This window comes from Pseudomonas sp. GW821-FHT09D08, assembly GCF_059416305.1.
In genome coordinates this window covers 1-56542 of record NZ_JBWKOX010000018.1, presented here as the reverse complement: position 1 = coordinate 56542, position 56542 = coordinate 1, and the positions used below count along the sequence as shown (strand labels likewise).

General features: G+C 57.6%; 60 protein-coding genes and 4 tRNA genes (1 of these 64 cut by a window edge). 7 read left to right on the top strand and 57 right to left on the bottom strand.

Annotation, left to right across the window (positions count from 1 at the left end; all coding sequences use genetic code 11):
• Nucleotides 1-653, bottom strand: the 5' portion of a protein-coding gene (locus AC07OP_RS24620; protein WP_027605180.1) for a sugar nucleotide-binding protein. The gene continues 232 nt to the left of window position 1, outside the view; 653 of the gene's 885 nt are visible here — the first part of the coding sequence; it begins with the start codon at nt 651-653; its stop codon lies off the left edge, out of view.
• Between the two features lie 166 nt (nt 654-819).
• Between AC07OP_RS24620 and AC07OP_RS24615 the strand changes: the two genes are divergently transcribed.
• Nucleotides 820-5067: a DEAD/DEAH box helicase gene (locus AC07OP_RS24615; RefSeq protein WP_495102503.1), complete on the top strand. Its 4248-nt coding sequence runs from the start codon at nt 820-822 to the stop codon at nt 5065-5067.
• Nucleotides 5068-5078: 11 nt separating this feature from the next.
• Here AC07OP_RS24615 and AC07OP_RS24610 read toward each other — a convergent pair whose 3' ends face one another.
• Nucleotides 5079-7184: a mechanosensitive ion channel family protein gene (locus tag AC07OP_RS24610; RefSeq protein ID WP_495102504.1), complete on the bottom strand. Its 2106-nt coding sequence runs from the start codon at nt 7182-7184 to the stop codon at nt 5079-5081.
• A gap of 243 nt (nt 7185-7427) precedes the next feature.
• Here AC07OP_RS24610 and AC07OP_RS24605 point away from each other — a divergent pair, with 243 nt between their 5' ends.
• The 4 genes from AC07OP_RS24605 to AC07OP_RS24590 are packed head-to-tail and all read left to right on the top strand — an operon-like array spanning nt 7428 to nt 11332.
• Entirely contained in the window at nt 7428-8354 is a 927-nt protein-coding gene (locus AC07OP_RS24605) for a DUF72 domain-containing protein (RefSeq protein WP_495102505.1), read from the top strand.
• Nucleotides 8351-9127, top strand: coding sequence for an endonuclease/exonuclease/phosphatase family protein (locus AC07OP_RS24600; RefSeq protein WP_027605176.1), 777 nt, complete (start codon nt 8351-8353; stop codon nt 9125-9127). The genes AC07OP_RS24605 and AC07OP_RS24600 overlap by 4 nt, the downstream gene beginning before the upstream one ends.
• Nucleotides 9124-10386: a cardiolipin synthase ClsB gene (gene clsB / locus AC07OP_RS24595; protein ID WP_495102506.1), complete on the top strand. Its 1263-nt coding sequence runs from the start codon at nt 9124-9126 to the stop codon at nt 10384-10386. The genes AC07OP_RS24600 and clsB overlap by 4 nt, the downstream gene beginning before the upstream one ends.
• Entirely contained in the window at nt 10376-11332 is a 957-nt protein-coding gene (locus AC07OP_RS24590; RefSeq protein WP_495102507.1) for a lysylphosphatidylglycerol synthase domain-containing protein, read from the top strand. The genes clsB and AC07OP_RS24590 overlap by 11 nt, the downstream gene beginning before the upstream one ends.
• A gap of 5 nt (nt 11333-11337) precedes the next feature.
• Here AC07OP_RS24590 and AC07OP_RS24585 read toward each other — a convergent pair whose 3' ends face one another.
• The 3 genes from AC07OP_RS24585 to AC07OP_RS24575 form a co-directional block, all read right to left on the bottom strand.
• On the bottom strand, nt 11338-12093 hold the full coding sequence (locus AC07OP_RS24585) for an alpha/beta hydrolase family protein (RefSeq protein WP_092490068.1): 756 nt from the start codon (nt 12091-12093) through the stop codon (nt 11338-11340).
• Nucleotides 12083-13192, bottom strand: coding sequence for a DUF3182 family protein (locus AC07OP_RS24580; RefSeq protein ID WP_495102508.1), 1110 nt, complete (start codon nt 13190-13192; stop codon nt 12083-12085). The genes AC07OP_RS24585 and AC07OP_RS24580 overlap by 11 nt, the downstream gene beginning before the upstream one ends.
• Nucleotides 13193-13363: 171 nt before the next feature.
• Complete coding sequence (locus AC07OP_RS24575) at nt 13364-14323, bottom strand: GlxA family transcriptional regulator (protein WP_495102509.1); 960 nt, start codon at nt 14321-14323, stop codon at nt 13364-13366.
• Nucleotides 14324-14419: 96 nt separating this feature from the next.
• Here AC07OP_RS24575 and AC07OP_RS24570 point away from each other — a divergent pair, with 96 nt between their 5' ends.
• Complete coding sequence (locus AC07OP_RS24570; RefSeq protein WP_027605170.1) at nt 14420-14983, top strand: cysteine hydrolase family protein; 564 nt, start codon at nt 14420-14422, stop codon at nt 14981-14983.
• 21 nt (nt 14984-15004) lie between these two features.
• On the opposite strand, the gene tam is transcribed toward AC07OP_RS24570, so the two are convergent.
• The 3 genes from tam to AC07OP_RS24555 form a co-directional block, all read right to left on the bottom strand.
• Nucleotides 15005-15766: a trans-aconitate 2-methyltransferase gene (tam, locus tag AC07OP_RS24565; protein ID WP_408012714.1), complete on the bottom strand. Its 762-nt coding sequence runs from the start codon at nt 15764-15766 to the stop codon at nt 15005-15007.
• Nucleotides 15767-15970: 204 nt separating this feature from the next.
• A complete protein-coding gene (locus AC07OP_RS24560) occupies nt 15971-16486 on the bottom strand; it encodes a single-stranded DNA-binding protein (protein ID WP_003232445.1) in 516 nt (171 codons plus the stop codon).
• Between the two features lie 9 nt (nt 16487-16495).
• Nucleotides 16496-17890, bottom strand: coding sequence for an MFS transporter (locus AC07OP_RS24555; protein ID WP_015886131.1), 1395 nt, complete (start codon nt 17888-17890; stop codon nt 16496-16498).
• Between the two features lie 178 nt (nt 17891-18068).
• Here AC07OP_RS24555 and uvrA point away from each other — a divergent pair, with 178 nt between their 5' ends.
• A complete protein-coding gene (uvrA, locus tag AC07OP_RS24550) occupies nt 18069-20903 on the top strand; it encodes an excinuclease ABC subunit UvrA (protein ID WP_495102510.1) in 2835 nt (944 codons plus the stop codon).
• A gap of 63 nt (nt 20904-20966) precedes the next feature.
• Here the strand turns inward: uvrA and bfr are convergent, their stop codons facing one another.
• From bfr to birA, 49 genes are all read right to left on the bottom strand, one after another.
• The gene (bfr, locus tag AC07OP_RS24545; protein WP_017525959.1) at nt 20967-21431 is read right to left on the bottom strand and encodes a bacterioferritin; all 465 of its coding nucleotides are present in this window, start codon (nt 21429-21431) and stop codon (nt 20967-20969) included.
• A gap of 155 nt (nt 21432-21586) precedes the next feature.
• Nucleotides 21587-23035, bottom strand: coding sequence for a catalase (locus AC07OP_RS24540; RefSeq protein ID WP_495102511.1), 1449 nt, complete (start codon nt 23033-23035; stop codon nt 21587-21589).
• Nucleotides 23036-23272: 237 nt separating this feature from the next.
• Nucleotides 23273-23659: a 50S ribosomal protein L17 gene (gene rplQ, locus AC07OP_RS24535; protein ID WP_003176402.1), complete on the bottom strand. Its 387-nt coding sequence runs from the start codon at nt 23657-23659 to the stop codon at nt 23273-23275.
• Between the two features lie 41 nt (nt 23660-23700).
• Nucleotides 23701-24702 carry a DNA-directed RNA polymerase subunit alpha gene (locus tag AC07OP_RS24530; protein ID WP_003176403.1) on the bottom strand — a complete coding sequence of 334 codons (1002 nt, stop codon included), beginning with the start codon at nt 24700-24702 and terminating at the stop codon, nt 23701-23703.
• 22 nt (nt 24703-24724) lie between these two features.
• Nucleotides 24725-25345 (bottom strand): 30S ribosomal protein S4, encoded by a 621-nt coding sequence (rpsD, locus tag AC07OP_RS24525; protein WP_003176404.1) that lies wholly within the window; start codon nt 25343-25345, stop codon nt 24725-24727.
• A gap of 18 nt (nt 25346-25363) precedes the next feature.
• Nucleotides 25364-25753, bottom strand: coding sequence for a 30S ribosomal protein S11 (rpsK, locus tag AC07OP_RS24520; RefSeq protein WP_002555466.1), 390 nt, complete (start codon nt 25751-25753; stop codon nt 25364-25366).
• A gap of 30 nt (nt 25754-25783) precedes the next feature.
• Complete coding sequence (gene rpsM / locus AC07OP_RS24515; RefSeq protein ID WP_024077676.1) at nt 25784-26140, bottom strand: 30S ribosomal protein S13; 357 nt, start codon at nt 26138-26140, stop codon at nt 25784-25786.
• A 129-nt stretch (nt 26141-26269) separates the two neighbouring features.
• Nucleotides 26270-26386, bottom strand: a complete 117-nt coding sequence (rpmJ, locus tag AC07OP_RS24510; RefSeq protein WP_002555468.1) for a 50S ribosomal protein L36 — start codon at nt 26384-26386, stop codon at nt 26270-26272.
• A 27-nt stretch (nt 26387-26413) separates the two neighbouring features.
• Nucleotides 26414-27742, bottom strand: a complete 1329-nt coding sequence (gene secY / locus AC07OP_RS24505) for a preprotein translocase subunit SecY (RefSeq protein ID WP_003176406.1) — start codon at nt 27740-27742, stop codon at nt 26414-26416.
• A complete protein-coding gene (gene rplO / locus AC07OP_RS24500) occupies nt 27743-28180 on the bottom strand; it encodes a 50S ribosomal protein L15 (protein WP_003176407.1) in 438 nt (145 codons plus the stop codon). It abuts the gene before it with no gap.
• A 3-nt stretch (nt 28181-28183) separates the two neighbouring features.
• A complete protein-coding gene (gene rpmD / locus AC07OP_RS24495) occupies nt 28184-28360 on the bottom strand; it encodes a 50S ribosomal protein L30 (RefSeq protein WP_003176408.1) in 177 nt (58 codons plus the stop codon).
• Nucleotides 28361-28362: 2 nt separating this feature from the next.
• Entirely contained in the window at nt 28363-28863 is a 501-nt protein-coding gene (rpsE, locus tag AC07OP_RS24490; RefSeq protein ID WP_003186035.1) for a 30S ribosomal protein S5, read from the bottom strand.
• A gap of 3 nt (nt 28864-28866) precedes the next feature.
• Complete coding sequence (gene rplR, locus AC07OP_RS24485; protein WP_003186037.1) at nt 28867-29217, bottom strand: 50S ribosomal protein L18; 351 nt, start codon at nt 29215-29217, stop codon at nt 28867-28869.
• Nucleotides 29218-29227: 10 nt separating this feature from the next.
• Nucleotides 29228-29761: a 50S ribosomal protein L6 gene (rplF, locus tag AC07OP_RS24480; protein ID WP_003176412.1), complete on the bottom strand. Its 534-nt coding sequence runs from the start codon at nt 29759-29761 to the stop codon at nt 29228-29230.
• 12 nt (nt 29762-29773) lie between these two features.
• On the bottom strand, nt 29774-30166 hold the full coding sequence (gene rpsH / locus AC07OP_RS24475; protein ID WP_003176413.1) for a 30S ribosomal protein S8: 393 nt from the start codon (nt 30164-30166) through the stop codon (nt 29774-29776).
• A 206-nt stretch (nt 30167-30372) separates the two neighbouring features.
• On the bottom strand, nt 30373-30678 hold the full coding sequence (gene rpsN / locus AC07OP_RS24470; protein ID WP_003176414.1) for a 30S ribosomal protein S14: 306 nt from the start codon (nt 30676-30678) through the stop codon (nt 30373-30375).
• A 13-nt stretch (nt 30679-30691) separates the two neighbouring features.
• Nucleotides 30692-31231 (bottom strand): 50S ribosomal protein L5, encoded by a 540-nt coding sequence (gene rplE, locus AC07OP_RS24465; RefSeq protein ID WP_003194642.1) that lies wholly within the window; start codon nt 31229-31231, stop codon nt 30692-30694.
• 22 nt (nt 31232-31253) lie between these two features.
• Nucleotides 31254-31568, bottom strand: coding sequence for a 50S ribosomal protein L24 (gene rplX, locus AC07OP_RS24460; protein WP_003176416.1), 315 nt, complete (start codon nt 31566-31568; stop codon nt 31254-31256).
• Nucleotides 31569-31579: 11 nt separating this feature from the next.
• On the bottom strand, nt 31580-31948 hold the full coding sequence (gene rplN / locus AC07OP_RS24455) for a 50S ribosomal protein L14 (RefSeq protein WP_002555479.1): 369 nt from the start codon (nt 31946-31948) through the stop codon (nt 31580-31582).
• 23 nt (nt 31949-31971) lie between these two features.
• Entirely contained in the window at nt 31972-32238 is a 267-nt protein-coding gene (gene rpsQ, locus AC07OP_RS24450) for a 30S ribosomal protein S17 (protein WP_003176419.1), read from the bottom strand.
• 2 nt (nt 32239-32240) lie between these two features.
• Nucleotides 32241-32432 (bottom strand): 50S ribosomal protein L29, encoded by a 192-nt coding sequence (rpmC, locus tag AC07OP_RS24445; protein WP_002555481.1) that lies wholly within the window; start codon nt 32430-32432, stop codon nt 32241-32243.
• Nucleotides 32432-32845, bottom strand: coding sequence for a 50S ribosomal protein L16 (gene rplP, locus AC07OP_RS24440; protein ID WP_003232424.1), 414 nt, complete (start codon nt 32843-32845; stop codon nt 32432-32434). Before rplP ends, rpmC begins: the two co-directional genes overlap by 1 nt.
• A 12-nt stretch (nt 32846-32857) precedes the next feature.
• A complete protein-coding gene (gene rpsC / locus AC07OP_RS24435) occupies nt 32858-33544 on the bottom strand; it encodes a 30S ribosomal protein S3 (protein WP_003176422.1) in 687 nt (228 codons plus the stop codon).
• A 13-nt stretch (nt 33545-33557) separates the two neighbouring features.
• On the bottom strand, nt 33558-33890 hold the full coding sequence (gene rplV / locus AC07OP_RS24430; protein ID WP_003103908.1) for a 50S ribosomal protein L22: 333 nt from the start codon (nt 33888-33890) through the stop codon (nt 33558-33560).
• Nucleotides 33891-33901: 11 nt separating this feature from the next.
• Nucleotides 33902-34177, bottom strand: a complete 276-nt coding sequence (gene rpsS / locus AC07OP_RS24425) for a 30S ribosomal protein S19 (RefSeq protein ID WP_003232420.1) — start codon at nt 34175-34177, stop codon at nt 33902-33904.
• Between the two features lie 16 nt (nt 34178-34193).
• Nucleotides 34194-35018 (bottom strand): 50S ribosomal protein L2, encoded by an 825-nt coding sequence (gene rplB / locus AC07OP_RS24420; RefSeq protein ID WP_003210080.1) that lies wholly within the window; start codon nt 35016-35018, stop codon nt 34194-34196.
• Nucleotides 35019-35032: 14 nt separating this feature from the next.
• Nucleotides 35033-35332 (bottom strand): 50S ribosomal protein L23, encoded by a 300-nt coding sequence (rplW, locus tag AC07OP_RS24415; protein WP_002555488.1) that lies wholly within the window; start codon nt 35330-35332, stop codon nt 35033-35035.
• Complete coding sequence (gene rplD / locus AC07OP_RS24410) at nt 35329-35931, bottom strand: 50S ribosomal protein L4 (protein WP_003176424.1); 603 nt, start codon at nt 35929-35931, stop codon at nt 35329-35331. The genes rplW and rplD overlap by 4 nt, the downstream gene beginning before the upstream one ends.
• Nucleotides 35932-35943: 12 nt before the next feature.
• Nucleotides 35944-36579, bottom strand: coding sequence for a 50S ribosomal protein L3 (gene rplC / locus AC07OP_RS24405; RefSeq protein ID WP_007253310.1), 636 nt, complete (start codon nt 36577-36579; stop codon nt 35944-35946).
• An 81-nt stretch (nt 36580-36660) separates the two neighbouring features.
• Nucleotides 36661-36972, bottom strand: a complete 312-nt coding sequence (gene rpsJ / locus AC07OP_RS24400; protein WP_003186070.1) for a 30S ribosomal protein S10 — start codon at nt 36970-36972, stop codon at nt 36661-36663.
• Between the two features lie 157 nt (nt 36973-37129).
• Nucleotides 37130-38323 carry an elongation factor Tu gene (gene tuf / locus AC07OP_RS24395; RefSeq protein ID WP_027605166.1) on the bottom strand — a complete coding sequence of 398 codons (1194 nt, stop codon included), beginning with the start codon at nt 38321-38323 and terminating at the stop codon, nt 37130-37132.
• Nucleotides 38324-38353: 30 nt separating this feature from the next.
• Nucleotides 38354-40459, bottom strand: coding sequence for an elongation factor G (gene fusA / locus AC07OP_RS24390; RefSeq protein ID WP_003210087.1), 2106 nt, complete (start codon nt 40457-40459; stop codon nt 38354-38356).
• A 30-nt stretch (nt 40460-40489) separates the two neighbouring features.
• Nucleotides 40490-40960 (bottom strand): 30S ribosomal protein S7, encoded by a 471-nt coding sequence (rpsG, locus tag AC07OP_RS24385; RefSeq protein ID WP_002555493.1) that lies wholly within the window; start codon nt 40958-40960, stop codon nt 40490-40492.
• A gap of 118 nt (nt 40961-41078) precedes the next feature.
• The gene (gene rpsL / locus AC07OP_RS24380; protein WP_002555494.1) at nt 41079-41450 is read right to left on the bottom strand and encodes a 30S ribosomal protein S12; all 372 of its coding nucleotides are present in this window, start codon (nt 41448-41450) and stop codon (nt 41079-41081) included.
• 216 nt (nt 41451-41666) lie between these two features.
• A complete protein-coding gene (rpoC, locus tag AC07OP_RS24375) occupies nt 41667-45866 on the bottom strand; it encodes a DNA-directed RNA polymerase subunit beta' (protein WP_027605165.1) in 4200 nt (1399 codons plus the stop codon).
• Between the two features lie 64 nt (nt 45867-45930).
• The gene (gene rpoB, locus AC07OP_RS24370) at nt 45931-50004 is read right to left on the bottom strand and encodes a DNA-directed RNA polymerase subunit beta (RefSeq protein ID WP_027605164.1); all 4074 of its coding nucleotides are present in this window, start codon (nt 50002-50004) and stop codon (nt 45931-45933) included.
• 219 nt (nt 50005-50223) lie between these two features.
• A complete protein-coding gene (gene rplL, locus AC07OP_RS24365) occupies nt 50224-50589 on the bottom strand; it encodes a 50S ribosomal protein L7/L12 (protein ID WP_027605163.1) in 366 nt (121 codons plus the stop codon).
• A gap of 78 nt (nt 50590-50667) precedes the next feature.
• Nucleotides 50668-51168: a 50S ribosomal protein L10 gene (rplJ, locus tag AC07OP_RS24360; protein ID WP_003176433.1), complete on the bottom strand. Its 501-nt coding sequence runs from the start codon at nt 51166-51168 to the stop codon at nt 50668-50670.
• 199 nt (nt 51169-51367) lie between these two features.
• Nucleotides 51368-52063, bottom strand: coding sequence for a 50S ribosomal protein L1 (rplA, locus tag AC07OP_RS24355; protein WP_003176434.1), 696 nt, complete (start codon nt 52061-52063; stop codon nt 51368-51370).
• A complete protein-coding gene (gene rplK / locus AC07OP_RS24350) occupies nt 52063-52494 on the bottom strand; it encodes a 50S ribosomal protein L11 (protein ID WP_003176435.1) in 432 nt (143 codons plus the stop codon). Before rplK ends, rplA begins: the two co-directional genes overlap by 1 nt.
• Before the next feature lie 117 nt (nt 52495-52611).
• A complete protein-coding gene (nusG, locus tag AC07OP_RS24345) occupies nt 52612-53145 on the bottom strand; it encodes a transcription termination/antitermination protein NusG (protein WP_003176436.1) in 534 nt (177 codons plus the stop codon).
• Nucleotides 53146-53154: 9 nt separating this feature from the next.
• Nucleotides 53155-53523, bottom strand: coding sequence for a preprotein translocase subunit SecE (secE, locus tag AC07OP_RS24340; RefSeq protein ID WP_115487473.1), 369 nt, complete (start codon nt 53521-53523; stop codon nt 53155-53157).
• Nucleotides 53524-53568: 45 nt separating this feature from the next.
• Nucleotides 53569-53644 (bottom strand) — tRNA-Trp (locus AC07OP_RS24335).
• A 159-nt stretch (nt 53645-53803) separates the two neighbouring features.
• Nucleotides 53804-53879, bottom strand: a tRNA-Thr gene (locus AC07OP_RS24330).
• Nucleotides 53880-53905: 26 nt separating this feature from the next.
• Nucleotides 53906-53979 (bottom strand) — tRNA-Gly (locus AC07OP_RS24325).
• Nucleotides 53980-54002: 23 nt separating this feature from the next.
• Nucleotides 54003-54087: transfer RNA gene (locus tag AC07OP_RS24320), tRNA-Tyr, on the bottom strand.
• Between the two features lie 142 nt (nt 54088-54229).
• Nucleotides 54230-54676: a hypothetical protein gene (locus AC07OP_RS24315; RefSeq protein WP_115487472.1), complete on the bottom strand. Its 447-nt coding sequence runs from the start codon at nt 54674-54676 to the stop codon at nt 54230-54232.
• A 7-nt stretch (nt 54677-54683) separates the two neighbouring features.
• Nucleotides 54684-55433 carry a pantothenate kinase gene (locus tag AC07OP_RS24310; RefSeq protein ID WP_065942265.1) on the bottom strand — a complete coding sequence of 250 codons (750 nt, stop codon included), beginning with the start codon at nt 55431-55433 and terminating at the stop codon, nt 54684-54686.
• The gene (gene birA, locus AC07OP_RS24305) at nt 55423-56382 is read right to left on the bottom strand and encodes a bifunctional biotin--[acetyl-CoA-carboxylase] ligase/biotin operon repressor BirA (RefSeq protein ID WP_115487471.1); all 960 of its coding nucleotides are present in this window, start codon (nt 56380-56382) and stop codon (nt 55423-55425) included. Before birA ends, AC07OP_RS24310 begins: the two co-directional genes overlap by 11 nt.
• Between the last annotated feature and the right edge of the window lie 160 nt (nt 56383-56542).

Genomic DNA, 56542 nt, shown 5'->3' with positions numbered 1-56542 from the left:
GCCTCATGCCCGGCGTAGTGGTAAGTGCCCCACAGCGGCGCCGCGCAATCGAGTTGCTTGAGCACCGAGATGATCACCCGCGCGGCATCGTCCACCGGCGTCGGGTTGCCGCGGCGGTCGTCGGCCATCAACAATTCATCTGGTTTTTCCGCACGCGCCAGAAAGCGCCCGAGGGTGCCGTCGACGCTGTCATCCAGCAGCCAGCCAAAACGCAACAGCACATGTTGCGGGCACGTCGCGCGCACGCTCTGCTCGATCCGCCACAACGCCTGGCCCCGCAGGCCCAGGGGCACCGGCTCGTCCTTTTCGCTGTAGGCGGTGGCACGGGAGCCATCGAACACGCGGTAGCTGGACGGTTGCAGCAGGGTAATGTTGTGGTGCTGGCACAGTTCGGCCAGGCGTTCGATGGCGAACTCCTGGGCGGCCAGGCGGGTTTCGCTGACGGCTTCGGCCTGGAACCAGTCGAAATAGTAGGCGAGGTTGATCAACGCATCGGGACGGGTGTCGTCGAGCAATTGGGTGAGGCTCGCGGCATCCCAGCCGTCTTGGGGCGGTTTGGGTGCGAGGAAACCAATGTCTTCCTCTGCACCGAGGCGAATCAGCGCCTGCCCGAGGGCATTCCCGCCGCCCAGTAACATAAGGCGCATTCGCATAGATTGAGCAGGCCCGGTCTGTTTGGAACGATGGTTATTGTCGGCAGGCGGGTGAGGCATGCCGTAGGGTTATTCCAGAATCCTTGCATTTTGCGGGTTTGTAGCGCAACCGTCACGGATAAAGTGCGGGGTTGCAACTTGTTGGAGTGGACCGCATAACTTAGGCATGAACCTTCCTGAATCAACCGACTCGGTGTTGAACGGCTTCCACCCCGCCGTCAGCACCTGGTTCCGCCACACCTTTCCCTCGGTGACCAGCGCCCAGGCCCAGGCGTGGCCGCTGATCCGCCAGCGCCGTTCGACGCTGATCGCGGCGCCCACCGGCTCCGGCAAGACGCTGACGGCGTTCCTCGCGGTGCTGGATGACTTGGTTCACCAAGGCCTGGCCAACGGCGGGCAACTTTCGGACGAGACACTGGTGGTGTATGTGTCGCCGCTCAAGGCGCTGTCCAACGATATCCAGATCAACCTGCAAACCCCGCTGGCCGGGATCACCGAGCATTTGCAGCGCCTGGGCCTGCCACCGCTGGTGATTCGCACCGCCGTGCGTACCGGCGACACCCCGCAAAAAGACCGCGCCCTGATGCGCAAGCGCCCACCGCATATCCTGGTGACCACGCCAGAATCGCTTTACGTGCTGCTGGGCTCGGACTCCGGCCGGCAGATGCTGGCCAGCACGCGCACGGTGATCGTCGATGAAATCCACGCCATCGCCGCCGGCAAGCGCGGCAGCCACCTAGCCTTGAGCCTGGAGCGCCTGCAAGGCTTGTGTGCCGAGCCGCTGACCCGCATCGGTTTGTCGGCCACGCAAAAACCCATCGAAGCGGTATCGCGCTTTCTGGTGGGCACCGAGCGGACGTGCGACATCGTCGACATCGGCCATGCCCGCGCCCGTGACCTGGATATCGAAGTGCCCCCGGTGCCGCTGTCGGCGGTAATGGCCAACGATGTCTGGGAGCTGGTCTACGACCGCCTCGCTGCACTGGCCCGTGAGCACCGCACCACGCTGATCTTCGTCAACACCCGGCGCCTGGCCGAACGCCTGGCCCGGCACTTGAGCGAGCGCCTGGGCAAGACCGCCGTCGCCGCCCACCACGGCAGCCTCGCCAAGGAGATGCGCCTGGACGCCGAGCAACGGCTCAAGGCGGGCGAGCTGCAAGTGTTGATCGCCACCGCCTCCCTGGAGCTGGGGATTGATATCGGCGATGTCGACCTGGTGTGCCAGATCGCTTCGCCGGGCTCCATCAACGGTTTTCTGCAACGGGTGGGCCGCTCCGGGCATCAGGTCGGTGGCACGCCCAAGGGGCGCCTGTTCGCCACGACCCGCGACGACCTGATCGAATGCGCCGCCCTGCTCGATTGTGTACGCCGGGGCGAGTTGGACACCTTGCAGATCCCGGTGGCGCCCCTGGACGTGCTGGCCCAGCAGATCATCGCCGAGGTCAGTGCCCAGGAGTGGCCGGAGCAGGCCCTGCTCGACCTGATCCACCGCGCCGCACCCTACGCCACCCTGGATGCACGCCACTACCAGGCGCTGCTGCAGATGCTCGCCGAGGGCTACAACGGCCGCCAGGGTATCCGCAGCGCGTACCTGCACCGCGATGCCCTGACCCGCACCCTGCGCGGCCGGCGTGGCGCCAAGCTGACCGCCGTGACCAGCGGCGGCACCATCCCCGACAACGCCGACTACAGCGTGTTGCTCGAACCCCAGAGCCTGAACATCGGCAGCGTCAACGAAGACTTCGCGGTGGAAAGCATCGCCGGGGATATCTTCCAGCTCGGCAATACCTCCTACCGCATCCTGCGGGTCGAGGCCGGCAAAGTGCGGGTCGAAGACGCCCACGGCCAGCCGCCGACCATTCCGTTCTGGCTCGGCGAAGCGCCGGGGCGCAGCAATGAGTTATCCGCCGCTGTCGCACGTTTGCAGGGGCAACTCGACACCCTGCTCAGCGCCAGCCCCGGCGACCTGCAACCGGCGCAAGACTGGCTCACCGGCACCCTTGGCCTGAACCGCGCCAGCGCCGAACAGATCCTCGACTACCTGGCCCGCGCGCGCCTGGCCCTCGGCGCGTTGCCGTCCCAGGACACGTTGATCATGGAACGGTTTTTCGACGAATCCGGCGGCACCCAGTTGATCATCCACACGCCGTTCGGCAGCCGCGTCAATCGGGCCTGGGGCCTGGCCTTGCGCAAGCGCTTTTGCCGCACCTTCAATTTCGAATTGCAGGCGGCAGCCAGCGAAAATGCGATCGTACTGTCGCTGTCCACCAGCCACAGTTTCGAGCTGGATGAGGTGTGGCGTTACCTCAACAGCAACAGTGCCGAACACCTGCTGATCCAGGCGGTGCTGGATGCGCCGCTGTTCGGCGTGCGCTGGCGCTGGAACGCCGGCGTGGCCCTGGCGCTGCCGCGCTTTACCGGCGGGCGCAAAGTGGCGCCGCAGCTGCAGCGCATGAAGAGCGAAGACCTGATCGCCAGTGTGTTCCCCGACCAGATCGCCTGCCTGGAAAACCTCGCCGGCGAACGCGAAGTACCCGAGCACCCGCTGGTGGAACAAACCCTCGACGACTGCCTGCACGAAGCCATGGACAGCGACGCCTGGCTTGCCTTGCTGCGGCGCATGGAGCGCGGCGACGTGCGCTTGATCAGCCGCGACCTGCCGGCGCCCTCGCCCATGGCCGCCGAGATCCTCAGCGCGCGCCCCTACACCTTTCTCGACGATGCACCGTTGGAAGAACGCCGCACCCAGGCCGTGCTCAACCGCCGTTGGAGCGACCCACAGAGCACCGACGACCTCGGCGCATTGGATGCGGACGCCATCGCCGGCGTGCGCGAAGAGGCCTGGCCTGCGCCCCATGGCGTGGATGAAATGCATGAGGCACTGATGAGCCTGGCGTGCATCACCAGCCACGAAGTCACGGCGCAATGGGCCGAGTGGCTGAACGCCTTGGCCAAGGCTGGCCGCGCTTTTCAGTTGTCCAATGGCCTGTGGGTCGCGCTGGAACGCCTGGGGTGTTTGCAGGCGATCTACCCCAACAACTTGCCGTTGCTCCCCGGCTTCGATGAGGCCTGGGCCTTTGACGACGCGCTGGTAGAAGTGCTGCGGGCGCGCCTGGGTGGCTTCGGCCCGCAGAGCATTATCGAGATCGCCGCGCCGCTGGTATTGCCGCTGGCCGACGTCACCCAGGCGCTGGCCCGCCTGGAGCAGGAAGGCTACGTGCTGCGCGGTCGCTTCAGCCCCGGCGCACTCGAGGAACAATGGTGCGAACGGCATCTGCTCGCCCGCATTCATCGCTACACGGTCAAGCGCCTGCGCCGGGAAATCGAGCCGGTGGCGCTGCAGGATTTCATGCGCTTCCTGTTCGATTGGCAGCACCTATCCGACAGCACGCGGGGCCAGGGCAGCGCGATGCTGCCGCAGATTGTCGGCCAGTTCGAAGGCTACGCCGCCGCCACGTCGGCCTGGGACAGTGACCTGCTCAGTGCACGGCTCAAGGATTACTCATCGACCTGGCTCGACGAGCTGTGCCGCAGCGGCAAGCTGGTGTGGACGCGCTTGAGCAACAAGTCCGGCGCCATCGCCCTGCGCAGCACGCCGGTGGTGCTGTTGCCGCGCAGCCAGGTGGCATTGTGGAGCGGGCTCACCGAACCCACCGACAGCACGACGCTTTCGCCCAAGGCGCAGAAAGTCCACCTGGCCTTGCGCGAACACGGCGCGCTGTTTTTCGATGAGCTGGTGCACGAAGCCCATCTGCTGCGCAGCGAACTGGAAACCGCCTTGCAGGAACTGGTCGGCGCCGGCCTGGTGAATGCCGACAGCTTTGCCGGGTTGCGCGCACTGACCACACCGGCCAGCAAGCGCCAGGCGCGCAGCAGTCGGCGCGGGCGTGGGGCGTTTATCGGCGGCATGGACGATGCCGGGCGCTGGGCGCTGATTCGCCGCCCCTCGACCGCCGCCGGCCCGCACTCGGCCGAAACCCTGGAACATGTGGCGATGACCTTGCTGCGCCGTTATGGCGTGGTGTTCTGGCGCTTGCTGGAGCGCGAGGCGGATTGGTTGCCGAGTTGGCGCGAACTGCTACGCACATTCCATCGGCTGGAGGCCCGGGGTGAGATTCGCGGCGGGCGGTTTGTCAGCGGGCTAGCGGGTGAGCAGTTTGCCTTGCCCGAAGCGATCCCGTTGCTGCGCGAAGTGCGGCGCAGGCCCCATGACGGGAGTTTGATTGCGGTGTGCGGGGCTGACCCGCTGAACCTGGTGGGCACACTGTTGCCGGGCAGCAAGGTGCCGGCGGTGAGTGGGAATCGAATTGTGTATCGGGATGGGTTGCCGGCGGCGGTGATGGTCGCCGGCAAGCAGCAGGTGTTGCTGGAGGTGGATCAGCAGGCGGTGCAGGAGAAGTTGATCAGGCATTGAATTTGAGGGCCTCATTGAGGCCTGGGCTGCTCCGTCAACACCACCGACGCCGGCACCTCTTCATCCGGCTCATCCACCTGGGATGTACGCTTGGGCAACAGCACCTGCTGTGGATAAGTCTGCGCGAAGTGCACCTCATCGCAGTTATCCACAAGCTTTTTCAAACGCTGGTTGAACGCACGGCTCACCGCGTATTGCCCACCCGACACGGTACGGAACTGCGCCGTGAGCACCACGCCATTGAGGTCCATCTTGTCGACGCCAAACACCTCCAGCGGCCCTTGCAGGTTGTACTTGAGGAACACATCGTCGCGGATCGACTGCCCGGCCTCGCGGATCAGCTCCACGGCCTTGTCCACATCGGTGTCGTAGGTGAACTGCACCGAGAAGAACGCATAGGCAAATTGCCGCGACTGGTTGGTGACCGCCTTGATCTGCCCGAACGGTACCGAGTGCACAAAGCCCTTGCCGTCGCGCAGGCGCAGGGTGCGGATGGTCAGGCCTTCGACGGTGCCGGCATGGCCGGAGTCGAGCACCACCCAGTCGCCGATGGACAAGGTGTCTTCGATGATGATGAACAGGCCGGTGATCACGTCCTGCACCAATTGCTGGGAGCCGAAACCAATCGCCAGGCCGACCACACCGGCCCCCGCCAGCAACGGCGCGACGTTGATGCCCAGGTTGGCCATGGTGGTGATTGCGCAGATCACCACCAGGATGATTTTGATCGCATTGCGCAGCAGCGGCAGGATGGTCTTCACCCTTGTGCTGGGCTGGCGGTTGGAGCGTTTGTTCACCGGCGGTTTCAACGCTTCCTGGATCGCCGTGTCGAGTACGACCCAGAACAACCAGGTCATCAACAGGATCAGGCCGATGCTGCTGAGGGAGTCGCTGATCGCACGGCCTACCGAGTTGCGCTGGGCAAATTCGAACAGCGATACGCCCCAGATGCGCCCGAGGATTTCGATAAAGGCGATGGCCATGACGATACGCAGGATCGCGTGCAACAGGCTGAGAAAACGCTCCTTGTAGGCACTGCTGCGTTGGATCGCCACTTGGCTGCGGGACTTGAACAGGTGTTGCAGCACCGTGCTCAGGAAGACCGTGCCGATCAACAGAATCGTGGTGAACAGCGCGCAGCGCAGGGCTTTCTGGTTGTCGTCGCCGGCGCCGATCAGGTTGATCGCCGAGACCAGCACCATCAACAGGATCGGCCAGTACCAAAGGCCGGAAAATACCCGCAGCGATTGCTGCAACGCCGGGTGTTTCAGGCGCTGGGCCAGCGGTCGATTACGGATCAGGTGGGCCACCGGGCGGCGCAGGCGCACCACCAGCACGCCAAAGATCACCGCCGCGAACAGGCCGGTAAACACCGCGATACTGCTGGTGATATTGCCGCCGAGCTGGCGGGCGATCTGCGGACTGGTCAGGGCGTCGCTGAGGGCGGCGAGGAAGCCGATCAGGAACAGCGGCTTGGGGCAGTAGTCGCGAATGATCTGCACCGCCGGCCGCTTATGGCCGACGTTGAACATCACAATCACGCACAGCAGCATCGACGTGGAGAAGATGCCGCTGCTGGTCGCATAGGCAAAGCACAGCGCCAGGGCGCGACCTATGGATGTGGGCAGGAAGTGACTGACATAGAGCGTCAGCGGCAGGCAGATCAACGCCGGGATCGTGTAGGGCACAACATAACCCAGTACACCTTGCAGGCGCCCGCGGCGCTCGACGAACGGGCGCCGGTTCAAGCGCCGCACGATAAAGCGCCCCAGCAACGTCAACAGCGCGAAGGCGCCAATCCACACACTGGACAGCAGCAGGAAGTCGCCGGCCACGCTCCACGGCGAACGCTCCGACGTCTGGTCAACCAACCGGCCGACTTCATCCGCCGCCCGATCCGCGCGCAGGCGCCAGGCATCAACGAGGTTCTGATTGAGGTCGAGCTTGTTCTGCACATCATCGATGCTGGAACTGATGGCACCGAGCAATCCACCCTCCACCAGCAACTCCGGTTTGGCCGGCGCCTCGGGCTCCGGCGCGGTGGCCGCAGCGTACAGTGCGCCGCTGCCGCAGAACAGCAGCGCGCCGAGCAGTAATGCAGTCTTTAGATTCAGCAAAACACCGGGCTCCTTCAGAAGGGTCTGTAAGGAACTGACGGATTTGAGCACTGATCGTTCCCCTGTTTCAGCATCTTTGCCGCTTGGGCAACTATCAAATGCGGCCTGCATGCCGGGGTGAGGCGTGGTGGCCTTCGGCACAGTTTTGAACCTGCACCGTCTGTAGGACGGTGGAAACTTTCGCGCAAATTGCACGGTCATCCCAAAACGGAGGTCAATCGACCCACATCGACGGGAGTAACCATGGCGGCGATTCATATCGGCATTTCCGGCTGGCGCTACACGCCTTGGCGGGGGGATTTCTACCCCGAGGGGCTGACCCAGAAACGCGAGCTGCAGTTTGCGTCACGCGCCGTCAACAGCATCGAGATCAACGGTTCGTTCTACGCGCTGCAAACTCCCAAGCGTTACGCCGAGTGGTATGCCCAGACGCCTGAAGACTTCATGTTCAGTGTCAAGGCACCGCGCTACATCACGCATATCCTGCGCCTGCAGGATGTGCACAAGCCGATGGCGAACTTCTTCGCCTCCGGAGTGCTGGAGCTGAAAGACAAACTCGGCCCGATCCTGTGGCAGTTTCCGCCCAGCTTTAAATTCGATCCGCGGCTGTTCGAAGCCTTCCTCGCCGAATTGCCCACCGACACCCGGCAGGCCGCCACCCTCGCCCACCAGCATGAGCCGCGCCTGAACGGCAAGGCCAGCCTGCAGGCCCACGGCAAGCGCGCCCTGCGCCACGCGGTGGAGATTCGTCATAACAGTTTTGCGGTGCCGGAGTTTGTGCAGATGCTGGAAAAGCACGACGTGGCGCTGGTGGTGGCAGACACCGCCGGCAAGTGGCCGTATCTCGAAGATGTTACCGCCAACTTCATGTACTTGCGTTTGCACGGCGACAAGCAGCTGTACGCCAGCGGTTATACCGATGAAGCCCTCAAGCGCTGGGGCGATCGCATCGAACGTTGGGCCCACGGCAAGCAACCGGCCGATGCGCACCTGGCCGCCCCGCAGCACAAACCGCGCGCCCGCAAACAGCGGGATGTGTTTTGCTTTTTCGACAATGACATCAAAGTGCGTGCGCCCTTCGATGCACGCCACTTGCTGCAGCGTTTCGGGCTGGACAGGCAGCTTTCCACCGAGCCCGGCAAGTTGCCTGAACCGGGGGTGTTGCCATGACGCATCCGGAATGGGTCCCCATTACGCCCACCGTCGCCATCACCCACTTCACGGTGCTGACGGTCAATATCCACAAGGGCTTCACCGCCTTGAACCGACGTTTCATCCTGCCGGAACTGCGCGAAGCAGTACGCAGTGTGGGCGCTGATATGGTGTTCCTGCAGGAAATCCACGGCACCCACGAGCGCCATCCCCAGCGCTACAGCGACTGGCCGAACATGCCGCAGTACGAGTTCCTCGCCGACAGCATCTGGCCGCAGTTCGCCTACGGGCGCAACGCGGTCTACCCCCATGGCGACCATGGCAATGCGTTGCTGTCGAAATTCCAGATCGTGCGCTACGACAACCTCGATATTTCCCAAAGCGGCCATGAAAACCGTGGTCTGTTGCATTGCGTGCTGCGCTTGCCTGGCACCGGACAGGAAGTGCATGCGATCTGCATCCACCTGGGCTTGCGCGAGGTGCATCGCCAGCAGCAATTGCGCTTGCTGGAGCAGCGTATCAGCGAGATCCCGGCGGATGCGCCGTTGGTGGTAGCCGGCGATTTCAATGACTGGCGCCAACGCGCCGACCTCAGCCAGAGCGGCCTGCAGGAAGTCTTCATGCAGGCCCACGGCAAACTCGCACGCACCTTTCCGGCGCGCCTGCCGCTGCTGGCGCTGGACCGCATCTATGTGCGCAATCTAAAGATTCATAACCCCAAGGTGCTGACCACCCGCCCCTGGTCCCATCTGTCAGACCACGTGCCCCTGTCGGTGGAGATTGAACTATGAACATTGCCGTTGAGCACATTGCTACCGACCAGCCGCCGGATGAAGCCAAGGCCCGCGACGTCGATTACGGCTGGCAGCCGGACAACCGGCTCGAGTTGCTGGAGAACGGCGAGGCCTACTTTCCCAAAGTGTTCGACGCCTTGCGCGGGGCGCAGCGGGAAATCCTGCTGGAGACCTTTATCCTCTTCGAAGACAAGGTCGGCCATGAGCTGCAACGCATCTTGATCGACGCGGCGCAGCGTGGGGTCAAGGTGGTGGTCAGCCTGGATGGCTTTGGCTGCGGTGAACTGAGCCGCGCTTTTCTCGGCGAATTGGCCCAGGCCGGGGTGACCGTGCAGATGTTTGACCCGGCGTCCAAGACCCTGGGTATTCGCACCAACTGGTTTCGCCGCCTGCACCGCAAGATCGTGGTGGTGGATGCCGCCGTGGCGTTTATCGGCGGGATCAATTTTTCTGCCGATCACCTGGGGGATTTCGGCCCCGAGGCCAAGCAGGATTACGCGGTGCAGGTGATAGGCCCGGCGGTGGCCGACCTGCATCATTTCGCCCTCGCCCAAAGCGGCCGCCAGGTGCGCACGCGGCGCGGTTGGCGACGGCGCCAGCAACGGCCATCGCCTTGGCCGACCGATACAGGCGACGGCCTGGTGCGCCTGATTTACCGCGACAACCTGCAGCACCGCGACGACATTGAAGAGGCCTACATCCATGCCTTGAGCAAAGCCCAGGAACGCGCGGTGATTGCCAATGCCTACTTCTTCCCCGGTTACCGCCTGCTGCGCGAGATCCGCAATGCGGCGCGCCGTGGCGTGAAGGTGCAATTGATCATGCAGGGCCAGCCCGATGTGCTGCTGGCCAAGCTGGCCGCGCGCATGCTCTACGACTACTTGCTCAAGGATGGCGTGGTGATTCATGAATATTGCCAGCGCCCGCTGCACGGCAAGGTTGCGCTGGTGGATGACGAGTGGAGCACCGTGGGTTCGAGCAACCTCGACCCGTTGAGCCTGTCGCTGAACCTGGAGGCCAACGTGCTGATTCGTGACCGGGCGTTCAATCAGCAACTGTACGAACGCCTGGACGCACTCGCCAAGGAGCATTGCCAGACCATGCCGGAAAACCGCAAGCCGCGCCTGTGGCTATGGCGACTGACCGTCGGTTTCCTGGTGTTCCATGTGATGCGCCACTTCCCCGCGCTGACCGGCTGGTTGCCGGCGCACAAGCCACGGTTGAAACCCTTCGAGGCTCGAACCCATGACATCTGAAGCCAACGGTTCCCGCTTCAAGCGCTGGAAGAAACCGCTGACCGTGGCGTTCTTCGTGCTGCTGATCGTGCTGTTCACCCTGCTCGCAAGGCGTATCGACTGGAGCGAAGTGTTCCAGACTCTGGGCGATTTCAAGCTGCGCACCCTGCTGATCGCGGGCACGCTGACGTTATGCAGCTTTATCGTCTACGCCTGCTTCGACTTGATCGGCCGCACCTACATTCGCCAACCGCTGCGCTGGAAGCAGATCCTGCCGGTCGGGATCATCAGCTATGCGTTCAATCTGAACCTGAGTGCCTGGGTCGGCGGAATCGCCATGCGCTATCGGCTGTATTCGCGGCTGGGGGTGAGCACCGGCAATATCGCCAAGATTCTCGGGCTGAGCCTGGCCACCAATTGGTTCGGCTATATGGCATTGGCCGGGGTGGTGTTCAGCAGCGGCCTGGTGACCATGCCGCCGGGCTGGAAGCTCAGCAGCGGCGCCCTGCAGGGCGTGGGTGTGCTGTTGGTGCTGGCGAGCCTGGGCTATCTGGCGGCGTGCCAATTCTCGACAAAGCGTGCATGGTCGATTCGCGGCATCGAGATCAACCTGCCGTCGCTGCGCATGGCCTGCTTGCAGTTGGCATTGGGCGCGTTGAACTGGTCGCTGATGGCGGCGGTGATTTTCACCTTGTTGCCCGCCAAGCTGGACTACCCGCTGGTGCTGGGCGTGCTGCTGATCAGCGCGATCGCCGGTGTCATCACCCATATCCCCGCCGGGCTCGGGGTACTGGAAGCGGTGTTTATCGCACTGCTGCAACATGAAGCGTCGCGCGGCAGTTTGCTGGCCGGGCTGATCGCCTATCGCGCCATCTACTTTATCCTGCCGCTGCTGATCGCCCTGGTGATGTACCTCGGTGTCGAGGCCAAAGCCAAGGCATTACGGGTGAAGAAAACACCGGCATGATCGCGTTACTGGGACTGGATGATGCTCAACCGCTCGCCCACCACCATCTCGGTGATCCAGTCCACCAGGATCGAGGTGTAGGCCTGTTGTGACACTGGATCGCTCAGGGAGTGGTCGGCACCATCGATGATGCGGTGCGTCAGGGAGTGCGTGTGCTGGCACGCCGCGCGGTAGCTCATGATGGTGGCGTGGGGCACATGGTCGTCGGTTTCCGATTCGACAATCAGCACATCACCGGTAAATTGCGCGCAGGCATGCAGCGCGCGGTTGGTTTCGGCGTGCACCAGGGTGCTGCGGTAATCCATCAGGTCGGCCTTATCGAGGTCACGCTTGGGCTTGAGCCATTCCTGGTCGCGGTACAGCGCCGGCACGCGCAGCGCCAGCCAGCGCACCGGGCGCAATGAGGTGAGAATCGCCGCCAGGTAGCCGCCATAGCTGGTGCCCACCACCGCCACCGCCGAGGTGTCGATGGCCGGGTGCGAGAGCAGTCGGTCGTAGGCCGCCAGCAGATCGCGCAGGTTGTCTTCCCGGGTGACGCGGGACAACGGGATACCTGTGCCCGCGTGGCCACGCAGATCGAACGTCAGGCACACGCATCCCAGGCCGGCGATACCTTTGGCGCGCTCCAGGTCACGCTCCTGACTACCGCCCCAGCCGTGCACGAATAACACCCCCGGCACCTTCGATTTGGGGCTGAGGAACGTGCCGCTCATCTGTTCGTCGTCGATGTCGATCGCAATGCTTTCGCTTCTAGCCGTCATAAGATTTAACCGTCACGTACTTGAGAAGAAAGTCGCTGTTTTCCGCCGGGCCTCGGTACACCTCGATAGCATCCGCGGGCAGCGCCTGGTCCACGTATGTTTCTACCGAAGACACCTGAATGGCCTTGAGGCCCGGGTGGTTGATAAAGCTCTGCAGCGCCGCGACTTCCGCGCTGCTGGCGCCACCCATGCGCCAGGATTGTTCAAGCACACCACTGCGCCGCTGGCCGTCGCTGTCGAGGCCCTGGGCGATATCGTAGTTGCGCCGGGACGCGTAGAAACCCGGGTAAGCCTCATCGGCGGCCGCGTCGAAGACCTGGGCTTGCTCGATGGCTTGGCGCACGTCGCCGGGCAGCTTGAGCTTGAGCAAATCGTCATAACCGCCAGGCACCACCAACAGGTTGGAGCCACCGTAGACTTCCTCGCCCTGTCCGTCCTGGGTCAGGTATTGCTCGCCGCAGTAGCTGATGACGTGATCGCCGATAAAACTCTGGCCCACACTATGGGTGACCACATCGTGCAGGTCTTGTTCCAGCACGACGCCTTCGCTGAACATCCGGGCCGCTTCGGGGCGCGCCAGCACGGCCTCGAACTCATCCAGGCTGTGGATAACCTCTTGGCCGCGCCCGGCGCAGGCATGCACCGGCTTCAGGCGGATCGGCCCGCTGTAGAGCAGGCGTTTGGCGGCTTCCTGTGCATCGTTGAGCGCAAATACGCTCAGGCCGTCCAGCACAACGTCGCGCACGCGCTCGCAGAACAAGGGCGACCAGCCTTCGGGAGCTGCGGCGTCCGGGCCCAGCAGGCCGTGACTGATGGCTTTGGTGCCGATGAAATCATGCTCCACATAACCGCCCCACAGGTCTTCGGGACCCTTGATATCAAGGGCCAGCACCTGTGCAGGGCCAATCAGTGTTTGCGTGGGAAGCAGGTAGCGTTCACGGCCGGCGTGTTTGCGTGGATCGTAATCACCGCCGTACTTGAGCCCAAGGATTTGCGCCAGCCACCGCGCAAGGGCTCGGTTGGTTTCGACTTCATGCAGGGGAGCGCCCTCTCGCGTGGAGTGAGCAACTACCCATTTCTTGCGTTGAGTCGGGGTCATGCATCCCCCTTGGCCATCCCGCCATGTGTGTGGGTGGAAGGTTGCAGGGATCAGGCCAACGCAGGTTCAAAAGTGATGGCTTTGAAATCAATCGCTTGCGCAAAAAGCGATAGCAGTTGGCCTGTATTATTCTGCACGACACCACCCTGACCGTGGGGCGTTCTGCACGATTCACACGCCAAAACGGCTGCGGTAATCACTGGGTGCCAAACCGGTGATCTTCTTGAAGGTGGCGCGAAACGCACCAGGGTCCTGATACCCCACGGTCCAGGCGATGTGGTCGATGGTGGCGGTGGTGAACTCCAGCATTTGCCGCGCTTTGCCGACGCGCAAATGCTGGCAGTATTCGGTGGGTTTCAATCCCGTGGCACTGCGAAAACGCCGTAGGAACGTGCGCTCTTCCAACCCCGCCTCTTGCGCCATGGCGGCCACGGACACATCCACCGCGCCACTGGCTTGCAACCAATGCTGGACCTTGAGGATGGCCGCATCGCCATGGCTGAGGATCGGCGCAAAGTTGCTGCCGCACTGGCTGGCACTGTCGCTGTGCTCGATCACCAGGAAACGCGCGGTAGCGGCGGCGACGCTGGGGCCCATCAGGCGGTCGACCAGGCGCAGGCCCAGCTCGGACCAGGCCATCAGCCCGGCGGTGGTGATCAGGTCGCCGTCATCGACGATCGGTTTATCCGCCTCAAGGCGTACGGCCGGATAACGGGTCGCGAAGGATTTGGCTGAGGACCAATGCGTGGTGGCGCTGCGCCCGTCCAACAGACCGCTGCGCGCCAGCAGGATCGAACCGATGCACACGCCACCGAGCACGGTGCCCGCAGCGTGTTGCTGACGAATCCACTCGAGCAGTGCAGGCGGCGCCTGGTCTTCGGTGAACTCGCCGATTGAAGGCGGCACCAGCACCGCCATCATCGGTTGCTCAGGCCCTGGGTGGCTGTCGAATACCCGCGTGGGTATACCATCGCCATCCACCTGCCAGTGGCTCACCCGCAGCAACGGCAACTGTGCGGATTGATGCTCGGCGGCGATCCGGTTGGCGACACCGAACAGATCGGTCAGCCCATGCACCGCTGCCAACTGCGCACCGTGGTAGATCAACACGCCCAGCTCAACAACCGCCATTGTCAGTTTTCCCCCTGTTATTGTCGGTGCAGCCAATCCCCCGCCCCGGCGCCAGCTAACATACTGGCCCCATCAACCCATCACGAGGCAATACCCATGGCCAAGCAAGCGCTCATCCTAATCGATATCCAGAACGACTACTTCCCTCAAGGCAAGTGGCCGCTCGATGGCGTGGAAGCCGCCGCGGACAAGGCTGCGCAGGTGCTCCAGGCGTTTCGCCAGAACGGGGAGGCAGTGATTCATGTGCGCCATGAGTTCACGTCCGAGGATGCACCGTTTTTCACGCCGAACTCTGAGGGCGCCTATTTGCACCCCAAGGTGCTGAACGAGGGCAGCGAGCCGGTGGTGCTTAAACATTTCGTGAATGCGTTCCGCGAAACCCCTCTACGCGCCCTGCTGGAACAGCGCAGCATCACCGAACTGGTGGTGGTCGGCAGCATGAGCCATATGTGCATCGATGCGGTGGTGCGGGCCGCAGCGGACCTGGGCTACAAGGTCACGGTGATTCATGACGCGTGCGCCACCCGCGACCTGGAATTCAACGGGCAGGTGATTCCGGCGGCGCAGGTGCATGGAGCGTATATGGCGTCGCTGGCGTTTGGCTACGCAGGTGTGGTGTCGGCGGATGAGTATTTGAAGGCGCAAGCAGCAGCGGCGTAAGCGCTGCTTGCTTCTGTGCCGTCAGCGGGTCGCGATGATAAACAGACGCGGGAAAGGCAGTAATACGGTGCCATCGCCTAGCGCTGGATAAGCCTGTGTAATCCGCGCCTGGTATTCCTGTAGGAAAGCGGCTTTTTCGCTATCGCTCAGTGGCGCGAGAAAGGGTCGCAAGCCCGAGCCCTTGAACCACTCCACCACAGCGGCATGATCCGACAGCGGGTGCTGGTACGTGGTGTGCCACACATCCACGGTACTGCAGTGTTGGCTCAGCAACTCGTAGTAGTAGCTCACCGAGTGGCGCTCATTGTGTTGGAACGCGCCGATCTTTGCCGCCCATGGGCCATCTGCCGCCACTTCGCGCGCCAGCCGGTGTGCGGGTTCATTGAGGTTGTCCGGGGTTTGTACGGCGAGCGTGCCGCCAGGCGTCAACTGGTCGACCAGATGCGGATAGAGCGTGGCGTGGTTTGGCAGCCATTGCAGCGAGGCGTTGGCGAGGATCACGTCGAATGTCTGCGACGGACTCCAGGCACCGATGTCCGCCAGCTCAAAGTTCAGCGCGGGCAGGCGTTTGCGGGCGTCGACCAGCATATCCTCGGAACTGTCCAGGCCCGTCACCTGCGCCTGCGGGAAACGTTCGGCCAATACTTGGGTGGAGTTGCCGGGGCCGCAACCCAGGTCCACCGCTGTGTGCACCGCGGTATTCGGAATGGCCGCGACCAGGTCACGGACCGGACGAGTGCGTTGTTGTTCAAACATCGTGTATTGCTTGGCAGACCAGGTCATCGCGGCTCTCCTTGTTCTATGGAAGTGGGTTACAGCCTAAATCGAGTGGCCCCTGAGGACAAATGTCGGGGCCGGCGATCGTCCATCCCATGATTTAATCCGTTACGGGTGCAGCTTCATGCATCACGAAATTACAAAAAAGCCCCGAGAGCAGGGCTCACGGGGCTTTTTGGGAAAGCTATACGGATTGCGCCGAGCGATATCCTAGAACGGAATATCGTCATCAAAGCTGTCGAAATCCGGAGCCGGTTGCGGAGCGGCCTGTTGCGGCGCTGGACGCGACTCACGCTGTGGCTGCTGGCTTGGCTGCGGACGCGACTGCTGTGGACGCGGTGCCGAGTTGGACATACCGCCCTGGCCTTGTTGGTCACCCTGTGGACGACCGCCCAGCAGTTGCATGGTGCCTTGCATGTCGACCACGATTTCAGTGGTGTAACGCTTGATGCCGTCTTTTTCCCACTCGCGGGTTTGCAGCTTGCCTTCGATGTAGACCTGCGAACCTTTGCGCAGGTATTCACCGGCGATCTCTGCCACCTTGCCGAACATCGACACACGGTGCCATTCGGTTTTCTCGACCTTCTGGCCGGTCTGCTTGTCGGTCCACTGTTCGCTGGTCGCCAGACTCAGGTTGGTCACGGCGTTACCGTTAGGCAAGTAGCGAACTTCGGGATCCTGGCCGCATGTACCGACCAATATGACTTTGTTAACCCCACGGGCCATAACGTTCTCCTATGCTGGGCGCGCTGTCGGCACTGGGTTGACCAGTTGCTCGAGCGTCGCGCGATCCAATAATTCGGTGTCCAATTTGATGTAAATGGCCGCCTCTTCCGCGACCACGACAGCATCCGTTACCCCTACGACGGCCTTCAGGCGCTCTACCAGGCCGCTTTCACGGATCGCCTCAGGCGATAGCGGCAAACGCAGGCTTGTGACGTAGGGAGGTTCGCGCATGGTAACAGCAAAGGCCAACCAAAGTGCAGCCAGCCCGGCGCATCCAAGGAACACAACCGACAAACCGCCATGCTGGAACATCCAGCCGCCCATGATGCCGCCCAACGCCGAACCCAGGAACTGGCTGGTGGAATACACCCCCATCGCCGTGCCCTTGCCACCGGCCGGTGAAACTTTACTGATCAGCGAAGGCAACGAAGCCTCCAGCAGGTTGAACGCGGTGAAGAACACCACCGTACCGATGACCAGCGCCCGTAGGCTGTCGCCGAACTGCCAGAAGAATAGTTCAGTGAGCATCAATGTCGCGACGGCGCCGAGCAAAACTCGTTTCATTTTGCGTTTCTTCTCGCCATAGATAATGAACGGGATCATGGCGAAGAACGAAATCAGCAGTGCCGTGAGGTAGACCCACCAGTGCTGTTCCTTGGGCAGCCCGGCTTTTTCCACCAGCGCCAGGGGCAAGGCGACGAAGCTGCACATCAGCATTGCGTGTAATACGAAGATACCTAAATCCAGGCGCAACAGGTCCGGGTGCTTGAGCGTCGGCAACAGGGCCTTGCGTGCGACGCCCGACTCACGGTGCTGCAACGTGCCGGTGGAGCGCGGCACCATGAAGGCCACGATCACGATCCCGAACAACGCCATGCCGCCGGTGGCAAGGAACAAGCCATGCAAGCCAAAGGCACGCGTCAGCAACGGGCCCACGACCATGGCCACGGCGAACGACAGACCGATGGTCATGCCGATCATGGCCATGGCCTTGGTGCGGTGTTGCTCACGGGTCAGGTCGGACAGCAGCGCCATGACGGCAGCGGAAATCGCCCCGGCACCTTGCAGGATGCGTCCGGCGATCACGCCCCAGATCGAATCGGATTGTGCCGCGAGCACGCTGCCGAGGGCGAAGACAATCAACCCGAGGTAAATCACCGGACGCCGGCCAATGCGGTCGGAAATGATTCCGAACGGGATCTGAAAAATCGCCTGGGTCAGGCCATAGGCGCCAATCGCCAGGCCGATCAGTGCGGGGGTCGCGCCTGCCAGATCCATTCCATAGGTAGCCAGTACCGGCAACACCATGAACATGCCAAGCATACGGAACGCGAACACCAGGGCCAGACCGCTTGCTGCTCGGGTCTCGCCGCTACTCATGCGTTCGCTGTGGGGATCGTGCATGGAAAAACCTCGTGTGAACCGGCGGCGATTCTACCAGTCCCATCGATTGAGAGGGTATATGCGGCGCTTTGCCGCGCAGCTTTCATGTAAGGCTGCACCCGGCACTTTGACAGTGTATATTCATCCAGTCTTTATCCGTATACTCCTGCATTATTTACGCCCGCCGTGCGAGGCCATCTTGGACAAGATCCTGATTCGTGGGGCTAGAACCCACAACCTGAAGAACATCGACCTGACCCTGCCCCGGGACAAGCTGATCGTCATCACCGGCTTGTCCGGCTCCGGCAAATCGTCCCTGGCGTTCGACACGCTGTATGCCGAAGGTCAGCGTCGCTATGTGGAATCGCTGTCGGCCTATGCCCGTCAGTTCCTGTCGATGATGGAAAAGCCGGACGTCGACACCATCGAAGGCCTGTCGCCGGCGATTTCCATCGAGCAGAAGTCGACCTCCCACAACCCGCGTTCCACCGTGGGCACCATCACCGAAATCTACGACTACCTGCGCCTGCTGTACGCGCGGGTGGGTATCCCCCGTTGCCCGGACCACGACATTCCGCTGGAAGCCCAGACCGTCAGCCAGATGGTCGACCTGGTACTGGCCCAACCGGAAGGTGCCAAGCTGATGCTGCTGGCGCCGGTGATTCGCGAGCGCAAGGGCGAACACCTCTCTGTATTCGAAGAGCTGCGTGCTCAAGGTTTCGTACGTGCGCGTATCAACGGCAAGCTGTATGAGCTGGACGAAGCGCCGAAACTCGACAAGCAGAAGAAGCACTCGATTGACGTAGTAGTCGATCGCTTCAAGGTGCGGGCCGACCTGCAGCAGCGTCTGGCCGAATCGTTCGAGACCGCGTTGAAGCTGGCGGATGGCATTGCCCTGGTGGCACCGATGGATGATGAGCCGGGTGAAGAGATCATCTTCTCCGCGCGCTTTGCCTGCCCGATCTGTGGCCACGCCATCAGCGAGCTGGAGCCCAAGCTGTTCTCCTTCAACAACCCGGCCGGGGCCTGCCCGACCTGCGATGGCCTGGGCGTGAAGCAATTCTTCGACATCAAGCGCCTGGTCAACGGCGACCTGACATTGGCGGAGGGCGCGATACGCGGCTGGGACAGGCGTAACGTCTACTACTTCCAGATGCTCGGGTCGTTGGCGGCCCATTACAAGTTCAGCCTTGAAGTACCTTTCAACCAACTGCCAGCAGACCAGCAGAAAGTCATCCTTAATGGCAGCGGCTCGCAGAACGTCGACTTCAAGTACTTGAACGACCGTGGCGACATCGTCAAGCGCTCCCACCCGTTCGAAGGCATCGTGCCGAACCTGGAGCGGCGCTACCGCGAGACTGAATCGGCGAGTGTGCGCGAGGAGCTGGCAAAATTCCTCAGCACCCAACCTTGCCCGGATTGCCGGGGCACTCGCCTGCGCCGTGAGGCGCGGCATGTATGGGTGGGTGAGAAGACGTTGCCGGCGGTGACCAACCTGCCGATCGGCGATGCCTGTGAATACTTTGGTGTACTGAAGCTCACCGGACGCCGTGGGGAAATTGCCGACAAGATCCTCAAGGAGATCCGCGAGCGCTTGCAGTTCCTGGTTAACGTTGGCCTGGACTATCTGTCGCTGGATCGCAGCGCGGATACGTTGTCCGGTGGTGAAGCGCAGCGAATTCGCCTGGCCAGCCAGATTGGTGCCGGCCTGGTGGGGGTGTTGTACATCCTCGATGAGCCTTCGATTGGCCTGCACCAGCGGGATAACGATCGCCTGCTGGGCACGCTGAAGCACCTGCGGGATATCGGCAATACGGTGATCGTGGTCGAGCACGATGAAGACGCGATTCGCCTGGCGGACTATGTGGTGGATATTGGCCCAGGCGCCGGCGTGCATGGAGGACATATTGTCGCCGAGGGCACGCCTGCGGAGGTAATGGCACATCCCGACTCGTTGACCGGCAAGTACCTGTCCGGCCGCGTGAAGATCGCAGTGCCAGCCAAGCGTACACCGCGCAACAAGAAGATGGCATTGCACCTCAAGGGCGCGCGTGGCAACAACTTGCGCAATGTTGACCTGGAAATACCACTGGGCCTGCTGACCTGCGTGACCGGTGTTTCCGGCTCAGGCAAGTCGACGCTGATCAACAACACGCTGTTCCCCTTGAGTGCCACCGCCTTGAACGGCGCCACCACCCTGGAAGCCGCCGCGCACGACAGCATCAAGGGCCTGGAACACCTGGACAAGGTGGTCGATATCGACCAAAGCCCGATTGGCCGCACACCGCGCTCCAACCCGGCGACCTACACCGGGCTGTTCACGCCTATTCGTGAGCTGTTTGCTGGCGTGCCGGAATCCCGTTCACGGGGCTACGGGCCAGGCCGGTTCTCGTTCAACGTCAAGGGCGGTCGCTGTGAAGCGTGCCAGGGCGATGGCCTGATCAAGGTGGAGATGCATTTCCTCCCGGACATCTACGTGCCGTGCGATGTGTGCAAGAGCAAGCGTTACAACCGCGAAACCCTGGAAATCAAGTACAAGGGCAAGAGCATCCACGAAACCCTGGAGATGACCATCGAAGAAGCGCGGGTGTTCTTTGATGCGGTTCCGGCGCTTGCGCGCAAGCTGCAGACGCTGATGGATGTGGGCCTGTCATATATCAAGCTGGGGCAGTCGGCGACCACGCTGTCCGGTGGTGAGGCGCAGCGGGTGAAGCTGTCTCGCGAGTTGTCCAAACGCGATACGGGCAAGACCTTGTATATCCTGGACGAACCGACAACCGGCCTGCACTTTGCTGATATTCAGCAATTGCTGGATGTGTTGCACCGCTTGCGTGATCACGGCAACACCGTGGTGGTGATCGAGCACAACCTGGATGTGATCAAGACGGCCGACTGGCTGGTGGATCTAGGGCCGGAAGGCGGATCCAAGGGCGGCCAGATCATTGCGGTGGGTACGCCGGAGCAGGTCTCCGAGATGCCACAATCGCATACGGGTTACTACTTGAAACCATTGCTGGCGCGCGACCGGGCCTGATTTATCAGGCTCAATAAAAAGCCCCTGTCACTGCTGAGGTGACAGGGGCTTTTTTGTAGGAAATCAGAACTGCGATTGCAGGTAGTTTTCCAGGCCAATCAGCTTGATCAAGCCCAACTGCTTTTCCAGCCAGTAGGTGTGATCTTCTTCGGTATCGTTCAACTGCACGCGCAGGATTTCCCGCGTGACGAAGTCGCTGTGCTGTTCGCAGAGCTCGATGCCCTTGCAGAGAGCGGCACGCACCTTGTATTCAAGACGAAGATCGGCTGCAAGCATGTCAGGTACGCTGGTACCCACATCCAGATCGTCGGGACGCATACGTGGCGTACCTTCGAGCATCAGGATACGGCGCATCAGTGCATCGGCGTGCTGTGCCTCTTCTTCCATTTCGTGGTTGATACGCTCGTAGAGTTCGGTAAAACCCCAGTCTTCGTACATGCGCGAGTGGATGAAATATTGATCACGAGCTGCCAGTTCGCCCGTCAGCAACGTGTTGAGGTAATCGATTACGTCGGGGTGACCTTGCATCGCCCTACATCTCCCTGCTTGAAAGTCTGTAGTTTGAACCATGCTGACTCGGAGGTCACGGGACTAACGGCAGAAAAGTGAAGATTTCCGCAGAAAAGTAGCTGAAATAACGCAAAAACCGCCCAAATGAGGGCGGTTCTGCTTATCGTTTAGAGTCAGTTAAGCGATACACCCAGTGCCTTTGCGATTGCTTCTCCATAAGCAGGATCCGCCTTGTAGAAGTGCTGCAATTGACGCTGGACCACATCATCGGAAACTCCGCCCATTGCCCCTGCGATATTGCTGGTGAGCAACGCTTTCTGCTCATCGCTCATCAGGCGAAACAACGCACCGGCGTGGCTGTAATAGTCGGTATCTTCACGGTGATCGTAACGATCAGCCGCACCGCTCAAGGGCAATGCAGGCTCGGCGTACTGTGACGCTTGCTTCGGAGCTTCGGCGTAGCTGTTCGGTTCGTAGTTCGGTGTCGCCCCACCATTGCTGCCAAACGCCATCGAACCATCACGCTGGTAGCTGTTGACCGGGCTGCGCGGAGCATTCACCGGCAATTGCTGGTGGTTGGTACCCACACGGTAGCGGTGAGCATCTGCGTAAGCGAAAACACGACCTTGAAGCATACGGTCTGGCGACAGGCCAACACCTGGAACCATGTTGCTTGGGCCAAATGCAGCCTGCTCTACTTCAGCGAAGTAGTTCTGCGGGTTGCGGTTAAGTTCCAACTCACCCACCTCAATCAACGGGAATTCTTTCTGCGACCAGGTTTTGGTCACATCAAACGGATTCTCGTAATGGGCGTTCGCCTGGCCCTCGGTCATGACCTGGATGCAAACCCGCCATTTCGGGAAGTCACCGCGCTCGATCGCACCAAACAAATCACGCTGGGCGTAATCAGGATCAGTACCGGCCAGGCGGGCCGCCTCAGCCGGCGCCAGGTTCTTGATGCCTTGCTTGGTTTTGTAGTGCCACTTCACCCAGTGCCGCTCACCGCGGGCGTTAATCAAGCTGTAGGTGTGGCTGCCAAAGCCATGCATATGACGGTAGCCATCGGGAATACCACGATCCGAAAACAGAATGGTGACCTGGTGCAGCGCTTCTGGAGAGTGCGACCAGAAGTCCCACATCATTTGCGCGCTTTTCAGGTTGCTTTGCGGTAACCGCTTCTGAGTGTGGATGAAATCGGGGAATTTCAGCGGATCGCGTATGAAGAACACCGGTGTGTTGTTACCCACGATGTCCCAATTACCTTCTTCGGTGTAGAACTTCAAGGCAAAACCACGGGGATCGCGCTCGGTGTCTGCGGAACCACGTTCACCGCCCACAGTAGAGAAACGCAGGAACGTTGGAGTTTGCTTACCAACGGACTCGAACAATTTGGCGCTGGTGTACTGGGTGATGTCCCGGGTGACCGTAAAAGTACCGTAGGCACCCGACCCTTTGGCGTGTACGCGACGCTCAGGGATGTTTTCACGGTTGAAATGGGCAAGTTTCTCGATCAGGTGAAAATCGTCAAGAAGCAGCGGGCCGCGCGGGCCGGCTGAACGGGAATTCTGGTTATCCGCAACGGGAGCGCCGCTGGCGGTGGTAAGGATTTTATTCTGGCTCATGCTCAATTTTCCTCAGGTCGGACTTGGAACTGCCGGCTAATCGGCTTGGAGGGAGTATTGACCATCAACATGACACCTACAAATTCATTAAATCGTAAGCTTCAATAGAGAATAACTAACAATACCCCCGCGCACATAGTGCTGAGCGCTGTCTGAGGAAGCTTGTACACATCGCGCTTTTGTTACGCGCACAAAAAACCGGGCACTAGGCCCGGTTCTTCGTTACAGCTTGTCGTCTTACTCGGCGCTTACAGCTTCGCCGGCAGTAGCACGATCAACCAACTCGACGTACGCCATAGGCGCGTTGTCGCCAGCGCGGAAACCGCACTTGAGGATGCGCAGGTAGCCACCCTCACGGGTAGCGTAACGCTTGCCCAGGTCGTTGAAGAGCTTACCAACGATAGCTTTCGAACGAGTACGGTCGAAAGCCAGACGGCGGTTAGCCAGGCTGTCTGTCTTGGCCAAAGTGATCAGCGGCTCAGCAACGCGACGCAGTTCTTTAGCTTTCGGCAGTGTAGTTTTGATCAGCTCGTGCTCGAACAGCGACACCGCCATGTTTTGAAACATGGCCTTGCGGTGCGAGCTGGTACGGCTCAGGTGACGACCACTTTTACGATGACGCATGGTTCATTCCTTACCAAACTCACGTTCGGTGATTACGACGATCAGGCAGTCGCCTTGTCGTCCTTCTTAAGACTTGCAGGCGGCCAGTTGTCGAGGCGCATGCCGAGGGACAGACCGCGGGAGGCCAGAACGTCCTTGATTTCAGTCAAGGATTTCTTGCCCAGGTTCGGAGTCTTCAACAGTTCTACTTCGGTACGCTGAATCAGGTCGCCGATGTAGTAAATGTTTTCCGCCTTAAGGCAGTTAGCCGAACGTACAGTCAGTTCCAGATCGTCAACCGGGCGAAGCAGGATCGGATCGATCTCGTCTTCCTGCTCGATTACCACTGGTTCGCTGTCACCTTTGAGGTCGACGAACGCAGCCAACTGCTGTTGCAGAATGGTTGCAGCGCGGCGGATAGCCTCTTCAGGATCCAGAGTACCGTTGGTTTCCAGATCAATAACCAGCTTGTCCAGGTTAGTACGCTGCTCGACACGGGCGTTTTCCACCACGTATGCGATACGGCGAACCGGGCTGAACGAAGAGTCAAGCTGCAAGCGACCAATGCTGCGGCTTTCGTCTTCATCGCTCTGACGCGAGTCGGCCGGTTCATAACCACGACCACGAGCTACGGTGAGCTTCATGTTCAGGGCGCCGTTAGACGCCAGGTTAGCGATTACGTGATCGGGGTTAACGATCTCGACATCATGATCCAGCTGAATATCGGCAGCGGTAACCACCCCCGAACCCTTCTTCGACAAGGTCAGCGTAACTTCGTCACGGCCGTGCAGCTTGATAGCCAGACCTTTAAGGTTCAACAGGATTTCAATTACGTCTTCCTGTACACCTTCGATGGCGCTGTACTCGTGGAGCACACCGTCAATCTCGGCCTCGACTACTGCACAGCCGGGCATTGAGGACAACAGGATGCGGCGCAGCGCGTTGCCCAGGGTGTGGCCAAAACCACGCTCGAGAGGCTCGAGAGTGATCTTGGCGCGGGTTGGACTGACAACCTGCACATCAATGTGGCGGGGTGTCAGGAACTCATTTACCGAAATCTGCATGGATGCACCTATTTTCTAGCCCTTACTTGGAGTAGAGCTCGACAATCAGGCTTTCGTTGATGTCGGCGGACAGATCACTGCGAGCAGGAACGTTCTTGAAAACGCCCGACTTCTTCTCAGTGTCTACTTCTACCCATTCTACGCGGCCACGTTGGGCACACAGATCGAGAGCTTGGACAATGCGAAGTTGGTTTTTTGCTTTCTCGCGAACTGCGACCACGTCACCAGCACGAACCTGGTAGGACGGAACGTTTACGGTCTGACCGTTAACGCTGATCGACTTGTGCGATACCAGCTGACGGGATTCGGCACGAGTCGAACCAAAGCCCATACGGTATACAACGTTGTCCAGACGGCATTCGAGCAGTTGCAGCAGGTTTTCACCGGTTGCACCTTTCTTGCCAGCAGCTTCTTTGTAGTAGCCGCTGAACTGACGCTCGAGAACGCCGTAGATACGACGGACCTTCTGCTTTTCACGCAGTTGGGTGCCGTAATCGGACTGGCGACCGCGGCGTTGGCCGTGGATACCAGGTGCTGCTTCAATGTTGCACTTCGATTCGATCGCGCGCACGCCGCTCTTCAGGAAGAGATCGGTGCCTTCGCGACGAGCGAGTTTGCATTTTGGACCAATGTAACGAGCCATTCTTTACAATCTCCTGGATTACACGCGGCGCTTCTTCGGCGGACGGCACCCGTTGTGCGGGATTGGCGTCACGTCGGTGATGCTGGCGATCTTATAGCCACAGCCGTTCAAAGCACGGACAGCAGACTCACGACCTGGACCTGGACCTTTGACGTTAACGTCGAGGTTTTTCAGGCCATATTCCAGCGCAGCTTGACCAGCACGTTCAGCAGCTACTTGAGCAGCAAACGGCGTGGACTTGCGGGAACCGCGGAAACCCGAACCACCGGAGGTAGCCCAAGAAAGCGCGTTACCTTGACGGTCGGTGATGGTCACGATGGTGTTGTTAAAAGATGCATGGATGTGGGCGATGCCATCAACCACTGTCTTTTTAACTTTTTTACGAGGACGAGCAGCAGGTTTTGCCATGATAATTTTCCTGTCGATTCGCTGGGGCGATTACTTGCGGATCGGCTTACGCGGACCTTTACGGGTACGCGCGTTAGTCTTGGTACGCTGACCGCGCACTGGAAGACCACGACGATGACGCAGACCGCGATAGCAACCGAGGTCCATCAAACGCTTGATTTTCATGTTGATTTCGCGACGCAGGTCACCTTCAGTGGTGAACTTCGCCACTTCGCCACGCAGCAATTCAATCTGCTCGTCGCTCAGATCCTTGATCTTAGCGGCTGGGTTTACCCCAGCAACTGCGCAAATTTTCTGCGCAGTAGTGCGACCAACACCATAGATGTAGGTCAGCGAGATAACAGTGTGCTTGTTATCTGGAATGTTAACGCCTGCAATACGGGCCATTCAGTGGGACTCCAATTGACAGCTACCTACGCCCCGGAAGCCAAGAAATAGGGCGCGAGATAATATCGCTGTAATAACAAATAATCAACCCGGCAGCGCACTAGCTGCCGGGCTTCAAGCGGATCACACTCAGCCTTGGCGCTGTTTGTGACGCGGTTCCGCGCTGCAAATTACTCGAACAACACCTTCGCGGCGAATAATCTTGCAGTTACGGCACAGCTTTTTCACCGATGCACGAACTTTCATCACCAACTCCTCGAACCTTATGGGTACTCAGCGCAACATGCCGCTGCCGTAACCCTTCAGGTTGGCTTTCTTCATCAGGGATTCGTACTGGTGCGAAACGAGGTGCGATTGTACTTGGGACATGAAGTCCATCACAACCACGACCACGATCAGCAACGAGGTCCCGCCAAGGTAGAACGGAACGTTTGCTGCAACCACCAGGAACTGGGGCAACAAGCACACGGCCGTCATATATAGAGCACCGAACAGGGTCAAACGAGTCAGAACGCCATCAATGTAGCGTGCCGACTGCTCACCTGGACGAATACCCGGAATAAAGGCACCGGACTTCTTCAGGTTTTCCGCTACGTCTTTCGGATTGAACATCAACGCCGTATAGAAGAAGCAGAAGAAAATAATCCCTGCACTAAACAGCAGAATATTCAACGGCTGACCAGGAGCGATCGACTGAGAGAGGTCCTGCAGCCAGCCCATATTTTCAGACTGACCAAACCAGGTACCCAACGAAGCCGGAAACAGCAAAATGCTGCTCGCGAAAATTGCCGGAATAACACCGGCCATATTCACTTTCAGCGGCAAGTGGCTGGTCTGCGCAGCAAAAACCTTACGGCCCTGCTGACGCTTGGCGTAGTGAACAGCAATACGACGCTGGCCACGCTCAATGAACACCACAAAACCGATAATCGCTACTGCCAGCAAACCGATGGCAACCAGGGCGAAGATATTGATATCACCCTGACGTGCAGACTCGAAAGACTGCCCGATTGCTCTCGGAAGACCGGCGACGATACCTGCGAAAATCAACATCGAGATACCGTTACCAACACCACGCTCAGTAATCTGCTCACCCAGCCACATCATGAACATCGCACCAGCCACAAACGTGGATACCGCGACGAAATGGAAGCCAAAGTCACCAGTGAACGCAACACCCTGCCCCGCCAGGCCAACGGACATGCCGATAGCCTGGACCAGGGCGAGGATGACAGTGCCGTAGCGGGTGTACTGGCTAATCTTGCGACGGCCAGCTTCACCTTCCTTCTTCAACTGCTCCAGCTGCGGGCTGACGGCGGTCATCAGTTGCATGATGATCGATGCCGAGATGTACGGCATGATCCCCAGTGCAAAAATGCTCATCCGTTCCAGCGCACCGCCAGAAAACATGTTGAACAAGCTAAGAATGGTCCCCTCATTCTGTCGAAACAGGTCTGCGAGTCGGTCCGGGTTGATACCTGGAACCGGGATGTGTGCGCCTATTCGGTAGACGATAATCGCCAGGAACAGAAAACGCAGACGAGCCCAAAGTTCAGACATACCGCCTTTGCCGAGCGCTGAGAGAGCACCTTGCTTAGCCATTTATTCCTCGAACTTGCCGCCAGCTGCTTCGATAGCCGAACGCGCACCTTTGGTGGCGCCGATTCCCTTGCCGATAGTGACAGCGCGAGTCACTTCACCGGACAGCATGATTTTCACACGCTGTACGTTGACGTTGATCACGTTGGCATCTTTCAGGGTCTGCACAGTAACGATGTCGCCTTCCACTTTAGCCAGCTCGGACAGACGCACTTCTGCGCGGTCCATGGCCTTCAGGGAAACGAAGCCGAACTTAGGCAGGCGACGATGCAGCGGCTGTTGACCGCCTTCAAAGCCTGGAGCAATGGTGCCACCGGAGCGGGAGGTTTGACCTTTGTGGCCACGGCCACCAGTCTTACCCAAACCGCTACCGATACCACGGCCCGGACGATGCTTTTCGCGACGGGAACCCGGCGCTGGACTCAGATCATTGAGTTTCATCGATTAACCCTCGACACGCAGCATGTAGTAAGCCTTGTTGATCATCCCGCGATTCTCGGGAGTATCCTGGACTTCTACAGTGTGACCGATGCGACGCAGACCCAAACCCTTAACGCACAATTTGTGGTTAGGGATGCGGCCGGTCATGCTTTTGATCAGCGTTACTTTAACGGTAGCCATGATCAGAAGATCTCCTTGACGCTTTTGCCACGCTTGGCGGCAATGGATTCAGGAGATTGCATAGCTTTCAAACCCTTGAAAGTGGCGTGAACCACGTTTACCGGGTTAGTCGAGCCATAGCACTTGGCCAGAACGTTCTGAACGCCAGCAACCTCGAGGACAGCACGCATAGCGCCGCCAGCGATGATACCGGTACCTTCAGAAGCAGGCTGCATGTACACCTTCGAAGCGCCGTGAGCGGACTTCATTGCGTACTGCAGCGTGGTGCCGTTCAGATCAACTTGGATCATGTTGCGACGAGCAGCTTCCATTGCCTTCTGGATCGCAGCAGGCACTTCACGTGACTTGCCACGGCCGAAGCCAACGCGCCCTTTACCATCACCCACCACGGTCAACGCGGTGAAAGTGAAGATACGGCCGCCTTTAACGGTTTTGGCTACGCGGTTAACTTGAACCAGCTTCTCAATGTAGCCTTCGTCGCGCTTTTGGTCGTTATTTGACATAACTTAGAACTCCAGCCCAGCTTCACGAGCAGCATCAGCCAGCGCTTTAACGCGGCCGTGGTACTTGAAGCCAGAGCGGTCGAAAGCCACTTGCGAGACGCCAGCGGCCTTAGCACGCGTAGCGACCAGCTGGCCAACCTTTGTGGCCGCGTCGATGTTGCCAGTGGCACCATCACGCAGTTCTTTATCCAAAGTCGAGGCGCTGGCCAGGACTTTGTTGCCGTCGGCCGAGATGACCTGGGCGTAGATGTGCTGCGACGAGCGGAACACGCAGAGACGCACGACTTCGAGTTCGTGCATTTTCAGGCGTGCTTTGCGAGCGCGACGCAGTCGAGTAACTTTTTTGTCGGTCATTTGCTATGCCCTACTTCTTCTTGGCTTCTTTACGACGGACGACTTCGTCCGCGTAGCGCACACCTTTGCCTTTGTACGGCTCTGGTGGACGGAAGTCGCGGATCTCAGCAGCCACTTGACCTACCAGTTGCTTATCGATGCCCTTGATCAGGATATCGGTCTGGCTAGGAGTCTCAGCGGTGATGCCTTCCGGCAGTTCGTAATCCACTGGGTGCGAGAAGCCAAGGGCCAGGTTCAAAACCGTGCCTTTTGCTTGCGCTTTGTAACCAACACCGACCAGCTGGAGCTTACGCTCGAAGCCTTGGCTTACGCCTTGGACCATGTTGTTTACCAACGCACGCGTGGTACCAGCCATTGCGCGAGTTTGTTGATCGCCATTGCGAGCAGCGAAACGCAGCTCACCAGCTTCTTCAACGATCTCAACGGACGAATGGATATTCAGTTCAAGAGTGCCCTTGGCACCCTTCACCGAAAGCTGTTGGCCTGCGAATTTGACTTCGACACCGGCTGGCAGCTTAACGGGGTTCTTAGCGACGCGAGACATGCTTATCCCCCCTTAGAACACAGTGCAAAGAACTTCGCCGCCGACACCGGCAGCGCGCGCAGCACGATCCGTCATCACACCTTTGTTGGTGGAGACGATAGACACGCCCAGACCGCCACGAACTTTCGGCAGATCTTCAGCGGACTTGTACTGACGCAGGCCTGGACGGCTAACGCGCTTCACTTCCTCGATGACCGAACGGCCTTCGAAGTACTTCAGCTCGATGGACAGCAGTGGTTTGATTTCGCTGCTGATCTGATAACCCGCAATGTAGCCTTCGTCTTTCAGGACTTTGGCAACAGCAACCTTCAACTTGGAAGATGGCATGCTTACGACGGACTTTTCAGCCATCTGGGCATTACGGATACGAGTTAGCATGTCCGCTAACGGGTCCTGCATACTCATGGGCTAGACGCTCCTAATACAAAAAAATTAGCCTTGCGGCTACATATGTCGCTGAGAACTTCCGGGTAAAAAACACGGGCTCAGGCGAGCCGCGTATTTTAGACACACTCCGGAAATGAAACAAGCCCCAAAAGGGGCTTGTTCCAGATTCAAGGTCACCGGCGGTCAGTATCTTTCGATTCGGACCACCTGGACGCTGAAAGTACTTACCAGCTGGCTTTAACCAGACCTGGTACGTCACCACGCATTGCCGCTTCACGCAGTTTGTTACGGCCTAGGCCGAACTTGCGGTAAACGCCGTGTGGACGACCGGTCAGGCGGCAGCGGTTACGCATGCGCGAAGCGCTTGCGTCACGTGGCTGCTTCTGCAGGGCAACTGTAGCTTCCCAACGCGCTTCTGGACTTGCGTTCAGATCAACGATGATTGCTTTCAGTGCTGCACGCTTCTTGGCGTACTTGGCAACCGTGAGCTGACGCTTCAGTTCGCGGTTTTTCATGCTCATCTTGGCCATGGTCCTACTCCAATCAGTTGCGGAACGGGAATTTGAAAGCACGCAACAGGGCGCGACCTTCATCATCGTTCTTGGCAGTGGTGGTCAGGGTGATGTCCAGACCGCGGAGAGCATCGATCTTGTCGTAGTCGATTTCCGGGAAGATGATCTGCTCTTTCACGCCCATGCTGTAGTTACCACGACCATCGAAGGACTTGGCATTCAGGCCGCGGAAGTCGCGAACCCGAGGCAGGGAGATCGACAGCAGACGATCCAGGAATTCGTACATACGCTCACGGCGCAGAGTCACTTTGACGCCGATCGGCCAACCTTCACGGACTTTAAAGCCAGCGATGGATTTGCGAGCGTAGGTCACAACGACTTTCTGGCCGGTGATCTTTTCCAGGTCGGCAACAGCGTGCTCGATGACTTTTTTGTCACCGATCGCTTCGCCCAGACCCATGTTCAGGGTGATTTTGGTAACGCGCGGAACTTCCATCACGTTCCCAAGCTTAAGTTCTTCCTTAAGCTTAGGGGCGATTTCCTTCCGGTAAATCTCTTGTAGTCGTGCCATGGTCTAATCTACCTAGCAGTGTTCAAGCATCAACCGCTTTTTGGGTCGACTTGAAGACACGAATTTTCTTACCGTCTTCTACTTTGAAACCAACGCGGTCAGCCTTGTTGGTTTCGCCGTTGAAGATGGCGACGTTAGAAGCGTCCAGCGGAGCTTCTTTCTCGACGATACCGCCCTGCACGCCCGACATCGGGTTAGGCTTGGTATGACGCTTGACCAGGTTCAGACCACCGATAACCAGACGGTTATTAGCGAGAACCTTAAGCACCTTACCGCGCTTACCTTTGTCTTTGCCGGCGATCACGATGATCTCGTCGTCACGACGAATCTTTTGCATGTCGGATCTCCTTACAGCACTTCTGGGGCGAGCGAGACGATCTTCATGAACTTCTCAGTACGAAGTTCACGGGTCACTGGCCCAAAGATACGGGTGCCGATCGGCTCTTGCTTGTTGTTCAGAAGAACAGCAGCGTTGCCATCAAAGCGGATAATGGAGCCATCTGCACGACGTACGCCGTGACGAGTGCGGACTACAACAGCAGTCATCACTTGGCCTTTTTTCACTTTACCGCGAGGAATTGCTTCCTTGACGGTAACCTTGATGATGTCACCGATACCAGCGTAACGACGATGGGAGCCACCCAGCACCTTGATGCACATAACACGGCGAGCGCCGCTGTTATCGGCCACATCGAGCATGGATTGAGTCTGAATCATATAATTTCTCCGACCCCTAGTCCTTAGACTTCCACAGCGCGTTCGAGAACATCAACCAATGCCCAAGACTTGGTCTTGGCCAGCGGACGAGTTTCACGAATAGTGACTTTGTCGCCGATGTGGCACTGGTTGGTTTCGTCGTGCGCGTGCAGCTTAGTCGAACGCTTAACATATTTACCGTAGATCGGGTGCTTAACGCGACGCTCGATCAAAACGGTGATGGTTTTGTCCATCTTGTCGCTGACAACACGGCCAGTCAGCGTACGGACAGTCTTTTCGGCTTCAGCCATGATCACTTACCTGCCTGCTGGTTGAGCACAGTCTTCACGCGAGCGATGTCACGCTTAACTTGCGAGAGCAGATGAGACTGCCCCAACTGGCCAGTTGCTTTCTGCATGCGCAGATTGAACTGGTCGCGCAGCAGGCCGAGCAGTTGCTCGTTCAGCTGCTGTGCGGATTTTTCACGAAGTTCATTCGCTTTCATCACATCACCGTCCGTTTAACAAAGGCGGTGGCGAGCGGCAGCTTTGCAGCAGCCAGGGCAAAAGCCTCACGCGCCAGCTCTTCAGTTACACCCTCGATTTCATACAGGACTTTGCCTGGCTGAATCTGGGCTACCCAGTATTCCACGTTACCCTTACCTTTACCCATCCGAACCTCGAGAGGCTTTTTGGAGATCGGCTTGTCCGGGAATACACGGATCCAGATCTTGCCGCCACGTTTAACGTGACGGGTCAGTGCACGACGCGCTGACTCGATCTGACGAGCGGTGAGACGACCACGAGCTACAGACTTCAGCGCGAACTCGCCGAAGCTGACTTTGCTACCGCGCTGAGCCAGACCACGGTTGTGGCCTGTCATCTGCTTGCGGAACTTCGTACGCTTTGGTTGCAACATTTGGCGTACCCCTTACTTAGCAGCTTTTTTACGAGGCGCTGGTGCTTGTGGTTTCAGTTCTTCTTGGCGACCACCAATTACTTCGCCTTTGAAGATCCAAACCTTTACACCGATCACACCGTAAGTGGTGTGAGCTTCGTAGTTGGCATAGTCGATGTCGGCACGCAGGGTGTGCAGTGGCACACGACCTTCGCGATACCATTCAGTACGTGCGATTTCAGCACCGCCGAGACGACCGCTCACTTGGATTTTGATGCCTTTGGCACCAATGCGCATGGCGTTCTGTACGGCGCGCTTCATAGCGCGACGAAACATTACGCGACGCTCCAGCTGCTGAGCTACGCTCTGCGCAACCAGCATACCGTCGAGCTCCGGCTTGCGGATCTCTTCGATATTGATGTGCACAGGCACACCCATTTGCTTGGTCAGGTCCTGACGCAGTTTCTCAACATCTTCACCTTTCTTCCCGATAACGATACCTGGACGAGCGGTGTGGATGGTGATACGTGCAGTTTGCGCCGGACGATGGATATCGATACGGCTTACGGACGCGCTTTTTAGTTTGTCTTGGAGATACTCACGCACCTTCAGATCAGCGAACAAATAGTCCGCATAAGTCCGACCGTCTGCGTACCAGACGGAGGTGTGCTCCTTGACGATTCCCAGGCGAATGCCAATGGGATGTACTTTCTGACCCATCTCTTCGACTCCGTTACTTGTCAGCAACCTTGACAGTGATATGGCAAGACCGCTTGACGATGCGATCAGCACGGCCTTTGGCACGCGGCATGATGCGCTTCAGCGAACGCCCTTCGTTGACGAAAACGGTGCTGACCTTCAGGTCATCAACGTCTGCGCCTTCGTTATGCTCGGCGTTGGCTACGGCCGACTCCAGCACTTTCTTCATGATCTCGGCGGCTTTCTTACTGCTGAAAGCCAACAGGTTGAGCGCTTCGCCCACCTTCTTCCCGCGGATCTGGTCGGCGACCAAGCGGGCTTTCTGGGCGGAGATTCGAGCGCCCGACAACTTAGCGGCTACTTCCATTTCCTTACCCCTTAACGCTTGGCTTTCTTGTCTGCCACGTGCCCACGATAAGTGCGGGTACCGGCAAACTCGCCTAGTTTGTGGCCGACCATGTCTTCGTTAACGAGAACTGGGACGTGCAGACGACCGTTGTGTACAGCGATGGTCAGACCGACCATTTGTGGCAGGATCATCGAACGACGCGACCAGGTCTTAACTGGTTTGCGATCGTTCTTTTCCGCCGCCACTTCGATCTTCTTCAGTAGGTGAAGATCAATAAAAGGACCTTTTTTCAGAGAACGTGGCACTGTCGTATCCCTCTATTTACTTGCGACGACGGACGATCATTTTGTCGGTACGCTTATTACCACGAGTCTTCGCGCCCTTAGTCGGGAAGCCCCATGGCGATACCGGATGACGACCACCAGAGGTACGACCTTCACCACCACCGTGTGGGTGGTCAACCGGGTTCATGGCAACACCACGAACGGTTGGGCGAACGCCACGCCAGCGTTTGGCACCAGCTTTACCCAGCGAACGCAGGCTGTGCTCGGAGTTCGAGACTTCACCCAGGGTCGCGCGGCATTCAGCCAGCACTTTACGCATCTCACCAGAACGCAGACGCAGGGTCACGTAGACACCTTCACGAGCGATCAGCTGAGCCGAAGCACCAGCGGAACGAGCGATTTGCGCGCCTTTACCTGGCTTCAATTCGATGCCGTGTACGGTGCTACCAACTGGAATGTTACGCAGCTGCAGAGCGTTGCCCGGCTTGATCGGCGCCAAGGCACCTGCGATCAGCTGGTCGCCAGCACTCACGCCTTTAGGCGCGATGATGTAGCGACGCTCGCCATCTGCGTACAGCAGCAGAGCGATGTGAGCAGTACGGTTTGGATCGTATTCGATGCGCTCGACAGTGGCAGCGATGCCATCTTTGTCGTTGCGACGGAAGTCGACCAGACGATAATGCTGCTTATGGCCACCACCAATGTGACGAGTGGTAATACGACCATTGTTGTTACGACCACCAGTCTTCGATTTCTTCTCGAGCAGCGGTGCGTGAGGAGCGCCTTTATGCAGCTCCTGGTTGACCACCTTGACCACAAAACGGCGGCCAGGGGAAGTCGGTTTGCATTTAACGATTGCCATGATGCACCCCTTCCTTACTCAGCACTGCTGCTGAAATCGAGATCTTGGCCTGGCTGAAGGGAGATAACTGCCTTCTTCCAGTCATTACGCTTGCCCAGACCGCGAGCAGTGCGCTTGCTCTTACCCAGAACATTCAGGGTAGTAACACGCTCAACTTTCACGCTGAACAGGCTTTCGACGGCCTTCTTGATTTCCAGCTTGGTTGCGTCAGTTGCAACCTTGAAAACGAACTGGCCTTTCTTGTCAGCCAGAACCGTAGCCTTTTCGGAAACGTGCGGGCCAAGCAGAACTTTAAATACGCGTTCCTGGTTCATCCCAGCAGCTCCTCGAATTTCTTCACGGCCGACACGGTGATCAACACCTTGTCGTATGCGATCAGACTAACTGGATCGGAACCTTGCACGTCACGTACATCAACGTGGGGCAGGTTACGAGCAGCCAGGTACAGGTTCTGATCAACAGCTTCAGACACGATCAAAACGTCGGTCAGGCTCATGTTGTTCAGTTTGCCCAGCAGATCTTTGGTTTTTGGACTTTCAACAGCGAAGTCCTGAACCACGACCAGGCGATCAGTACGCACGAGTTCAGCAAGGATGGAGCGCAGTGCTGCGCGATACATCTTCTTGTTGAGCTTCTGAGAGTGATCCTGCGGACGAGCTGCGAAAGTGGTACCGCCGCCGCGCCAGATTGGGCTACGGATAGTACCGGCACGAGCACGGCCAGTACCTTTCTGACGCCAAGGGCGCTTACCGCCACCACGAACGTCGGAACGGGTCTTTTGCTGCTTGCTACCTTGACGGCCGCCGGCCATGTAGGCCACGACTGCTTGGTGAACCAGCGTCTCGTTGAATTCGCCGCCAAATGTCAGTTCGGAAACTTCGATCGCTTGAGCGTCATTTACATTTAATTGCATGTCAGCTTCCCCTTAACCGCGAGCCTTGGCCGCTGGACGTACAACCAGGTTGCCGCCAGTAGCGCCAGGAACAGCACCCTTGACCAACAACAGATTGCGTTCAGCGTCGACGCGCACTACTTCGAGGGACTGCACGGTCACGCGCTCAGCGCCCATATGACCGGACATTTTTTTGCCCTTGAATACACGACCAGGAGTCTGGCACTGGCCAATAGAGCCCGGGACGCGGTGGGAAACGGAGTTACCGTGAGTGTTGTCTTGACCACGGAAATTCCAACGCTTGATCGTACCCTGGAAGCCTTTACCTTTGGACTGACCGGTTACATCAACCAGTTGACCAGCAGCGAAGATTTCAGCGTTGATCAGATCGCCAGCCTGGTAGTCGCCTTCTTCAAGACGGAACTCCATGACAGTACGACCAGCTGCAACGTTTGCTTTAGCGAAGTGACCTGCTTGAGCAGCAGTCACACGCGAAGCGCGACGCTCGCCGACAGTGACTTGCACTGCACGATAGCCATCGGTTTCTTCAGTTTTGAACTGGGTGACGCGATTCGGCTCGATCTCAATGACCGTAACCGGAATGGAGACACCTTCTTCGGTGAAAATACGGGTCATACCGCATTTACGACCGACTACACCAATAGTCATGTTGTAAACCTCATGAGTGTACGGGGCTTTCACCCGCTATGGCCGCCCATTTCAGAGCGTTACACGACTAAGACCCAAGTCTTAGCCGAGGCTGATCTGTACTTCCACACCGGCCGCCAGATCGAGCTTCATAAGAGCATCAACGGTTTTATCCGTTGGCTGGACGATGTCCAGTACGCGCTTATGAGTACGGATCTCGTACTGGTCACGCGCGTCTTTGTTGACGTGCGGGGAGACCAGAACGGTGAACCGCTCTTTACGGGTAGGCAGTGGAATTGGACCACGCACTTGAGCACCAGTACGTTTCGCGGTTTCCACGATTTCCTGGGTGGATTGGTCGATCAGGCGATGGTCAAAAGCCTTCAACCTGATACGGATTTGCTGATTTTGCATTGGATTTCAGACTCCGGCTGCTATTCCCAGCGAGCGCAATACGCCCGTTAAAAGGAGGCGCAATTCTATAGACGCCCTAGATAGGTGTCAACCCAATAAAAAAGCCCCCGCTGAGCGGGGGCTTTTCAAAGCATCGAAACTATCTCAGAAGAGACGCTTACTCGATGATTTTAGCTACAACACCAGCACCAACGGTACGGCCGCCTTCACGGATAGCGAAGCGCAGACCGTCTTCCATTGCGATGGTCTTGATCAGGGTAACTTCCATTTGGATGTTATCGCCTGGCATTACCATTTCAACGCCTTCTGGCAGCTGGCAGTTACCAGTCACGTCAGTAGTACGGAAGTAGAACTGTGGACGGTAGCCTTTGAAGAACGGAGTGTGACGACCGCCTTCTTCCTTGCTCAGAACGTAAACTTCTGCGGTGAACTTGGTGTGCGGCTTAACCGAACCTGGCTTAACCAGAACCTGGCCACGCTCAACGTCGTCACGCTTGGTACCACGCAGCAGAACGCCGCAGTTCTCGCCAGCACGACCTTCGTCGAGCAGCTTGCGGAACATTTCAACACCAGTGCAGACAGTGTTGGTAGTGTCACGCAGACCAACGATTTCCAGAGCATCTTGAACGCGAACGATACCGCGCTCGATACGACCAGTCACAACAGTACCACGACCGGAGATGGAGAATACGTCTTCGATTGGCATCAGGAACGGCTTGTCAGTCAGACGAACTGGTTCTGGGATGTAGCTATCCAGGGTTTCAACCAGTTTACGAACGGCAGTGGTGCCCATTTCGTTATCGTCTTTGCCTTCCAGCGCCATACGAGCAGAACCGATGATGATCGGAGTGTCGTCGCCTGGGAAGTCGTAAGTGCTCAGCAGATCGCGCACTTCCATCTCAACCAGTTCCAGCAGCTCAGCGTCGTCTACCAGGTCAGCCTTGTTCAGGAAAACCACGATGTACGGAACGCCTACCTGACGGGACAGCAGGATGTGCTCACGGGTTTGTGGCATCGGACCATCAGCGGCCGAGCAAACCAGGATCGCGCCGTCCATCTGGGCAGCACCAGTGATCATGTTCTTCACATAGTCAGCGTGACCTGGGCAGTCAACGTGAGCGTAGTGACGGATCTTCGAGTTGTACTCGACGTGCGCGGTGTTGATGGTGATACCACGAGCTTTTTCTTCTGGAGCGCTGTCGATTTTATCGAAATCAACGACTGCAGAACCGAAAACCTCGGAGCAGACGCGAGTCAGAGCTGCGGTCAGAGTGGTTTTACCGTGGTCAACGTGACCGATAGTGCCAACGTTGACGTGCGGTAGGGAACGATCAAATTTTTCTTTAGCCACGACAATTAACTCCTTGCCTAAAGGACTGAATCAGCCTTGTTTTTTGGATACAGTTTCAGCGATGTGCGCCGGAGCTGTGTTGTATTTTTTGAATTCCATAGAGTAGCTTGCGCGACCCTGGGACATGGAGCGAACGTCGGTCGCATAACCGAACATCTCACCCAACGGAACCTCGGCGCGAATCACTTTGCCGGAAACCGTGTCTTCCATACCCAAGATCATGCCGCGACGACGGTTAAGGTCGCCCATGACATCACCCATATAGTCTTCAGGTGTAACAACTTCTACCGCCATGATTGGCTCAAGCAACTCACCACCGCCCTTCTGGGCCAGTTGCTTGGTTGCCATGGAAGCAGCCACCTTAAACGCCATCTCGTTGGAGTCGACGTCGTGGTAAGAACCGTCAAAAACGGTTGCTTTCAGGCCGATCAGCGGATAGCCGGCAACAACACCGTTCTTCATCTGCTCTTCGATACCCTTCTGGATAGCAGGGATGTATTCCTTAGGAACAACACCACCCACTACTTCGTTCACGAATTGCAGACCTTCCTGACCTTCGTCAGCAGGAGCAAAACGGATCCAGCAGTGACCGAACTGACCACGACCGCCGGACTGACGAACGAACTTGCCTTCGATTTCACAGTTTTTCGTGATGCGCTCACGATAGGAAACCTGAGGCTTACCGATGTTGGCTTCGACGTTGAACTCACGGCGCATCCGGTCAACCAGGATGTCCAGGTGCAACTCGCCCATGCCAGAGATGATCGTTTGACCAGTCTCTTCATCAGTTTTGACGCGGAAAGATGGATCTTCCTGAGCAAGCTTGCCCAGAGCGATACCCATTTTTTCCTGGTCATCCTTGGTCTTAGGCTCTACGGCAACCGAAATAACCGGCTCCGGGAAGTCCATGCGAACCAGGATGATTGGCTTGGCAGCGTCGCACAAAGTCTCACCAGTGGTGACGTCCTTCATGCCGATCAAGGCCGCGATGTCACCAGCGCGCACTTCCTTGATCTCTTCACGGGCGTTTGCGTGCATTTGCACCATACGACCCACACGCTCTTTCTTGCCTTTGACCGAGTTGATCACGCCGTCGCCGGAGGCCAACACGCCCGAGTAAACGCGGACGAAGGTCAGAGTACCCACGAATGGGTCGGTAGCGATCTTGAACGCCAGAGCCGAGAACGGCTCGCTGTCGTCGGCATGACGCTCCATCTCTTCTTCCTCGTTATCAGGGTTGGTACCCTTGATAGCAGGAATGTCGGTTGGAGCAGGCAGGTAGTCGATCACGGCGTCGAGAACCAGGGGAACACCCTTGTTCTTGAAGGAAGAACCGCAAACAGCCAAGACGATCTCACCAGCGATAGTACGCTGACGCAGAGCGGCCTTGATTTCCACGTTGGTGAGCTCTTCACCTTCGAGGTACTTGTTCATCAGCTCTTCGCTGGCTTCGGCGGCAGCCTCAACCATGTTGTTGCGCCACTCGTCAGCCAGTTCCTGCAATTCTGCAGGGATAGGCTTGCGAACAGGAACCATACCTTTGTCAGCGTCATTCCAGTAAACCGCTTCCATGTTGATCAGATCGATCTGACCCTGGAAGTTGTCTTCGGAACCGATAGCCAATTGGATTGGCACCGGAGTGTGACCCAGACGCTGCTTGATCTGACCGATCACGCGCAGGAAGTTGGCACCAGCACGGTCCATCTTGTTTACATAAACAAGACGTGGAACGCCGTATTTGTTGGCTTGACGCCATACGGTTTCCGACTGAGGCTCGACACCCGAGGTACCGCAGAACACAACGACAGCGCCGTCGAGTACGCGCAGGGAACGTTCAACTTCAATAGTGAAGTCTACGTGGCCCGGGGTATCGATAACGTTGAAGCGGTGCTCATCTTTGTACTGCTTCTCGGAACCTTTCCAGAAGGCGGTAATAGCAGCAGAAGTAATGGTAATACCACGCTCCTGCTCCTGAACCATCCAGTCTGTGGTCGCGGCGCCATCATGCACCTCGCCCATTTTGTGACTTTTGCCGGTGTAAAACAGTACGCGCTCGGTGGTGGTGGTTTTACCAGCATCCACGTGAGCAACGATACCGATGTTACGGTAGCGGCTAATCGGAGTAGTACGAGCCATAAAGCCCTCGCAAAATTAGTGAAGCTAAGATTAGAAGCGGTAGTGCGAGAAAGCTTTGTTAGCTTCAGCCATACGGTGCACGTCTTCACGCTTCTTAACAGCAGCACCTTTACCTTCAGCAGCGTCCAACAGTTCGCCGGCCAAACGCAGAGCCATAGACTTCTCGCCGCGCTTACGGGCGAAGTCTACCAACCAGCGCATTGCCAGAGCGTTACGACGGGACGGACGAACTTCGACCGGAACCTGGTAAGTAGCACCGCCTACACGGCGCGACTTCACTTCGACCAGCGGAGCGATGGCGTCGAGAGCTTTCTCGAAGATTTCCAGGGGGTCGCTGTTCTTGCGTTCTTTAACCTTTTCCAGCGCGCCATAAACGATACGCTCGGCAACGGCTTTCTTGCCGCTTTCCATCACGTGGTTCATGAACTTGGCCAGAATTTGGCTTCCGTATTTTGGATCGTCAAGCACTTCGCGCTTGGCTGCTACGCGTCTTCTTGGCATGGATAAGCCCTCAAACGGTCTTCAGGTTCGCTCGGAATCGGTGCCCTTTCGGGACGCCTCCGACCTTACTCTTATCGACTCAGAAAATAAGATGATTCAGTTTTACAAAAAGCCGCTACTACTTAGGCTTCTTGGTACCGTACTTCGAACGACCCTGGTTACGACCTTTAACGCCGGAAGTATCCAAGGAGCCGCGTACGGTGTGATAACGAACACCTGGCAAGTCTTTTACACGACCGCCGCGGATCAGTACCACGCTGTGCTCTTGCAGGTTGTGGCCTTCACCGCCGATGTACGAGGAAACCTCGAAACCGTTGGTCAGGCGCACACGGCATACTTTACGCAGTGCCGAGTTAGGTTTTTTCGGCGTGGTGGTATACACACGGGTGCATACGCCACGACGTTGCGGGCAGTTCTGCAGCGCAGGCACGTCGGATTTCTCGACGATACGCTTACGCGGCTGACGTACCAGCTGGTTGATAGTTGCCATCTACTAGCTCCACTGTTGTCTTGCGACGCTATTGTCTTGCAAGAAAAGCAAAATGGCAGGAACGAATTCCCGCCAAATTTAGGGGTACAAGAGTCTAAAGAGGATCTTGCCCCCAGTCAAGGCAAGGCCCCGACCTCCCCTCCCGTCGAACCCGGGCAAAACTGCCTTGATCCGACGAATGGGGCTGCCAGGGCCCAGACTTATTTACCGCAGAACTCAGTTACCGCTTGAGTTCAGTGCTTCGGTCAGTGCAGCTTCCACTTCACTGGCGCTTACGCGCAACGGCTTGTCAGCATCACGGCGACGCTTACGCTCGCTGTGGTAAGCCAAACCGGTACCAGCCGGGATCAGACGACCCACGACCACGTTCTCTTTCAGGCCGCGCAGGTAATCGCGCTTGCCGGTTACCGCTGCTTCGGTCAGTACGCGAGTGGTCTCCTGGAAGGAGGCCGCCGAGATGAACGACTCAGTGGACAACGACGCCTTGGTGATACCCAGCAGTACGCGAGTGAACTTGGAAACGAATTTCTCGTCGCCAGCCAGACGCTCGTTTTCCACCAGCACGTGAGTCAGTTCCATCTGGTCGCCCTTGATGAAACTGGAATCGCCGGATTCAGCGATCTCAACTTTACGCAGCATCTGACGCAGGATGGTCTCGATGTGCTTATCGTTGATCTTCACGCCTTGCAGGCGGTAAACGTCCTGGATCTCGTTGACGATGTACTTGGCCAGCGCGCTCACACCCAGCAGACGCAGGATGTCGTGTGGATCGCTCGGGCCGTCGGAGATCACTTCGCCGCGGTTTACCTGTTCGCCTTCGAAAACGTTCAGGTGACGCCACTTTGGAATCAGCTCTTCGTACGGATCGGTACCGTCGTTCGGGGTAATGACCAGACGGCGCTTGCCCTTGGTTTCTTTACCGAACGCGATGGTGCCGCTGACTTCAGCCAGGATCGACGCTTCTTTCGGACGACGAGCTTCGAACAAGTCGGCAACACGCGGCAAACCACCGGTGATGTCACGGGTCTTCGAAGTTTCTTGCGGGATACGCGCGATAACATCACCGATCGCGATCTTCGCACCATCCGCTACACCGACCAGGGCGTTGGCTGGCAGGAAGTACTGAGCGATTACGTCAGTGCCTGGCAGCAACAGATCCTTGCCGTTGTCGTCGACCATCTTCACAGCAGGACGGATGTCCTTACCGGCAGCTGGACGATCTTTCGCGTCGAGTACTTCAATGTTGGTCATACCGGTCAATTCGTCAGTCTGACGCTTGATCGTGATGCCTTCTTCCATGCCCACGTAGGTCACGGTACCTTTCATTTCGGTAACGATTGGGTGAGTGTGCGGATCCCACTTGGCCACGATTGCGCCAGCGTCGACCTTGTCACCCTCTTTAACCGAAATCACAGCACCGTACGGCAGCTTGTAGCGCTCACGCTCACGACCGTAGTCATCAGCGATTGCCAGCTCACCGGAACGGGACACAGCAACCAGGTGACCATCCACTCGCTCAACGTGCTTCAGGTTGTGAAGGCGAACAGTACCGCCATTCTTCACCTGAACGCTGTCGGCTGCGGAGGTCCGGCTTGCCGCACCACCGATGTGGAACGTACGCATGGTCAGCTGGGTACCCGGCTCACCGATGGACTGGGCGGCAATAACGCCGACCGCTTCACCGATGTTCACCTGGTGGCCACGAGCCAAGTCACGACCGTAGCACTTGGCGCAAATGCCGTAGCGGGTTTCGCAGCTGATCGGCGAGCGAACGATCACTTCGTCGATGCTGTTGAGTTCGATGAACTCGACCCACTTCTCGTCAACCAGAGTGCCGGCAGGAACGATAACTTCCTCGGTACCTGGCTTGAATACGTCACGGGCAATAACACGACCCAGTACGCGCTCACCCAGCGGCTCTACAACGTCACCGCCTTCAATGTGCGGAGTCATCAGCAGGCCGTGCTCGGTGCCGCAGTCGATCTCGGTGACAACCAGATCTTGCGCAACGTCTACCAGACGACGCGTCAGGTAACCGGAGTTAGCGGTTTTCAACGCGGTATCCGCCAGACCTTTCCGAGCACCGTGAGTAGAGATGAAGTACTGGAGTACGCTCAAACCTTCACGGAAGTTCGCAGTAATCGGCGTTTCGATGATGGAGCCGTCCGGCTTGGCCATCAGGCCACGCATACCGGCGAGCTGACGGATCTGCGCAGCAGAACCCCGTGCGCCCGAGTCGGCCATCATGTACATCGAGTTGAAGGACTCTTGGTCAACTTCTTCGCCGTGACGGTCGATGACCTTCTCTTTCGAGAGGTTGGCCATCATCGCCTTGGACACTTCGTCGTTGGCCTTGGACCAAAGGTCGATCACTTTGTTGTACTTCTCGCCCTGTGTTACCAGGCCCGAGGCGTACTGGCTTTCGATCTCTTTCACTTCATCAGTAGCTGCACTGATGATGCGGGCTTTTTCATCAGGGATAACGAAGTCGTTAACACCGATGGAAACGCCGGAAATGGTCGAATAAGCAAAACCGGTGTACATCAACTGGTCAGCGAAGATCACGGTCTCTTTCAGACCAACCACGCGATAGCATTGGTTGATCAGCTTGGAGATCGCCTTTTTCTTCATCGGCAGGTTGACGACGTCGTACGAGAGGCCTTTTGGCACAACCTGGTACAACAGCGCACGGCCAACGGTGGTGTCGACAATACGAGTGCCGCTCACGCTGCCGCCATCACGGTCGTTGACCGTTTCGTTGATCCGCACCTTGACCTTGGCGTGCAGTGCGGCTTCGCCGGCACGGAACACACGGTCAACTTCCTGCAGGTCAGCGAATACACGACCTTCGCCTTTGGCGTTGATCGCCTCACGGGTCATGTAGTACAGACCCAATACAACGTCCTGCGACGGAACGATGATTGGCTCACCGTTGGCTGGCGACAGAATGTTGTTGGTCGACATCATCAACGCACGCGCTTCCAACTGGGCTTCCAGTGTCAGCGGTACGTGCACGGCCATTTGGTCGCCGTCGAAGTCGGCGTTGTACGCAGCACAGACCAGAGGGTGCAGCTGGATAGCCTTACCTTCGATCAGTACCGGTTCAAACGCCTGGATACCCAGACGGTGAAGGGTCGGTGCACGGTTGAGGAGAACCGGGTGTTCGCGAATCACTTCAGCGAGAACGTCCCAAACCTCTGGCAGCTCGCGCTCGACCATTTTCTTGGCCGCTTTGATGGTGGTCGCGAGACCGCGCATTTCCAGCTTGCCGAAGATGAATGGCTTGAACAGCTCAAGTGCCATCTTCTTAGGCAGACCGCACTGGTGCAGACGCAGGGTCGGGCCTACGGTAATTACCGAACGACCAGAGTAGTCAACACGCTTACCGAGCAAGTTCTGACGGAAACGACCTTGCTTACCCTTGATCATGTCAGCCAAGGACTTCAGAGGACGCTTGTTGGAACCGGTGATAGCGCGGCCACGACGACCGTTGTCGAGCAGGGCATCGACAGCTTCCTGCAACATACGCTTTTCGTTGCGCACGATGATGTCCGGAGCGGACAGATCGAGCAGGCGCTTCAAGCGGTTGTTACGGTTGATCACACGGCGGTACAGGTCGTTGAGGTCGGAAGTCGCGAAACGACCGCCATCCAACGGCACCAGCGGACGCAGATCCGGCGGCAGAACCGGCAGAACGGTCAGCACCATCCACTCTGGCAGGTTGCCGGAACCCTGGAAGGCTTCCATCAACTTCAGACGCTTGGACAGCTTCTTGATCTTGGTTTCGGAGTTGGTTTGCGGAATTTCTTCGCGCAGACGACCAATCTCGTGCTCCAGGTCGATAGCGTGCAGCAGTTCGCGGACAGCTTCGGCACCCATGCGGGCGTCGAAATCATCACCGAACTCTTCCAACGCTTCGAAGTACTGCTCGTCGTTCAGCAGCTGACCTTTTTCAAGGGTAGTCATGCCTGGATCGATAACGACATAGCTCTCGAAGTAGAGAACGCGTTCGATATCACGCAGGGTCATGTCCATCAGCAAGCCGATACGGGACGGCAGCGATTTCAGGAACCAGATGTGGGCAACCGGCGAAGCCAGCTCGATGTGCGCCATGCGCTCACGACGAACCTTGGCCAGTGCAACTTCAACGCCACACTTCTCGCAGATCACACCACGGTGCTTCAAGCGCTTGTACTTACCGCACAGGCACTCGTAATCCTTTACCGGGCCAAATATCTTGGCGCAGAACAGGCCGTCACGCTCAGGTTTGAACGTACGGTAGTTGATGGTTTCCGGCTTTTTAACTTCACCGAACGACCACGAACGGATCATCTCAGGCGATGCCAATCCAATACGGATGGCGTCGAACTCTTCGACTTGACCCTGGTTTTTCAGCAAATTCAGTAGGTCTTTCAAGGCCTTTCCTCCTGGCGGAGCAGAGAGCGGGCTAAACAGCCCCGCTCTCGATTCGCGTCACGTGTTATTCGGTTTCCAGATCGATATCGATGCCGAGGGAACGAATTTCTTTGATCAACACGTTGAAGGACTCGGGCATGCCCGGCTCCATACGGTGATCGCCATCCACGATGTTTTTGTACATCTTGGTACGACCGTTCACATCGTCCGACTTCACTGTGAGCATTTCTTGCAGAGTGTAAGCAGCACCGTATGCTTCCAGTGCCCAGACCTCCATCTCCCCGAAACGCTGACCACCGAACTGAGCCTTACCACCCAGCGGCTGCTGGGTAACCAGGCTGTACGAACCGGTAGAACGAGCGTGCATCTTGTCGTCTACCAAGTGGTTCAGCTTCAGCATGTACATGTAGCCAACAGTAACCGGGCGCTCGAACTTGTTGCCGGTACGGCCGTCGAACAGCTGCATCTGGCCGCTTTCTGGCAGGTCTGCCAGTTTCAGCATGGCCTTGATTTCGCTTTCCTTGGCACCGTCGAACACCGGGGTAGCCATTGGAACGCCACCGCGCAGGTTCTTCGCCAGATCCAGGATTTCCTGGTCGGAGAAGGTATCCAGCTCTTCCTTGCGACCGCCGATCTCGTTGTAGATCTCGTGCAGGAACTTACGCAGGTCAGCAACCTTGCGCTGCTCTTCGATCATACGATTGATCTTCTCGCCCAGACCTTTAGCCGCTAGGCCCAGGTGGGTTTCAAGGATCTGACCAACGTTCATACGCGAAGGTACGCCCAACGGGTTGAGGACGACGTCGACCGGGGTGCCATTGGCATCGTGCGGCATGTCTTCAACCGGCATGATCACGGAGACCACACCTTTGTTACCGTGACGACCGGCCATCTTGTCGCCCGGCTGGATGCGGCGACGGATTGCCAGGTAAACCTTGACGATTTTCAGCACGCCTGGAGCCAGGTCATCGCCCTGCTGCAGTTTGCGCTTCTTGTCTTCGAACTTGTCGTCCAGCAGACGGCGACGATCCACGATATAGGCCTGAGCCTTCTCGAGCTGCTCATTAAGAGCATCTTCAGCCATGCGCAGTTTGAACCACTGGCCGTGCTCAAGACCGTCGAGGATTTCGTCGGTGATGTCCTGACCTTTCTTCAGACCTGCGCCGCCTTCAGCCTTGTGGCCTACCAGGGCGGAACGCAGACGTTCGAAGGTCGCGCCTTCAACGATACGGAACTCTTCGTTGAGGTCCTTGCGAATCTCGTCGAGCTGGGTCTTCTCGATGGACAGTGCACGAGCATCACGCTCGACGCCGTCACGGGTGAAGACCTGTACGTCGATGACAGTACCCTTGGTACCGGTAGGTACACGCAGGGAAGTGTCTTTAACGTCGCTGGCTTTTTCACCGAAAATGGCACGCAGCAGCTTCTCTTCCGGAGTCAGTTGGGTCTCGCCTTTCGGAGTGACCTTACCAACCAGGATGTCGCCCGCACCCACCTCAGCACCTACGTAAACGATACCGGCTTCGTCCAGCTTGTTCAGTGCAGCTTCACCCACGTTCGGGATGTCTGCAGTGATTTCCTCTGGCCCAAGCTTGGTGTCACGCGCCACACAGGTCAGTTCCTGAATGTGGATCGTGGTGAAGCGGTCTTCTTGAACCACACGCTCGGACAGGCAGATGGAGTCTTCGAAGTTGAAGCCGTTCCATGCCATGAACGCGATGCGCATGTTCTGACCCAGAGCCAGCTCACCCATATCGGTGGACGGACCGTCAGCCATGATGTCGCTACGCTGAACGCGATCACCCTTACGCACCAGCGGACGCTGGTTGATGCAAGTGTTCTGGTTCGAGCGGGTGTATTTGGTCAGGTTGTAGATGTCGACACCGGCTTCGCCCGTTTCAACTTCGTCATCAGCAACACGAACCACGATACGGCTGGCATCAACAGAGTCGATCACGCCGCCACGACGAGCCACGACGCAAACGCCGGAGTCACGGGCTACGTTACGCTCCATGCCGGTACCTACCAGCGGCTTGTCGGCACGCAGGGTCGGTACAGCTTGACGCTGCATGTTGGAACCCATCAACGCACGGTTGGCGTCATCGTGTTCCAGGAACGGGATCAGCGACGCGGCGACCGAAACTACCTGCTTCGGCGATACGTCCATCAAGGTGACGTCTTCCGGCGCCTTGACGGTGAACTCGTTCAGGTGACGAACAGCTACCAGCTCGTCGATCAGGACTTTCTTGTCGTTCATCGTGGCCGAAGCCTGAGCGATCACGTGATCAGCTTCTTCGATGGCGGACAGGAACACGATCTCGTCGGTGACCAGGGCGTCTTTCACCACACGGTACGGGCTCTCAAGGAAGCCGTACTGGTTGGTGCGCGCATAGGCGGCCAGGGAGTTGATCAGACCGATGTTCGGGCCTTCCGGCGTTTCGATTGGGCAGACACGACCGTAGTGCGTCGGGTGTACGTCACGCACTTCAAAGCCAGCACGCTCACGGGTCAGACCGCCCGGGCCCAGTGCGGAAACACGGCGCTTGTGGGTGATCTCGGAAAGCGGGTTGTTCTGGTCCATGAACTGCGAGAGCTGGCTGGAACCGAAGAACTCTTTCACCGCCGCAGCCACTGGCTTGGCGTTGATCAGGTCTTGCGGCATCAAGCCTTCGCTTTCAGCCATCGACAGACGCTCTTTGACCGCACGCTCAACACGCACCAGGCCAACGCGGAACTGGTTCTCGGCCATTTCGCCTACGCAGCGGACACGACGGTTACCCAGGTGGTCGATGTCATCGACGATGCCTTTACCGTTACGGATGTCGACCAGAGTCTTCAAGACCGCAACGATGTCTTCCTTGCACAGCACACCCGAACCTTCGATCTCGGTGCGACCGATACGACGGTTGAACTTCATCCGGCCGACCGCGGACAGGTCGTAGCGCTCAGGGCTGAAGAACAGGTTGTTGAACAGGGTTTCTGCAGCGTCTTTGGTCGGTGGCTCGCCAGGACGCATCATGCGATAGATTTCTACCAGCGCTTCCAATTGGTTGCTGGTGGAGTCGATCTTCAGGGTGTCGGAGACGAACGGACCGCAGTCGATATCGTTGGTGTACAGGGTCTCGATGCGAACAACCTGCGCCTTGGCGATTTTGGCCAGGATCTCGGTGTTCAGCTCGGTGTTGCACTCAGCCAGGATTTCGCCTGTAGCCGGGTGAACGATGACCTTCGCGGTAGTACGGCCCAGGACATAGTCCAGGGGAACTTCCAGCTCTTTGATACCCGCTTTTTCGATCTGGTTGATGTGGCGCGCAGTGATACGACGGCCAGCCTCAACGATGACCTTGCCCTTTTCATCCTGAATGTCCAGGACCGCAATTTCACCACGCAGACGCGAAGCGATCAGCTCCAGCTTGAGGGTTTCATCCTTCAGGCTGAATACGTTGGTGGTGTAGAACGCATCCAGGACTTGCTCTGTGGTGTAGCCGAGCGCGCGCAGCAATACCGAGGCCGGCAGCTTGCGACGACGGTCGATACGCACGAACACGCAGTCTTTCGGATCGAACTCAAAGTCCAACCACGAACCGCGGTACGGAATGATCCGCGCGGAGTACAGGAGCTTGCCGGAGCTGTGCGTCTTGCCGCGGTCGTGGTCGAAGAACACGCCCGGGGAACGGTGCAGCTGGGAAACGATAACGCGCTCGGTACCGTTGATAACGAAGGTACCGTTCTCAGTCATCAATGGGATTTCGCCCATGTAGACTTCTTGCTCTTTGATGTCCTTGATCGCTTTGTTCGACGACTCTTTGTCGAAAATGATCAGACGGACTTTTACCCGCAAAGGTACGGCGTACGTAACACCGCGCAACACGCATTCTTTGACATCAAATGCCGGTTCGCCCAGGCGATAACCGACGTACTCCAGCGCAGCATTGCCGGAGTAGCTGATGATCGGGAAAACGGATTTGAAGGCCGCATGCAGGCCCACGTCGCGGAACTGATCTTTGGTCGCTCCCGCCTGCAAGAATTCACGATACGAATCCAGCTGGATAGCCAGAAGGTACGGGACATCCATGACGTCCGGCAACTTGCTAAAGTCCTTGCGGATACGTTTTTTCTCAGTATATGAGTAAGCCATCAGCGTTCCCCAGCTTGGTCACCTGCTTGTTTGGCCCTCCCGACGGGAGCAGCCAGAAAATCTTGCAAACCCCATGGTTTGCACCACCGCATCGGGTGGCTACAGCGCGTTAATGGCGGCGACCGAGTCGACAGCCAAGAACGGAAAAAGGCCGGTGGCAAGAGCCACCAGCCATCAGCCTTCAGCTTAACGCTTGGGCTGGAGACGCAAGGTCGATGCTTACTTCAGCTCGACTTTAGCGCCTGCTTCTTCCAGAGTAGCTTTGGCTTTGTCAGCTGCTTCTTTGGCAACAGCTTCCAGAACCATGGCAGGAGCGCCGTCAACTACAGCCTTGGCTTCTTTCAGGCCCAGACCGGTCAGTTCACGTACTGCCTTGATCACGTTTACTTTCTTCTCGCCAGCTTCGGTCAGCATGACGTTGAATTCGGTTTGCTCTTCAACAACGGCAGCAGCAGCAGCTGGGCCTGCGGAAGCAGCGGCAGCGGAAACGCCAAATTTTTCTTCGAAAGCTTTGATCAGCTCAACAACCTGCAGAACCGACATTTCAGCTACGGCGTTGAGGATATCGTCTTGGGAGATAGACATTGCTGTATTTCCTGAATTGGGGGACGGCCTACGCGGCCATCGAAATAAACAAAAATACGCGAGAAAAGTTGCTCAGCCTTAGGCTGCGGCAGCTTCTTTTTGCTCGCGAACTGCAGCCAGAGTACGAGCCAGCTTGCTGGTAGCGCCTTGAATCACGCTCATCAGCTGCGAAATGGCTTCGTTGCGGGTCGGCAGTGTTGCCAGTACGTCGATTTGGTTAGCTGCGAGGAACTTGCCCTCGAACGCAGCTGCCTTGATCTCGAACTTATCCTGACTCTTAGCGAACTCTTTGAACAAACGGGCAGCAGCGCCTGGATGATCCTTGGAGAAGGCAATCAGAGTCGGGCCAGTGAACACGTCGTTGAGGACACTGTATTCAGTGTCAGCAACGGCGCGCTTGAGCAGGGTGTTACGTACAACACGTACGTATACGCCAGCTTCACGAGCCTCTTTACGGAGTCCGGTCATAGCGCCTACTGTCACACCACGGGCATCAGCCACGACAGCGGACAGAGCAGCTTTGGCAGCCTCGTTGACTTCAGCGACGATGGCCTTCTTGTCTTCGAGATTAATTGCCACGGGTTTAACTCCTGCTTGTTACCGTTTCATCTGGCCGGAGCCGGATGTCGTTTTGGTGTCTGATTCGGTAAGGAACCGGGAGCACCATCTGCGTAGGCTTGTTGGTTTAAGACTTGCGTCGCCTACGGTCTTGGATAGCCCCCGCCAGGCAGGGACCCCAATCTTTCAATTGGCGCAATCGCTTACGCCAATTTGTGTCTTATACGTCCAGCGAGCCTTGGTCGATGACCAGACCTGGGCCCATGGTGGTGCTCAGGGTAACGCGCTTGACGTAGATACCTTTCGAGGAAGCTGGCTTGATACGCTTCAGATCGGCGATCAGGGCTTCAACGTTTTCCTTCAGCTTGACGGCGTCGAAACCGACCTTGCCAACGGAGGTGTGAATGATGCCGTTTTTGTCGGTACGATAACGAACCTGACCAGCCTTGGCGTTTTTAACCGCGGTAGCTACGTCTGGCGTTACGGTGCCGACCTTAGGGTTAGGCATCAGGCCACGTGGGCCCAGGATCTGACCCAACTGACCTACAACACGCATTGCGTCCGGGGAAGCAATAACTACGTCGTAGTTCAGGTCGCCGCCTTTCATTTCGGCAGCCAGGTCGTCCATACCAACGCGGTCAGCGCCGGCGGCCAGAGCAGCTTCAGCTGCAGGGCCTTGGGTGAAGACAGCTACACGAACAGTCTTACCAGTACCGTGTGGCAGCACAGTAGCGCTACGAACGACCTGGTCAGATTTACGTGGGTCAACACCCAGGTTTACAGCAACGTCAACGGACTCGCTGAACTTGACAGTCGACAGCTCGGTCAGCAGAGCAGCAGCGTCTACAAAATTGTAGGACTTGCCCGCTTCGATTTTGCCGGCGATAGCCTTTTGGCGCTTGGTCAGCTTAGCCATTACACACCCTCCACGTTAAGGCCCATGCTACGAGCAGAACCGGCGATGGTACGCACGGCTGCATCCATATCAGCTGCAGTCAGATCCGCGTTTTTGGTTTTCGCGATTTCTTCCAGCTGAGCACGAGTTACGGTGCCAACCTTAACGGTGTTAGGACGAGCGGAACCGCTAGTCAGACCAGCAGCCTTCTTCAGCAGAACCGAAGCCGGGGTCGACTTGGTTTCGAAAGTGAAGCTACGGTCGCTGTATACAGTGATGATCACTGGAGTCGGCAGACCTGGCTCAAGACCCTGAGTACGGGCGTTGAAAGCCTTGCAGAACTCCATGATGTTCACGCCGTGCTGACCCAGAGCCGGACCAACAGGTGGGCTTGGGTTGGCCTGAGCGGCCTTCACTTGCAGCTTGATGTAAGCGGTAATCTTCTTGGCCATGAGGCACTCCAATTACGGGTTCAAGCGCCTCGAAAGGCTCCCCGGTTACTTGCGCGTTTATCCCAGTGACGACAAAACCCCACAGCCTAAGGCTGTGGGGTTGGGATGCATACTCAGCTAGACCTTCTCGACCTGGCTGAATTCCAACTCTACCGGAGTAGAGCGACCGAAAATGAGCACCGCGACCTGGATCCGGCTCTTTTCGTAGTTAACCTCTTCGACGGTCCCGTTGAAATCAGCAAACGGACCATCTGTGACACGAACAACCTCACCCGGCTCGAACAACGTCTTCGGCTTGGGTTTATCGCTACCGTCGGCGACGCGACGCAGAATTGCTTCCGCCTCTTTGTCAGTGATCGGAGCAGGCTTATCAGCCGTACCGCCGATAAAACCCATAACACGAGGAGTGTCCTTGACCAAGTGCCAAGTACCTTCGTTCATGTCCATCTGTACCAGCACGTAGCCAGGAAAGAACTTGCGCTCACTCTTGCGCTTCTGACCATTCCGCATTTCAACCACTTCTTCAGTGGGAACCAGAATTTCGCCGAAGCCATCTTCCATGCCTGCCAGCTTTACGCGCTCCAGCAAAGAGCGCATAACATGCTTCTCGTAACCCGAGTAAGCATGCACAACGTACCAACGCTTAGCCACGGGACACCCTTAGCCAACAATCAAGGAAACAAGCCAGCCGAGCAGGGAATCAAGACCCCACAACAGCAACGCCATAACCAGAACAACAGCCACAACAATCAACGTGGTCTGCGTGGTTTCTTGGCGAGTTGGCCAAACGACTTTACGAATTTCGGTGCGAGCTTCCTTCACCAGGACCGCGAAAGACTTGCCTTTGGCAGTCTGCAGGCCTACAAAGGCAGCTACAGCAGCAAGGGCCAGCAAAACGAGAACGCGGTACAGGATCGGCGAAGCAGAATAGTACTGGTTGCCAACAACGCCCACGACCACCAAAGCGACTACAGCAAGCCACTTGATGAGATCGAAACGAGAGCTTTGAGCTTCAGCCTTAGGAGTCATCTATGAAGATCCTGTGAAAAGAAAGCCAGACACACCACGTGAATCTGGCAGGTCAGGAGGGAATCGAACCCCCAACCTACGGTTTTGGAGACCGTCGCTCTGCCAATTGAGCTACTGACCTAAAACAAAATCAGGCCGACCATTATGCAGACCCGAAAAAGACTTTACAACAACCAACCCCCAAAGACTTGAAATCACTTAACAAAAAGCGATCTGAACACCATCAAGCCGAGCCAGCCGTTAAAACAAAGGCAGATATTTTCATATCTGCCTTGTTATATGGAGCTCTTGAGCGGATTTGAACCGCTGACCTCACCCTTACCAAGGGTGTGCTCTACCAACTGAGCTACAAGAGCGAAACACCGTGCACAACCTGCAAACTTGGAGCGGGTAGCGGGAATCGAACCCGCATCATCAGCTTGGAAGGCTGAGGTTCTACCACTAAACTATACCCGCGGAGCTTGCAGCTCACGCTAAAATGGTGGAGGGGGAAGGATTCGAACCTTCGAAGTCGTAGACGTCAGATTTACAGTCTGATCCCTTTGGCCGCTCGGGAACCCCTCCTAAGCGAGCCGGCATTCTACATCACGCCGGCCTTCTGTCAAGCATTTTCTCATTAAAAATATGAGGTTAGCTGCATTGACCTTCGCTTCGCACCTTAGACCTTAAAGGTCTTCACTGCGAAGCGGGCGCCATTCTATGCAAACTATTCGAGAGTTGCAATGCCTTCGCACAGCATTATTTTATGTTTTAACTCATTGAATTCCTTAGCAAGGTTTTCAAAGGGCAGGTCGTCAGCCAGGCGTCGGCTTTCCGGGGCAACTCGAAGCCAGTAACCTTGCGCATCAGGAGCACTCAGCAGCTGCACCTTAACCTTTATATCCAGGCTAGCGAGGCGCTGCTCAAGGAATTGCGCCTGTCGCTGGTCGGCAAAGCCTCCTATGTATAAGCAAGTATTTTGCGCATCAGATGCCTTAGCCCGTTCCTTGCGCACCACAGCGTCGGAAGACTCGCTCAGCAGGCGAATATCCTGCTGCGTATTCCGATAGAGGCTCAGAGGGGTCACGTCTTTAGCACGCAACGGCGCCTCTTGCTGATGCCATATGTAGTAGAAGGCGTTCAGGATCAATAAAAGCAAAAACAGCCAACGCATAAACACCTCAAGATAAAGGGCACGCCATTGCCAGACCTACGAAAATCAAATCAGGAACGAGTCGAGCCTGAGGCACGGCATCCCTCACCAAATCCGCGTCGCCACCCGTCAGGAATACAGTGAAGTTATCACCCCAATAACTTCGGGCCAGCTCAAGCTGGGTCAGCACAAACCCTCTGAGCATCAACGTACAGCCACGCTCTACAGCCTCTACTGTCGTATGCCCTGGCGATAGGCGCTCCAAAGCTCTTTCAGCAGCTGCATCGTCGTAACGTATCTTGCGCGTATGAGTGCGCAGCTGATTACGCATGAGGGGCATACCAGGACAGATGAAGCCACCTAAATGCTCACCATCACCAGCAACAAAATCTGCAGTAGCAGCCGTGCCGAAATCAAGCACCAGGCATGCGCCCGACGCCAATTTAAAGCCGCCCAGCATTGCTAACCAGCGATCAAGACCAAGACGTTCGAAATCTTCGTAACCGTTGCGCACCCCAGCCATTTCTCGCGCAGAAACAGCACAGGAAACCGCAACGCCAAAGGCCTCCACCAGCGCATCAACCAGATTTTTTGTTTCGTCCAGAGCACGAACACTCACCAACCGGCAATGTGTCAGTAACACACCAGGCAGCACTGACAGGCTTTCAATCAATGCAACATCCGAACTAGCGACACCTTCTGCAGATGCCGTCGCCCGATCCAAATCAAGTACGCGCCACTTGATGAAGCTATTCCCACAGTCGAGCTCAAGAATCATCACGCAACCTCAGGCTTAACTCACCACCACTGTATGTTTTCTCAACACCACCGACACTTAAACGTAATGCCCCCTGACCGTCGATACCCAGCACCACCCCATCGATACGGTTGGCACCCGCGATGAGCGACACAGCCTTTCCCTGCCAGGCATGACCTTTTTCCCACTCATCCCGAAGCGATGAAAAACCTTGCGCCCTGTGTCGATCCAAGTAGCTTTGCAACTGCAAGCACAGGCGTGCCACCAGAGAGTTACGATCAACTGGAGACCCCGTCTCCAACTGCACTGACGTCCATTGCTGATCTACCTCTTCAGCCTTCTGCATATTCACGTTAATACCGATGCCGAGGACAACGTGGCAAATATCCGCGGGATCCCCTACGAGTTCCAGCAAAATCCCGGCAATCTTCTTCTGCCCCACCAGGACGTCGTTTGGCCACTTCAGAGCCGCACCCCGCACTCCAGACTCTCGCAGTGCCTGCATGACCGCTAAGCCAACCACGAGGCTCAGCCCTTCCAGCTGTCGCGGTCCATTCTCGATACGCAATAAGAGGCTGTAATACACATTCTGAGCGAATGGACTGACCCACTTTCGACCACGTCGCCCTCTTCCCGCCGTTTGCTGCTCCGCAAGCACCAGGTACGGTGTCGCCCGCTCCACCTCAACAAGGCGCAGAGCCTCGGCATTTGTCGAGTCGATGGAGTCGTAGATATGGATAGGCCACGCGAGGGAAGACGTATGCAGTGCAATCTGCTCGGAACTCAAGAAAACCAGCGGCGAAGCTAATTGATATCCCCTCCCACGAACCTTGTGGACCGACAGATTCAATTCGGCTTCAAGATGCTGGAGTTGCTTCCAGACTGCACTGCGACTAACGCCCAGGGCTGCGCCAAGTGCTTCTCCGGAATGGAATCGGCCATCTTTTAGAAGTTCTAACAACGTCAGCATGCAAGTATCGCCTCACAATGAGGCACGCATGATAGCCATGCGCAGGGTCATTGCATAGAAAGGCCGGACTTTAGCACTGAAGGCCCTCCCGAGGCGCCTCTTCGCACTTTCCGAGCGCCCAAAACAAAACCCCATCTGCTTTCGCAAATGGGGTTTCGGA

What these genes read in the sequence shown, in the direction of transcription:
- AC07OP_RS24615 (WP_495102503.1), top strand. Translation starts at nt 820, where the DNA reads ATGAACCTTCCTGAATCAACCGACTCGGTGTTGAACGGCTTCCACCCC.
- AC07OP_RS24605 (WP_495102505.1), top strand. Translation starts at nt 7,428, where the DNA reads ATGGCGGCGATTCATATCGGCATTTCCGGCTGGCGCTACACGCCTTGG.
- AC07OP_RS24600 (WP_027605176.1), top strand. Translation starts at nt 8,351, where the DNA reads ATGACGCATCCGGAATGGGTCCCCATTACGCCCACCGTCGCCATCACC.
- clsB (WP_495102506.1), top strand. Translation starts at nt 9,124, where the DNA reads ATGAACATTGCCGTTGAGCACATTGCTACCGACCAGCCGCCGGATGAA.
- AC07OP_RS24590 (WP_495102507.1), top strand. Translation starts at nt 10,376, where the DNA reads ATGACATCTGAAGCCAACGGTTCCCGCTTCAAGCGCTGGAAGAAACCG.
- AC07OP_RS24585 (WP_092490068.1), bottom strand. Translation starts at nt 12,093, where the DNA reads ATGACGGCTAGAAGCGAAAGCATTGCGATCGACATCGACGACGAACAG.
- AC07OP_RS24580 (WP_495102508.1), bottom strand. Translation starts at nt 13,192, where the DNA reads ATGACCCCGACTCAACGCAAGAAATGGGTAGTTGCTCACTCCACGCGA.
- AC07OP_RS24575 (WP_495102509.1), bottom strand. Translation starts at nt 14,323, where the DNA reads ATGGCGGTTGTTGAGCTGGGCGTGTTGATCTACCACGGTGCGCAGTTG.
- AC07OP_RS24570 (WP_027605170.1), top strand. Translation starts at nt 14,420, where the DNA reads ATGGCCAAGCAAGCGCTCATCCTAATCGATATCCAGAACGACTACTTC.
- tam (WP_408012714.1), bottom strand. Translation starts at nt 15,766, where the DNA reads ATGACCTGGTCTGCCAAGCAATACACGATGTTTGAACAACAACGCACT.
- AC07OP_RS24560 (WP_003232445.1), bottom strand. Translation starts at nt 16,486, where the DNA reads ATGGCCCGTGGGGTTAACAAAGTCATATTGGTCGGTACATGCGGCCAG.
- AC07OP_RS24555 (WP_015886131.1), bottom strand. Translation starts at nt 17,890, where the DNA reads ATGCACGATCCCCACAGCGAACGCATGAGTAGCGGCGAGACCCGAGCA.
- bfr (WP_017525959.1), bottom strand. Translation starts at nt 21,431, where the DNA reads ATGCAAGGTCACCCCGACGTAATCGATTACCTCAACACGTTGCTGACG.
- AC07OP_RS24540 (WP_495102511.1), bottom strand. Translation starts at nt 23,035, where the DNA reads ATGAGCCAGAATAAAATCCTTACCACCGCCAGCGGCGCTCCCGTTGCG.
- rplQ (WP_003176402.1), bottom strand. Translation starts at nt 23,659, where the DNA reads ATGCGTCATCGTAAAAGTGGTCGTCACCTGAGCCGTACCAGCTCGCAC.
- AC07OP_RS24530 (WP_003176403.1), bottom strand. Translation starts at nt 24,702, where the DNA reads ATGCAGATTTCGGTAAATGAGTTCCTGACACCCCGCCACATTGATGTG.
- rpsD (WP_003176404.1), bottom strand. Translation starts at nt 25,345, where the DNA reads ATGGCTCGTTACATTGGTCCAAAATGCAAACTCGCTCGTCGCGAAGGC.
- rpsK (WP_002555466.1), bottom strand. Translation starts at nt 25,753, where the DNA reads ATGGCAAAACCTGCTGCTCGTCCTCGTAAAAAAGTTAAAAAGACAGTG.
- rpsM (WP_024077676.1), bottom strand. Translation starts at nt 26,140, where the DNA reads ATGGCCCGTATTGCAGGCGTTAACATTCCAGATAACAAGCACACTGTT.
- rpmJ (WP_002555468.1), bottom strand. Translation starts at nt 26,386, where the DNA reads ATGAAAGTTCGTGCATCGGTGAAAAAGCTGTGCCGTAACTGCAAGATT.
- secY (WP_003176406.1), bottom strand. Translation starts at nt 27,742, where the DNA reads ATGGCTAAGCAAGGTGCTCTCTCAGCGCTCGGCAAAGGCGGTATGTCT.
- rplO (WP_003176407.1), bottom strand. Translation starts at nt 28,180, where the DNA reads ATGAAACTCAATGATCTGAGTCCAGCGCCGGGTTCCCGTCGCGAAAAG.
- rpmD (WP_003176408.1), bottom strand. Translation starts at nt 28,360, where the DNA reads ATGGCTACCGTTAAAGTAACGCTGATCAAAAGCATGACCGGCCGCATC.
- rpsE (WP_003186035.1), bottom strand. Translation starts at nt 28,863, where the DNA reads ATGTCAAATAACGACCAAAAGCGCGACGAAGGCTACATTGAGAAGCTG.
- rplR (WP_003186037.1), bottom strand. Translation starts at nt 29,217, where the DNA reads ATGACCGACAAAAAAGTTACTCGACTGCGTCGCGCTCGCAAAGCACGC.
- rplF (WP_003176412.1), bottom strand. Translation starts at nt 29,761, where the DNA reads ATGTCTCGCGTCGCTAAGAACCCCGTTAAGCTGCCAGCCGGTGTCGAA.
- rpsH (WP_003176413.1), bottom strand. Translation starts at nt 30,166, where the DNA reads ATGAGTATGCAGGACCCGTTAGCGGACATGCTAACTCGTATCCGTAAT.
- rpsN (WP_003176414.1), bottom strand. Translation starts at nt 30,678, where the DNA reads ATGGCCAAGATGAGCATGAAAAACCGCGAACTGAAGCGTCAGCTCACG.
- rplE (WP_003194642.1), bottom strand. Translation starts at nt 31,231, where the DNA reads ATGGCACGACTACAAGAGATTTACCGGAAGGAAATCGCCCCTAAGCTT.
- rplX (WP_003176416.1), bottom strand. Translation starts at nt 31,568, where the DNA reads ATGCAAAAGATTCGTCGTGACGACGAGATCATCGTGATCGCCGGCAAA.
- rplN (WP_002555479.1), bottom strand. Translation starts at nt 31,948, where the DNA reads ATGATTCAGACTCAATCCATGCTCGATGTGGCCGATAACAGCGGCGCT.
- rpsQ (WP_003176419.1), bottom strand. Translation starts at nt 32,238, where the DNA reads ATGGCTGAAGCCGAAAAGACTGTCCGTACGCTGACTGGCCGTGTTGTC.
- rpmC (WP_002555481.1), bottom strand. Translation starts at nt 32,432, where the DNA reads ATGAAAGCGAATGAACTTCGTGAAAAATCCGCACAGCAGCTGAACGAG.
- rplP (WP_003232424.1), bottom strand. Translation starts at nt 32,845, where the DNA reads ATGTTGCAACCAAAGCGTACGAAGTTCCGCAAGCAGATGACAGGCCAC.
- rpsC (WP_003176422.1), bottom strand. Translation starts at nt 33,544, where the DNA reads ATGGGTCAGAAAGTACATCCCATTGGCATTCGCCTGGGAATCGTCAAG.
- rplV (WP_003103908.1), bottom strand. Translation starts at nt 33,890, where the DNA reads ATGGAAGTAGCCGCTAAGTTGTCGGGCGCTCGAATCTCCGCCCAGAAA.
- rplB (WP_003210080.1), bottom strand. Translation starts at nt 35,018, where the DNA reads ATGGCAATCGTTAAATGCAAACCGACTTCCCCTGGCCGCCGTTTTGTG.
- rplW (WP_002555488.1), bottom strand. Translation starts at nt 35,332, where the DNA reads ATGAACCAGGAACGCGTATTTAAAGTTCTGCTTGGCCCGCACGTTTCC.
- rplD (WP_003176424.1), bottom strand. Translation starts at nt 35,931, where the DNA reads ATGCAATTAAATGTAAATGACGCTCAAGCGATCGAAGTTTCCGAACTG.
- rplC (WP_007253310.1), bottom strand. Translation starts at nt 36,579, where the DNA reads ATGACTATTGGTGTAGTCGGTCGTAAATGCGGTATGACCCGTATTTTC.
- rpsJ (WP_003186070.1), bottom strand. Translation starts at nt 36,972, where the DNA reads ATGCAAAATCAGCAAATCCGTATCAGGTTGAAGGCTTTTGACCATCGC.
- fusA (WP_003210087.1), bottom strand. Translation starts at nt 40,459, where the DNA reads ATGGCTCGTACTACTCCGATTAGCCGCTACCGTAACATCGGTATCGTT.
- rpsG (WP_002555493.1), bottom strand. Translation starts at nt 40,960, where the DNA reads ATGCCAAGAAGACGCGTAGCAGCCAAGCGCGAAGTGCTTGACGATCCA.
- rpsL (WP_002555494.1), bottom strand. Translation starts at nt 41,450, where the DNA reads ATGGCAACTATCAACCAGCTGGTACGTCAGCCGCGTAAGCGTATCGTC.
- rpoB (WP_027605164.1), bottom strand. Translation starts at nt 50,004, where the DNA reads ATGGCTTACTCATATACTGAGAAAAAACGTATCCGCAAGGACTTTAGC.
- rplL (WP_027605163.1), bottom strand. Translation starts at nt 50,589, where the DNA reads ATGTCTATCTCCCAAGACGATATCCTCAACGCCGTAGCTGAAATGTCG.
- rplA (WP_003176434.1), bottom strand. Translation starts at nt 52,063, where the DNA reads ATGGCTAAGCTGACCAAGCGCCAAAAGGCTATCGCCGGCAAAATCGAA.
- rplK (WP_003176435.1), bottom strand. Translation starts at nt 52,494, where the DNA reads ATGGCCAAGAAGATTACCGCTTACATCAAGCTGCAAGTGAAGGCCGCT.
- secE (WP_115487473.1), bottom strand. Translation starts at nt 53,523, where the DNA reads ATGACTCCTAAGGCTGAAGCTCAAAGCTCTCGTTTCGATCTCATCAAG.
- AC07OP_RS24315 (WP_115487472.1), bottom strand. Translation starts at nt 54,676, where the DNA reads ATGCGTTGGCTGTTTTTGCTTTTATTGATCCTGAACGCCTTCTACTAC.
- AC07OP_RS24310 (WP_065942265.1), bottom strand. Translation starts at nt 55,433, where the DNA reads ATGATTCTTGAGCTCGACTGTGGGAATAGCTTCATCAAGTGGCGCGTA.
- birA (WP_115487471.1), bottom strand. Translation starts at nt 56,382, where the DNA reads ATGCTGACGTTGTTAGAACTTCTAAAAGATGGCCGATTCCATTCCGGA.